Source organism: Corynebacterium sp. S5S1, from assembly GCF_001913985.1.
Classification (GTDB): Bacteria; Actinomycetota; Actinomycetes; order Mycobacteriales; family Mycobacteriaceae; genus Corynebacterium; species Corynebacterium marquesiae.
The window spans coordinates 1-55,881 of sequence record NZ_MKXT01000009.1 but is presented as its reverse complement, the minus strand read 5'-3'; the positions used below and the strand labels follow the sequence as shown (position 1 = coordinate 55,881).

At 59.2% G+C, this 55,881-nt stretch carries 57 protein-coding genes, 2 tRNA genes and 1 pseudogene (1 of these 60 only partly in view); 28 read left to right on the top strand and 32 right to left on the bottom strand.

The genetic code is table 11. The annotated features are described in order from the left end of the window. The 4 genes from BKN05_RS05255 to BKN05_RS05240 form a co-directional block, all read right to left on the bottom strand. A protein-coding gene (locus tag BKN05_RS05255; RefSeq protein ID WP_049377342.1) for an SLC13 family permease crosses the window boundary here: on the bottom strand, positions 1-526 show its 5' portion. Its footprint begins 1,049 nt before the window's first position; 526 of the gene's 1,575 nt are visible here — the first part of the coding sequence; its start codon is at positions 524-526; its stop codon lies beyond the left edge, outside the window. A gap of 260 nt (positions 527-786) precedes the next feature. Then, on the bottom strand, positions 787-2,151 hold the full coding sequence (gene mgtE / locus BKN05_RS05250) for a magnesium transporter (RefSeq protein WP_049377341.1): 1,365 nt from the start codon (positions 2,149-2,151) through the stop codon (positions 787-789). A gap of 138 nt (positions 2,152-2,289) precedes the next feature. Beyond that, entirely contained in the window at positions 2,290-2,598 is a 309-nt protein-coding gene (locus tag BKN05_RS05245; RefSeq protein WP_286688132.1) for a DUF202 domain-containing protein, read from the bottom strand. Then, positions 2,591-2,953, bottom strand: a complete 363-nt coding sequence (locus BKN05_RS05240; protein ID WP_049377345.1) for a YidH family protein — start codon at positions 2,951-2,953, stop codon at positions 2,591-2,593. Before BKN05_RS05240 ends, BKN05_RS05245 begins: the two co-directional genes overlap by 8 nt. 130 nt (positions 2,954-3,083) lie before the next feature. Between BKN05_RS05240 and BKN05_RS05235 the strand changes: the two genes are divergently transcribed. The 3 genes from BKN05_RS05235 to BKN05_RS05225 all read left to right on the top strand — a co-directional run bounded on the left by BKN05_RS05235 (position 3,084) and on the right by BKN05_RS05225 (position 4,546). After that, positions 3,084-3,830: a hypothetical protein gene (locus BKN05_RS05235; RefSeq protein ID WP_286688131.1), complete on the top strand. Its 747-nt coding sequence runs from the start codon at positions 3,084-3,086 to the stop codon at positions 3,828-3,830. Positions 3,831-3,857: 27 nt separating this feature from the next. Beyond that, entirely contained in the window at positions 3,858-4,241 is a 384-nt protein-coding gene (locus tag BKN05_RS05230) for an NUDIX hydrolase (protein ID WP_198492369.1), read from the top strand. Between the two features lie 80 nt (positions 4,242-4,321). Next, the gene (locus BKN05_RS05225) at positions 4,322-4,546 is read left to right on the top strand and encodes a hemolysin III family channel protein (RefSeq protein WP_284839519.1); all 225 of its coding nucleotides are present in this window, start codon (positions 4,322-4,324) and stop codon (positions 4,544-4,546) included. 79 nt (positions 4,547-4,625) lie between these two features. On the opposite strand, the gene BKN05_RS05220 is transcribed toward BKN05_RS05225, so the two are convergent. Further along, positions 4,626-4,714: transfer RNA gene (locus tag BKN05_RS05220), tRNA-Ser, on the bottom strand. 108 nt (positions 4,715-4,822) lie between these two features. Between BKN05_RS05220 and hisC the strand changes: the two genes are divergently transcribed. After that, positions 4,823-5,875: a histidinol-phosphate transaminase gene (hisC, locus tag BKN05_RS05215; protein WP_286688130.1), complete on the top strand. Its 1,053-nt coding sequence runs from the start codon at positions 4,823-4,825 to the stop codon at positions 5,873-5,875. Beyond that, on the top strand, positions 5,876-6,268 hold the full coding sequence (locus BKN05_RS05210; protein ID WP_286688129.1) for a phage holin family protein: 393 nt from the start codon (positions 5,876-5,878) through the stop codon (positions 6,266-6,268). It abuts the gene before it with no gap. Here the strand turns inward: BKN05_RS05210 and BKN05_RS05205 are convergent. Further along, positions 6,265-6,525: a MoaD/ThiS family protein gene (locus tag BKN05_RS05205; RefSeq protein ID WP_269953802.1), complete on the bottom strand. Its 261-nt coding sequence runs from the start codon at positions 6,523-6,525 to the stop codon at positions 6,265-6,267. The genes BKN05_RS05210 and BKN05_RS05205 overlap by 4 nt on opposite strands. 59 nt (positions 6,526-6,584) lie before the next feature. Here BKN05_RS05205 and BKN05_RS05200 point away from each other — a divergent pair, with 59 nt between their 5' ends. From BKN05_RS05200 to BKN05_RS05185, 4 genes are read left to right on the top strand one after another with little or no spacing between them, the layout of a single operon-like run. Next, positions 6,585-7,721 (top strand): molybdopterin molybdotransferase MoeA, encoded by a 1,137-nt coding sequence (locus BKN05_RS05200; RefSeq protein WP_286688128.1) that lies wholly within the window; start codon positions 6,585-6,587, stop codon positions 7,719-7,721. Then, positions 7,718-8,197, top strand: a complete 480-nt coding sequence (locus BKN05_RS05195; RefSeq protein ID WP_286688127.1) for a MogA/MoaB family molybdenum cofactor biosynthesis protein — start codon at positions 7,718-7,720, stop codon at positions 8,195-8,197. The genes BKN05_RS05200 and BKN05_RS05195 overlap by 4 nt, the downstream gene beginning before the upstream one ends. Further along, positions 8,187-8,648 (top strand): molybdenum cofactor biosynthesis protein MoaE, encoded by a 462-nt coding sequence (locus BKN05_RS05190; RefSeq protein WP_286688126.1) that lies wholly within the window; start codon positions 8,187-8,189, stop codon positions 8,646-8,648. The genes BKN05_RS05195 and BKN05_RS05190 overlap by 11 nt, the downstream gene beginning before the upstream one ends. Beyond that, complete coding sequence (locus BKN05_RS05185; protein ID WP_286688125.1) at positions 8,645-9,643, top strand: ThiF family adenylyltransferase; 999 nt, start codon at positions 8,645-8,647, stop codon at positions 9,641-9,643. The genes BKN05_RS05190 and BKN05_RS05185 overlap by 4 nt, the downstream gene beginning before the upstream one ends. 27 nt (positions 9,644-9,670) lie before the next feature. Here the strand turns inward: BKN05_RS05185 and BKN05_RS05180 are convergent, their stop codons facing one another. Further along, positions 9,671-9,931, bottom strand: a complete 261-nt coding sequence (locus BKN05_RS05180) for a hypothetical protein (protein ID WP_286688124.1) — start codon at positions 9,929-9,931, stop codon at positions 9,671-9,673. A gap of 226 nt (positions 9,932-10,157) precedes the next feature. Continuing rightward, positions 10,158-10,241 (bottom strand) — tRNA-Ser (locus BKN05_RS05175). A 177-nt stretch (positions 10,242-10,418) separates the two neighbouring features. Between BKN05_RS05175 and BKN05_RS05170 the strand changes: the two genes are divergently transcribed. Beyond that, on the top strand, positions 10,419-11,375 hold the full coding sequence (locus BKN05_RS05170; RefSeq protein ID WP_286688138.1) for an NAD(P)H-quinone oxidoreductase: 957 nt from the start codon (positions 10,419-10,421) through the stop codon (positions 11,373-11,375). On the opposite strand, the gene BKN05_RS05165 is transcribed toward BKN05_RS05170, so the two are convergent. Beyond that, positions 11,372-12,628: an aminotransferase class V-fold PLP-dependent enzyme gene (locus BKN05_RS05165; protein WP_286688123.1), complete on the bottom strand. Its 1,257-nt coding sequence runs from the start codon at positions 12,626-12,628 to the stop codon at positions 11,372-11,374. The two genes, BKN05_RS05170 and BKN05_RS05165, sit on opposite strands and share 4 nt — an antisense overlap. A 213-nt stretch (positions 12,629-12,841) precedes the next feature. On the opposite strand from BKN05_RS05165, the gene wzm reads away from it, so the two are divergent. From wzm to glfT1, 3 genes are all read left to right on the top strand, one after another. Then, complete coding sequence (wzm, locus tag BKN05_RS05160; protein WP_049377093.1) at positions 12,842-13,693, top strand: galactan export ABC transporter permease subunit Wzm/RfbD; 852 nt, start codon at positions 12,842-12,844, stop codon at positions 13,691-13,693. 46 nt (positions 13,694-13,739) lie between these two features. Beyond that, a complete protein-coding gene (wzt, locus tag BKN05_RS05155) occupies positions 13,740-14,543 on the top strand; it encodes a galactan export ABC transporter ATP-binding subunit Wzt/RfbE (protein ID WP_286688122.1) in 804 nt (267 codons plus the stop codon). A 74-nt stretch (positions 14,544-14,617) separates the two neighbouring features. Continuing rightward, positions 14,618-15,541: a galactofuranosyltransferase GlfT1 gene (glfT1, locus tag BKN05_RS05150; RefSeq protein WP_193393086.1), complete on the top strand. Its 924-nt coding sequence runs from the start codon at positions 14,618-14,620 to the stop codon at positions 15,539-15,541. On the opposite strand, the gene BKN05_RS05145 is transcribed toward glfT1, so the two are convergent. From BKN05_RS05145 to BKN05_RS05130, 4 genes are read right to left on the bottom strand one after another with little or no spacing between them, the layout of a single operon-like run. Next, positions 15,538-16,032 carry a GtrA family protein gene (locus BKN05_RS05145; protein WP_286688121.1) on the bottom strand — a complete coding sequence of 165 codons (495 nt, stop codon included), beginning with the start codon at positions 16,030-16,032 and terminating at the stop codon, positions 15,538-15,540. The two genes, glfT1 and BKN05_RS05145, sit on opposite strands and share 4 nt — an antisense overlap. Then, on the bottom strand, positions 16,033-16,473 hold the full coding sequence (locus tag BKN05_RS05140) for a GtrA family protein (protein WP_005323207.1): 441 nt from the start codon (positions 16,471-16,473) through the stop codon (positions 16,033-16,035). 11 nt (positions 16,474-16,484) lie between these two features. Beyond that, positions 16,485-17,393 (bottom strand): plasmid pRiA4b ORF-3 family protein, encoded by a 909-nt coding sequence (locus BKN05_RS05135; protein WP_080970351.1) that lies wholly within the window; start codon positions 17,391-17,393, stop codon positions 16,485-16,487. 9 nt (positions 17,394-17,402) lie between these two features. Next, the gene (locus BKN05_RS05130; RefSeq protein WP_250411513.1) at positions 17,403-17,867 is read right to left on the bottom strand and encodes a hypothetical protein; all 465 of its coding nucleotides are present in this window, start codon (positions 17,865-17,867) and stop codon (positions 17,403-17,405) included. Between the two features lie 34 nt (positions 17,868-17,901). Here BKN05_RS05130 and BKN05_RS05125 point away from each other — a divergent pair, with 34 nt between their 5' ends. The 5 genes from BKN05_RS05125 (at position 17,902) to BKN05_RS05105 (ending at position 26,211) form a co-directional block, all read left to right on the top strand. After that, positions 17,902-18,177, top strand: coding sequence for a hypothetical protein (locus tag BKN05_RS05125; RefSeq protein WP_179387256.1), 276 nt, complete (start codon positions 17,902-17,904; stop codon positions 18,175-18,177). Between the two features lie 126 nt (positions 18,178-18,303). Beyond that, positions 18,304-19,719 (top strand): decaprenylphosphoryl-beta-D-ribose oxidase, encoded by a 1,416-nt coding sequence (dprE1, locus tag BKN05_RS05120; RefSeq protein WP_049377071.1) that lies wholly within the window; start codon positions 18,304-18,306, stop codon positions 19,717-19,719. 37 nt (positions 19,720-19,756) lie between these two features. Beyond that, the gene (dprE2, locus tag BKN05_RS05115; protein WP_049377072.1) at positions 19,757-20,515 is read left to right on the top strand and encodes a decaprenylphospho-beta-D-erythro-pentofuranosid-2-ulose 2-reductase; all 759 of its coding nucleotides are present in this window, start codon (positions 19,757-19,759) and stop codon (positions 20,513-20,515) included. 177 nt (positions 20,516-20,692) lie between these two features. Next, on the top strand, positions 20,693-22,669 hold the full coding sequence (locus BKN05_RS05110; protein WP_286688120.1) for a galactan 5-O-arabinofuranosyltransferase: 1,977 nt from the start codon (positions 20,693-20,695) through the stop codon (positions 22,667-22,669). A 74-nt stretch (positions 22,670-22,743) separates the two neighbouring features. Then, positions 22,744-26,211: an arabinosyltransferase domain-containing protein gene (locus BKN05_RS05105; protein ID WP_286688119.1), complete on the top strand. Its 3,468-nt coding sequence runs from the start codon at positions 22,744-22,746 to the stop codon at positions 26,209-26,211. A 52-nt stretch (positions 26,212-26,263) separates the two neighbouring features. Here BKN05_RS05105 and BKN05_RS05100 read toward each other — a convergent pair whose 3' ends face one another. Together BKN05_RS05100 and BKN05_RS05095 are read right to left on the bottom strand one after the other, a co-directional pair. Continuing rightward, the gene (locus BKN05_RS05100) at positions 26,264-27,157 is read right to left on the bottom strand and encodes an alpha/beta hydrolase (RefSeq protein WP_286688118.1); all 894 of its coding nucleotides are present in this window, start codon (positions 27,155-27,157) and stop codon (positions 26,264-26,266) included. Positions 27,158-27,197: 40 nt separating this feature from the next. Continuing rightward, positions 27,198-29,132, bottom strand: a complete 1,935-nt coding sequence (locus BKN05_RS05095; RefSeq protein WP_286688117.1) for a M13 family metallopeptidase — start codon at positions 29,130-29,132, stop codon at positions 27,198-27,200. A gap of 42 nt (positions 29,133-29,174) precedes the next feature. On the opposite strand from BKN05_RS05095, the gene BKN05_RS05090 reads away from it, so the two are divergent. Both BKN05_RS05090 and BKN05_RS05085 read left to right on the top strand, forming a co-directional pair. After that, complete coding sequence (locus tag BKN05_RS05090; RefSeq protein WP_286688116.1) at positions 29,175-29,756, top strand: hypothetical protein; 582 nt, start codon at positions 29,175-29,177, stop codon at positions 29,754-29,756. Beyond that, a complete protein-coding gene (locus BKN05_RS05085) occupies positions 29,757-30,608 on the top strand; it encodes a PrsW family intramembrane metalloprotease (RefSeq protein WP_286688115.1) in 852 nt (283 codons plus the stop codon). A gap of 82 nt (positions 30,609-30,690) precedes the next feature. Here the strand turns inward: BKN05_RS05085 and BKN05_RS05080 are convergent, their stop codons facing one another. The 14 genes from BKN05_RS05080 to betA all read right to left on the bottom strand — a co-directional run bounded on the left by BKN05_RS05080 (position 30,691) and on the right by betA (position 40,510). After that, positions 30,691-31,008 carry a DMT family transporter gene (locus BKN05_RS05080; protein ID WP_005329765.1) on the bottom strand — a complete coding sequence of 106 codons (318 nt, stop codon included), beginning with the start codon at positions 31,006-31,008 and terminating at the stop codon, positions 30,691-30,693. Beyond that, positions 31,005-31,364 carry a DMT family transporter gene (locus BKN05_RS05075; protein ID WP_286688114.1) on the bottom strand — a complete coding sequence of 120 codons (360 nt, stop codon included), beginning with the start codon at positions 31,362-31,364 and terminating at the stop codon, positions 31,005-31,007. Before BKN05_RS05075 ends, BKN05_RS05080 begins: the two co-directional genes overlap by 4 nt. Beyond that, the gene (locus BKN05_RS05070) at positions 31,361-31,666 is read right to left on the bottom strand and encodes an MGMT family protein (RefSeq protein WP_286688113.1); all 306 of its coding nucleotides are present in this window, start codon (positions 31,664-31,666) and stop codon (positions 31,361-31,363) included. Before BKN05_RS05070 ends, BKN05_RS05075 begins: the two co-directional genes overlap by 4 nt. 5 nt (positions 31,667-31,671) lie before the next feature. After that, positions 31,672-32,499, bottom strand: a complete 828-nt coding sequence (locus BKN05_RS05065) for a VOC family protein (RefSeq protein WP_286688112.1) — start codon at positions 32,497-32,499, stop codon at positions 31,672-31,674. Next, positions 32,500-32,784, bottom strand: a complete 285-nt coding sequence (locus BKN05_RS05060) for an RNA-binding S4 domain-containing protein (RefSeq protein WP_005323225.1) — start codon at positions 32,782-32,784, stop codon at positions 32,500-32,502. A gap of 35 nt (positions 32,785-32,819) precedes the next feature. Next, entirely contained in the window at positions 32,820-33,755 is a 936-nt protein-coding gene (locus BKN05_RS05055) for a CE1 family esterase (protein ID WP_286688111.1), read from the bottom strand. Beyond that, on the bottom strand, positions 33,748-34,077 hold the full coding sequence (locus BKN05_RS05050) for a YbjQ family protein (protein WP_005323228.1): 330 nt from the start codon (positions 34,075-34,077) through the stop codon (positions 33,748-33,750). The genes BKN05_RS05055 and BKN05_RS05050 overlap by 8 nt, the downstream gene beginning before the upstream one ends. A gap of 9 nt (positions 34,078-34,086) precedes the next feature. Then, entirely contained in the window at positions 34,087-34,761 is a 675-nt protein-coding gene (locus BKN05_RS05045) for a LysE family translocator (RefSeq protein ID WP_286688110.1), read from the bottom strand. A gap of 136 nt (positions 34,762-34,897) precedes the next feature. Continuing rightward, a complete protein-coding gene (locus BKN05_RS05040; RefSeq protein WP_286688109.1) occupies positions 34,898-35,101 on the bottom strand; it encodes a hypothetical protein in 204 nt (67 codons plus the stop codon). A 497-nt stretch (positions 35,102-35,598) separates the two neighbouring features. After that, positions 35,599-37,491, bottom strand: coding sequence for a heavy metal translocating P-type ATPase (locus tag BKN05_RS05035; RefSeq protein WP_286688108.1), 1,893 nt, complete (start codon positions 37,489-37,491; stop codon positions 35,599-35,601). Then, entirely contained in the window at positions 37,488-37,847 is a 360-nt protein-coding gene (cmtR, locus tag BKN05_RS05030; RefSeq protein ID WP_049377085.1) for a Cd(II)/Pb(II)-sensing metalloregulatory transcriptional regulator CmtR, read from the bottom strand. The genes BKN05_RS05035 and cmtR overlap by 4 nt, the downstream gene beginning before the upstream one ends. Positions 37,848-37,928: 81 nt before the next feature. Continuing rightward, a complete protein-coding gene (locus BKN05_RS05025; protein WP_396334665.1) occupies positions 37,929-38,171 on the bottom strand; it encodes a hypothetical protein in 243 nt (80 codons plus the stop codon). Between the two features lie 253 nt (positions 38,172-38,424). Beyond that, positions 38,425-38,556, bottom strand: coding sequence for a chemotaxis protein (locus tag BKN05_RS05020; protein ID WP_286688107.1), 132 nt, complete (start codon positions 38,554-38,556; stop codon positions 38,425-38,427). A gap of 178 nt (positions 38,557-38,734) precedes the next feature. Continuing rightward, positions 38,735-40,510: a choline dehydrogenase gene (gene betA / locus BKN05_RS05015; RefSeq protein WP_239230915.1), complete on the bottom strand. Its 1,776-nt coding sequence runs from the start codon at positions 40,508-40,510 to the stop codon at positions 38,735-38,737. A 333-nt stretch (positions 40,511-40,843) separates the two neighbouring features. On the opposite strand from betA, the gene betT reads away from it, so the two are divergent. The 3 genes and pseudogenes from betT (at position 40,844) to BKN05_RS05000 (ending at position 46,159) form a co-directional block, all read left to right on the top strand. Beyond that, positions 40,844-43,093 carry a choline BCCT transporter BetT gene (gene betT / locus BKN05_RS05010; RefSeq protein WP_286688106.1) on the top strand — a complete coding sequence of 750 codons (2,250 nt, stop codon included), beginning with the start codon at positions 40,844-40,846 and terminating at the stop codon, positions 43,091-43,093. Between the two features lie 45 nt (positions 43,094-43,138). Then, positions 43,139-44,716, top strand: a complete 1,578-nt coding sequence (locus BKN05_RS05005) for an aldehyde dehydrogenase family protein (RefSeq protein ID WP_286688105.1) — start codon at positions 43,139-43,141, stop codon at positions 44,714-44,716. A 146-nt stretch (positions 44,717-44,862) separates the two neighbouring features. Further along, a pseudogene (locus BKN05_RS05000) lies at positions 44,863-46,159 on the top strand (IS3 family transposase). Positions 46,160-46,399: 240 nt separating this feature from the next. Here the strand turns inward: BKN05_RS05000 and BKN05_RS04995 are convergent. Both BKN05_RS04995 and BKN05_RS04990 read right to left on the bottom strand, forming a co-directional pair. Beyond that, entirely contained in the window at positions 46,400-46,945 is a 546-nt protein-coding gene (locus tag BKN05_RS04995) for an NADPH-dependent FMN reductase (RefSeq protein WP_286688104.1), read from the bottom strand. Between the two features lie 38 nt (positions 46,946-46,983). Continuing rightward, positions 46,984-47,673, bottom strand: coding sequence for an alpha-ketoglutarate-dependent dioxygenase AlkB family protein (locus tag BKN05_RS04990; RefSeq protein WP_286688103.1), 690 nt, complete (start codon positions 47,671-47,673; stop codon positions 46,984-46,986). Positions 47,674-47,845: 172 nt separating this feature from the next. On the opposite strand from BKN05_RS04990, the gene BKN05_RS04985 reads away from it, so the two are divergent. Next, positions 47,846-48,145: a hypothetical protein gene (locus BKN05_RS04985; protein ID WP_286688102.1), complete on the top strand. Its 300-nt coding sequence runs from the start codon at positions 47,846-47,848 to the stop codon at positions 48,143-48,145. A gap of 385 nt (positions 48,146-48,530) precedes the next feature. Here the strand turns inward: BKN05_RS04985 and BKN05_RS04980 are convergent, their stop codons facing one another. Beyond that, positions 48,531-50,696 carry a catalase gene (locus BKN05_RS04980; RefSeq protein ID WP_286688101.1) on the bottom strand — a complete coding sequence of 722 codons (2,166 nt, stop codon included), beginning with the start codon at positions 50,694-50,696 and terminating at the stop codon, positions 48,531-48,533. A 260-nt stretch (positions 50,697-50,956) separates the two neighbouring features. On the opposite strand from BKN05_RS04980, the gene BKN05_RS04975 reads away from it, so the two are divergent. From BKN05_RS04975 to BKN05_RS04960, 4 genes are all read left to right on the top strand, one after another. Further along, positions 50,957-53,125: a glycosyltransferase gene (locus tag BKN05_RS04975; RefSeq protein ID WP_286688100.1), complete on the top strand. Its 2,169-nt coding sequence runs from the start codon at positions 50,957-50,959 to the stop codon at positions 53,123-53,125. Positions 53,126-53,381: 256 nt separating this feature from the next. After that, a complete protein-coding gene (locus tag BKN05_RS04970) occupies positions 53,382-54,137 on the top strand; it encodes a glycosyltransferase (protein ID WP_286688099.1) in 756 nt (251 codons plus the stop codon). Then, complete coding sequence (locus BKN05_RS04965; protein ID WP_286688098.1) at positions 54,134-54,946, top strand: glycosyltransferase family 2 protein; 813 nt, start codon at positions 54,134-54,136, stop codon at positions 54,944-54,946. The genes BKN05_RS04970 and BKN05_RS04965 overlap by 4 nt, the downstream gene beginning before the upstream one ends. Next, a complete protein-coding gene (locus BKN05_RS04960; protein ID WP_286688097.1) occupies positions 54,943-55,767 on the top strand; it encodes a glycosyltransferase family 2 protein in 825 nt (274 codons plus the stop codon). The genes BKN05_RS04965 and BKN05_RS04960 overlap by 4 nt, the downstream gene beginning before the upstream one ends. Positions 55,768-55,881 lie beyond the last annotated feature (114 nt).

Below are 55,881 nucleotides of genomic sequence, written 5' to 3'. Positions count from 1 at the left end.
CCCACATGGACAAAAAGCCGGTGGCCAGCATGAATCCCAAGATCAGGCGCTTGGGCGAGGTGCCGATGATCTTCACCACGTACAGCGCTAGGCGGCGATGCAAGTTCCAGCGCTGCAGAGCAAGCGCGATAAGGAAGCCACCCATGAACAAGAAAATGGTGGCGGACGCGTATGGGGCACCCACCTCTTTAATCGTTCCCACACCGGCGAGCGGGAAGATGACCAGCGGAAGCAGCGCGGTGGCGGCGAGCGGAATGGCCTCGGTCATCCACCACACGCCCATCAAGATGGTTACGGCAGCGACGGTGCGGATGGCGCTGAGCGTGTACTCGGCTTCCGGATCTGCACCTGCGGAGCCCTGTACGGTCTCGATCGCATTCGAGGGGAAGAAAAAGAAGACCAGTACGGCCAAACCCAAGCCGATGAAAAGGCCGATGAACTGGCGGCGCCACTCGCTACGCGGCGCTCCGGGGGCTTCGTCACCTTCGGTGTGGGCAGTAGATTCGTGAGTATGCGGGGTGGTCATACCGCGCGCTCCTTCACTTAGAGAGGATTGTGCTGTGGGATATGCTCCGTGTTTCCCAGTTTATTAGCTAGGCCGAGGCAGCAGACCGAAAGTTATCCAGTTCACTGCGAAGCATGCACTGACCATACAAAACATGTGACGCAGAAACCATATCCCGCCACATAGAACTACCCCCGCACCCCCACAGAGCACACACTGCACCTGCCCGAAACCAGAAATGAGTCCACCACTTCCCTACCCCCGAGCTAAGGAACGGCGAGTTAGATTCCCAGTACGGTCTTGGCAATCAGGAAGTAGATAATCAGGCCCGTGGCATCGCAGAAGGTAGAGATAAACGGGTTGGAGAATACTGCTGGATCGGCGCCGATGGTCTTAGCCACGATGGGCATGAGCCCGCCGACGGTCGCAGAAATCGAACAAATCAAAAACAGCGTCGAGCCGATGACGAGGCCGATGCTTAGGCCATAGACCAAGGTGGCCAGTCCCAAGCCAGCTAGTCCCAGCACCGCGCCGAGTAGCATGCCGACGCGCAGCTCGCGCCACATGACGGCAAGGAGATCGCGCGTGCGGACATCGCCCAGCGCCAAAGCACGGGTCACCGTGGTGGCAGCCTGATTGCCGGTATTGCCACCAGTGCCGGTCAGCAGCGGGATAAAGAGCGAGAGGACTACGGCCTTGGCCAATGTGTCTTCAAAAGAATCGAGCACCTGCACCGTCAGTAGCGCAGAGACGGCCAATACGAGCAGCCATACGATGCGCGAGCGCACCAACTTGAGCAAAGGTGTGGATAGGTACGGTTGCTGAAGTGCCTCGGTGCCGCCAGCACGAGCGGAGTCCTCACTATCTTCTTCTTCCACGATGTCCGTAGCATCGTCCCACGTCAACAGGCCAACTAAGCGGTGAGAATCATCCACAATGGGCAACGCAAGGATATCCAATGGGAGGAACCAACGCGCGGTTTCTTCCGCGTCAGCACTAGCACGGGCAAAGATGGGGTCGTGCATAATATCGGCCATGGTCAAAGCGGCATCGGCGGTAAAGATTTCACGCAGGCTCACCACGCCCACCAGGCGCCTATCCTCACGGGTAATGGGCACGGTATAGATGGTTTCCAGCTCATTCGCCGTCTCCTGCAGTTTGAATAGCGCGTCCTTAACGCTCATCTCTGGGTGGATGACGGGCACCTCGGGCGACATGCGGCGTCCCACCGAGCCCTTGTCATAGCCCAACACCACGCCCGTGACGTCGCGCTTGGACTGAGTCAGTGAGCGCAGCAGCCGGTCCGCAATCTCCGCGGGCAGCTCATCCAGCAAAGCCACGCGGTCTTCCGGATCAAGCTCATCAAAGAACTCATAGACATCGGCATTGCCCAGCTCATCGATGATATCGGCCTGGTGCTTTGCATCGAGGGCGTCAAAGACGACGATTGATTTCTGGCGCGGCAGCAAGCGCAGGGCCAAGGCTGAGCGGACGGCATTTTGTCGCTCGACGACGGCGATGAGTTCCTGCAGGGGCACCTTCTCCAGGAGTTCCTGGAGACGTGGGGCCTTGGTGGGGCTAATGGCGTCTTCTTGTTTTAGCCATGCCTCGACAATATCGCTAGCCCGCTCGGTGGTCTCCGCCATGGCCTACCCGCCTTTCCAGCCCCAGGTTATTGACTTCAGCCTTCTTAGACTACGCCATTTGCCCAGAAAATCCGCCAGATATCATCCCTGACTACATGAGGACATCCAAAAGCCACCTCGATAATGGCATCGGGACGACTACAGGAATAGACCCCATAGGGCGAAGGCTGCTAGCAAAGAAACCAGACCGGCAGTACTGGCCAAAATGATTGCATGCGGGAGGGGAGTCTGCGAAGAAAGGGCGACGTCAACAAGCGAGGCACGTTGCCACACCGCCAAGACCAGCGCCAGCACCCCGGCGGCAAGGAGGACGAGCGGCAAGAAGACGCGCACACTCACCGTCCGCATCACACCTAGCAACACTAAGGAAAGGGCCAAAAGGGTGCGCTGCCACGACAGGCGCGTACGCTCTGGTTGCAGGCCGGGATCAAAGGGCTGGTTAGACAAGGAACTCGCCTACCAAAAGCGCACCGGCCACCACCACGATCACAGCAACAAGGACCGGAAGGCCGAAACTAAACGGAAGCGATCGATTCTCTCGCATCGCGCGCTCTGATTGCTTCCAATGCCCCCACGCCACCACGGGCAAGATTATGGCGACTATCAGCATGAAGACCGACACCGCAGCACGCAGGGCGCTTGGAAGGGGAACATCAAAGGCCTCAAGTGCTACTCCGCCAGCAATCAACGCTAGGGAAGTGCGAATCCACGCCAGGAACGTGCGCTCATTAGCGAGCGTGAAACGCGGATCAGGGTCGGTGCCGACTGCAAACACCGAGCGGGGAAACCTCGAGTCACTCATGGGCACCACTTTATATTCATTTATCTCCTACGTCGCGACAAGCCCACGCAAAACTTCGCCTTCCCGTAGCCTCATAGGCACTGGCCAGCCCTCTGAGCAAAGGAGCATCCGCCTCTATGTACCAGCCCGTGTGCAAATTCAGAGTGACCTCCCCAAACGAAGAAAGTTCTTCAGCGAAGAGAACATCGAGCGCGTTAGCACCCCAAATCCGCGCCCCGATCCCACCGGATTGCGCGAGGTCATTATTAACAACGGTCCCTGTCCTACAAAGAACCATACGAAGTTCGATTTTCTCTTTGAGCTCATCCGGATGGACTACATCGTGATTATGGGGCTCTGCCCCTTTGCCCTGACCGGCCTTGCTACCCACCTCGCTGTGCTCATCAGCCTGCCTATCATTGCATTCGGCATTTCCAAGCCCGTTCGCTGGCTGGCCTCGACCCACAATGAGCGCACTCTACTCCGCAAAGCGTGGGCCAATAATTGGCTCGAGTTTTATCCGATACTGATGGGAAACTTCTACCACTTTGATTCCAAGGAAGAAAAGAACCCTATAGGCGATGACCACTATTACTTCCACCGGGCGCGCATCATGGTGTTCTTTCCTGATGGCTCCACGGAAGTACTACCAGAGCTCGCAACCGTGAAGGCTGTCGACTATCCGCCTGAATTGATGAGGTCAGATGGCACCATCTTTGCGAAACGCCCGGCTGATCTGCGTGTGAGCCCCACCATTAATAATGGCTGGGCGCTACTGACCGTGCTCGCCGGTGACCCCGTATCCGCCGGCACTCCCGATATCGGCTTGAATGAGCAGCAGATAGAAGCAGCGCTTGCCCAAGTGGAGCGTGAGTGGGCACCCGGCATTCTGAATTAACCCGCCGCAGCGAGTTATAGTCGGTCCATGATTGAAGTTGCCGCCGTAGTTTTCCGTAATTCCTTTGGCCATGTCCTCACCGTGCGCAAAGATTCTTCCACCAAGTTCCAACTGCCCGGCGGCAAGCTTGAGGCTGGCGAAACCCCCGCACAGGCCGCAGCCCGCGAGGTTGCAGAAGAAATCGGCGTTGACGTCCGCCTCCCAGAGCTTTCCCCGCTCGGCATCTTCGACGCACCGGCCGCCAATGAACCCGGTGAAACCGTACGCGGGCATATCTTTACTTATCCACGCCCCGTCCTTGCCCGAGCGGCTGCCGAGATTGCCGAAGTCGCATGGGTAGACCCCACCAACCCAAAGCGGGAGCTCGCTCACCTGCTGCGCGACGAGGTCTTTCCTGCCCTGGAATCCTAAGGCCCCGCTTGGTCCCTTAGGAATTTCCTATTGCGGCTCCTAAGGGGGCAACCTAGAGTTATTTTCATCAGAATTGAGCGATGAAAGGACTGTCCTCCGTGCCGCAGCAATCCACACCCGGACCTATCGTGACGATTACTTTCCTCGTCTTAGGAGTCATTAGCTCTATTATCGCGATTCTCATGGTGCCTGCCCTCTTCCACGAGGTCACTTCCCTGCGCGCTGCGGCGTTTACCGGAAGCTTTATTTTCGGCACCGGCATGCTCACACTTTTCCGCCGCTGCGCCAAGTACCAGCACAAATAGCAGATTTCTCCGCTGCATAGAGCCGACGAGAATAGAAAGCGCGAATTAAAAATCCCGAGCGCGCACGCTCGGGATTAGATGGCGGAGATGAGAGGATTCGAACCTCCGGACCCCAGAAGGGTCAACTCCTTAGCAGGGAGCCCCATTCGGCCGCTCTGGCACATCTCCACGGTTCACAAGGAACCTCGTTTGAGAATACCTGCCTGCCCCGCCGCTGCCAAACTAGCCCCCTGCTTTCGCTCCCGCAGCAAAGGCGCAGGCCCTAAAGTGGTATCCATGATTCGCTCCGACCTGAAAGCCATCCCTGCCTACGTCGCTGGTGCGCGCAATGATGACGCACTCAAGCTTTCCTCCAATGAGGCCGCGCACCCGCCCCTGCCAGAGGCAGCCGCGGCCATGGCAGAGGCCGTGACGAAGGCTAATCGCTACCCGGATTTTGCGGCCACCGCGCTGCGCGAGGACCTCGCCGCGCACCTGGGCGTGGATTATGGACAGGTTGCGGTGGGCACCGGATCGTCCGCACTGTGCCAACAGTTGGTGGAAATTGCCGCTACCCCTGGTGAACAAGTCCTCTTCCCGTGGCGCTCCTTCGAGGCCTACCCCATCTTCGCCCAGGTGGTGGGAGCCCACCCCATCCCGGTTCCGCTCAGCACAGACCAGCGCGTGGACCTTCCTGCCATGGCGAAGAAAATCACGGATAAAACCAAGCTTATCTTCGTGTGCAACCCCAATAACCCTTCCGGCACCACAGTGACCAAGGACGAGTTCGCCGCCTTCATGGATGCTGTGCCTGCCGATGTCCTCGTAGCCCTCGACGAGGCCTATATCGAATACAACCGCGCCACCGACACCCCGCTGGGCACGGAGCTAGTGGGCACCTATCCCAACCTGGTGTGCCTGCGCACCTTCTCTAAGGCCTATGGGCTGGCCGGAGTACGCATCGGTTATGCACTTGGCCCGGAAAATATTATCGAGGCCCTCAATAAAGTGGCCATCCCCTTCTCCGCCAGCACCGTGGCGCAGGTTGGTGCCCGCACGGCACTGGCGGCGCAGGATTCGCTGCGGGAGCGCACCGATGAGGTCGTCGGCCAGCGCGAGCGCTTAGAAGCAGCCCTGCAGGACTGGGGCGTGCCGCATTCCGAGGCAAACCATGTCTGGCTGCCGGCTAAGAATCTTGCCAGTCTTGGCACTCCACAGGAAGTAGCCGCTCGCCTGGCCGAACGCGGCGTGCTCGTGCGCGCATTTAGCGAAGGCCTACGCATTACCGTAACCACCGAGGAAGAAACCGACACCCTGCTGCAGGCGTGGAACGCAATCATAGGAGGCTAAATGCGATCACTCATTAACTTCGCCCTGAACGTCTTTGCCATCGCGGTGGCGCTGTGGGCGGTGGTCACCGTCATTCCCGGCATCACCATCACCCCGGCCGAGACCGGCAATTTCATCGCCATTGCCATCGTCTTCATCATCATTAATGCAGTGGTCATGCCGGTGTTGCGTGTCCTTGGCGCACCGCTGACCTGCTTGACGCTTGGGCTGTTCTCCCTAGTCATTAACGGCGCGGCGCTGATCATTGTGGAATGGGCGCTCAATGCGCTTGACCTCGGAATTGGCCACCTTGTCATCGACTCTTGGGGCGCCGCGATTATCGGCGCCATCGTGCTGTCCATCGTCAGCAGCGTCATCAACTTCTTTACGAGCCCGCTCCGGCAGCGCGATTAGCCGCCCGCAAATGGCGGCAACACGTCCACGCGGGTCACGCCAGCCAGTGGGGAATCCATGGCGGTGTTCCCGGCGCCGTCGATAAGAAAGCTACAGCGCCCCAATACCTCCTTCAGGCTCATGCCAGCCTCGGTGGTTCCGGCATGTTCCCTGCCCAGCTGCGCCACCAGATCACCCAAGGTGGCGGGGGCTTCTACCTGCTCAGAAGCCACGCCCGCAGCGGCGCGGGCGGCGGCGAAATAGTGAACGGTCAACATGCCCTCTACTATGCCCCGCACGCCCGTGCCATGTCGAGACCGCGGGTAAACTAGCCGCCATGCGCACACCCAAGACTCACGCGCGCGAGGTCGCCGCGGCCCTGCCCGCACGCCAAGCCACCACCGTGCCCCTCACCCAAGCGCAGGATATGGTTCTGGCTGCGGATGTCCACGCCGGCTTCCCCTCCCCTCGCTTTGATAACTCCCAGATGGATGGCTACGCCCTCCCGCAGTGCACGGCCGGAACCTACCCGGTGGGCCCCACCATCGCGGCCGGCACTGAGCCCGCCCAGGTACTCGACAGCCCGCTTTCCAACGCCTGCCCCATCATGACCGGCGCCAAGGTACCGGAAGGAACTGCAGCCATCGTGCCCATCGAGCGCTGCGAACCACAAGAATTCCTCGCTCCGGGTGACCGCATTACCGTGCCAGAGACCTCGCCAGGCCAATTCATCCGCCGCACCGGCTCCGACCTGGAAAAAGGCGCCCTCCTCGCCGCCCGCGGCGATAAGCTCACGCCGGTGCGCTTGGCCGCCCTCGCTTCCCAAGGAATCGACGAGGTAGAGGTCTACCGCCCCGCCCGCATCCTCATATGCACCGGCGGCGCTGAAATCGGCCACGGCAGCGCCGCCATTCCGGATGCCAATGCACCACTCTTAACGGCAATGGCCGGCCGCGCCGGCATCGACGTCGCGGGCTATATCACTACCGACGATGACCCACAGGCCCTAGAGCGCGCTTTCACAGAAGCCATCGCGCAACACCGCCCGGACGCCATCATTACCTCGGGCGGAATTTCCGCCGGGAAATTTGAAGTAGTCCGCCAGGTACTCGATGGCTGGTTCGGCCATGTGGACCAGCAACCCGGCGGCCCGCAGGGCATTGCCACTTTTCACGACACCCCAGTGATCTGCTTGCCTGGAAACCCCATTTCCACGTTGGTGAGTTTCCGTCTCTTCGTTGCCCCTGCGCTCGGTTGGGCTCCGCAGCCTTTCCGCGTCCCCCAGGCCGCGAGTATCGACGGCCTCCCGCACAAGGACCAATTTCGCCGCGGGCGTGTCGATTCGCATGCCCACATCCTCGGTGGCGCCAGCTCCCACCTGCTCGCCCAAGCGGCAGACGCCACCCATCTCATCCGCATCCCTGCCGATCAACGCCTCGAAGCAGGCGAGGAAGTAGAGGTCTACCCACTATGAGCCCACAGCGCACTGCCATCGTCATCGTCGCTTCTACGCGCGCCGCCGCGGGCATCTACGAAGATCGCTCCGGCCCCATCGCGGTGGACTTCTTGCGCCGCAAGGGCTTTGACTGCCCCGACGCGCGCATCGTCCCCGATGCCGATATTGCCGCCGCTGTTGCCGCCGCCTTTGCGGAAAAGCCCGCGGTCATCCTGACTTCTGGCGGCACCGGGCTCACGCACGATGACCAGACGGTAGAAGCCGTAGCACCACATATCACCCGCGAGCTGCCCGGCATTGCGGTGGCCTTCTGGCAGAAGGGATTGGAAACCGTGCCCACCGCGGTGGCTTCTCGCGCCGTTGCCGGCGTCAATGATTCCACCTTTGCCATAACTCTTCCCGGTTCTACCGGCGGGGTAAAAGACGGCTGCGCGGTTTTGGAAGAATTAATCGTTCCGATCGTCGATATGTTAGAAGGAAAACATGAGCACTGATCCCTCCTATGTGGCCGAGCAAACCGGCTGCACCATTAGCACGCTGCTGAGCGATCAACCTCTAGAATCCCTCCTTGCCGCTGCCAAGGAGGAGACTGCCACGGCCGCCATGGGTGCCGTTGTCACCTTTGAAGGCATTGTCCGCGATCACGATGGCGGCCGGCCGAATGTCACCCTACTTTCCTATAGCGCCCACCCATCCGCACCAGAAAAACTGCAAGAAGTCACCGATTCCGTTGCGGCCAACCACCCAGTGCGCCTGTGGGCCGCCCACCGTACAGGTGATCTCAAGGTCGGTGACCTAGCCTTTGCCGTAGTAGCGGCCGCCGCGCACCGCGGCGATGCCTTCCGTGCCGCCGAGGAATGCGCCGATCGCGTCAAGGCGGAGGTCCCCATCTGGAAGGAACAAAGCCACGGCGATGGCTCCACCAATTGGGTGGGCCTGGAATGAGCACCCGCTATGCCCGCCAGGAAGCGCTCTGGGGCGAGGAGGGACAGCGCAAACTCAGCGAAGCCCACGTAGCGGTCATTGGTGCCGGCGGCCTGGGCTCCCCGGCCCTGCTTTACCTAGCCGGGGCGGGCGTGGGCCGCATTTCGCTTTTTGACGACGACGTGGTCTCCCCCTCCAACCTGCACCGCCAAGTCATCCACACCACCGCCGCCATCGGCACGCCGAAGACGGATTCCGCCGCGGCCGCCGTCCGCGCGCTCAATCCAGAGGTGGACATCACCTGTCACGGCCGCCTCGAATCAGCGACGGCACTAAAACAATTGCGCGGCTGCGATCTCATCCTCGACGGCACCGATAACTTCGACGCCCGCTACCTCAGCTCTTGGGCTGCCCACGAGCTCGGCATCCCACACGTATGGGCCTCCATCCTCGGCTTTGATGCCCAGCTCAGCGTTTTCTGGTCCGGCCACGGCCCCGTCTACGAAGACGTCTTCCCCACCGCTCCCGCACCCGGTGAGGTTCCTTCCTGCTCGCAGGCCGGAGTCTTAGGCCCGGTGGTCGGCGTTGTCGGCTCGGCCATGGCCCTCGAAGCCCTCAAACTCATCACCGGCGTGGGCACTCCACTCATCGGCACGCTCGGCTACTTCGATGCCCTTTCCGGTACCTGGGAATACATTCCCCTCCAGTCCACCGGCGCACAACCCACCAAGCCTGCCGACGCCCCCGATGTCCGCGATATTCCCCCACACGCCCCGCTTATCGACGTCCGCACCTCCCCCGAGCGTGCCCAATCCGCGATCCCCAATTCCACGCACTTTGAGCTCGACCGCATCCTCGGCGGCGAAAACCCCGACATCGAACCGGATGCTCCGGCCATTATCTACTGCGCCAGCGGAATGCGTTCCGCACACGCCGTCGATGTCCTTCGCAAGCGCGGCTTCACCAACGTCGTCTCCCTGCGCGGCGGTATCAATTCCTGGCTCGAGCAGCAGTAACCGAATTCCCCTTGGCAAGACCGCAGCCTATCGGTCGATTTTGGTCTTATGCTCCTTATTCCGCGCAAAAAGGAACCATACAAGTGGCCCGAGGAACGGGTAGGCAAATGCCGCCATCGCCAGCAGTATTTTGACCCCTACGCTATATCCCGCGCGAATGATGGATATGAGCGAAGCCACCCAAAAGACCAACAGAGCGATAACGATGACGGCACCTATCCCGCCCGCAAGCCAGCCATATGATTCTGGTACCTGTTCTTCGGCCAAGTAGGAAATATAATTTGTCATAGTCACCTCGACGTTAACGGTGTTTGAAAGTCCGTAGCTCAAGGTAAGAATTCAAGGTAAACGCTGTCTGGCCGTGGACTTAATTTTCACTGTCACCCAGCGAAACCATCCAAAACGTGAGCAGGCACCCTACCGAATCGGTAGGGTGCCTTAATACTGCACTCCCTTACTCAGAAGCTATAAGCTTCTATGCTCCTTTAACTTCGAAAGGAAGCTTAGGCAGGCGCGGAGACGGCGGGATTTGAACCCGCGGAGGTATTACCTCGCCGGTTTTCAAGACCGGTGCATTCGGCCGCTCTGCCACGTCTCCATGCTGTTCTTCGAAAACACTCATCGTGCCTACGAAGCAACTTGGTCAGTGTACTAAATAGATAGCCCGGTTTCCCAAAAAGCCACCTGCAACACTGAATGTCACCGTAGAATACTCCGAATTCAGTGGCTCAGAACACACAAGATTCGTTAGATTGGATCCATGACTACAACACGCATGAAGGCCATCGTTCAGACCGACCCGCAGGATCGTCGGTCCTTAGAGCTCCGCGAAGTCGATGTCCCGCAGCTGCGTCCAGGCGAAGTGCTTGTGAAGGTGCAGGCGGCCGGCGTTAACCGCGGCGATATCCTGCAGACGATGGGTGCCTATCCGCCACCACCGGGGGCGTCGGAAATCTTGGGCTTAGAAGCAGCAGGCACCATCGCCGATGCCGGAGATACGAACTGGGAGGTAGGCACCGAGGTGGGCTGCCTGCTTGCCGGTGGTGGCTACGCCGAATACGTCGCGGTTCCGCAGGACCAGCTGCTTCCCGTGCCCAAAGGGTTGAGCGTTGAGGAAACTGCAGCGGTGGTTGAGGTCGGGTGCACCGTGTGGTCCAACCTGGGCATCGAGGCAGGCCTTCACGAGGGCCAACGCGTCCTCATCCATGGCGGAGGCGGCGGCATTGGTACTTTTGCCATTCAGGTAGCCAAGGCGCTCGGCGCAGAGGTAGCGGTGACGGCCGGGTCACAGGAGAAGTTGGAGCGTTGCCGCGAGCTGGGCGCCGATATTCTCATCAACTATAAGGAGCACGACTTCGTAGAAGAGTTGAAGGGAAGCTGCGATGTCATTCTGGACATCATTGGCGCGAAATATCTGGAAAAGAATATGAAGTGCCTAGCTAAGGACGGCAAGCTCATCATCATTGGCATGCAGGGCGGCACCAAGGCGGAAATCAACTTGGGCGCCATGCTGCCCAAGCGCCTGACCATCCAAGGCACGACGCTGCGCGCCCGCGACTTAGAAGACAAGGCACAGATTGTGGCGGGCACGGTAGAAAATGTGTGGCCCATGTTGGAAGACGGCCGCGTAAAGCACGCGCTGCACGCCACTTACCCGCTTGCCGACGCCGCCCAGGCCCACACCGCCCTAGACAGCGGCGAGGTCACCGGCACCTTGGTGCTTACCGTTTAAGCCAGCGAGGCTACGACGCGGATGAGATGCTCAACGTCGTGATAGGTGTTGAACGGGCCGAGCGCAACGGTTACGGCGCCGCCGATTTCTTCCACGCCCATCTCCGTGAGCAACGGGGTCTGCGGGGCAAGCGTGGTAACAAGGCCGTTATCAAAGAGGCGCTTGTGCACGGTCTCGGCCGGAACACCCTTTACTGCGAAGGTGAGGCGCGGCAGGCGATCGTCGGAGGCGCCTGCGGCAGCCTCCCCGGTCACGCCAAGAATATGCACGGCGGGCAGGGTGCTCAAGAAGGAATAGAGGTCAGCGCGCAGATCCTCCAAGTAGACGCTGAGCGCATCCATGGAGGTGCGCAGGCGCTTGCGGCGCGAGCCGCTCTCCCCACCGGCGAGGGCGGCAAGATGGTCCACGAGCGGTCCGACACCGCCGGCCAAGCCAGAGGAAATGGGTGTTTCCAGCTTGCGAGAACCCTTGCCGGTATGCACCGGATCGAGGGCGTCGAGGCGGCGGAACATGCGGGTATCGCGGAAGACAAGCGCCGCTAGCTGCGGTCCGCCCAGCAATCCCAGGTCGAGGCCTAAGATATCGGCGCCGAGATCATCGAAGTTGATGGGGCGGTAGGGAGCGATCGCAGAGACGTCGAGAAGCGTCCAGGCGCGGGAGCGCTCATGGACGGTGTCAATGATCTCAGCGGCCGGGGATACCGTACCCAAAAGCTCGTGCGCGGCGGAGAAGGCAACGAGGCGCGTGGAGCCATCGACCAGCTCGGCAAATTGGAAACCTGGCAGCTCACCCGTGCCCAAGTCTGGCTGGGCCCAGCGGGTCTCTGCCTTGACCTCAGAAAATGCCGAGTACAAAGACGGCGGATCCAGCTTGGAGAGCACCACCGAGGAATTGCTGCCCAACAGCGGACGGGCCGCGTGCGCCAAGGACTGGTACAACACGGACAAGGACGGGCCAAGCACCACGCGGTCTGCCTTGGACCCGGTCAGATCCGCTACAGCCATGCGTGCGGCGGTGTAATTACCATCGCCTTCCAAACGGCCCGGCGCGGGCGTGGCAGAGTGGGCACCGCCTGGACCCTCCTGGGTGGCCACCGCAGTGGACATCCGGAAGGAGCGCGCCACGCCGGAGGCGACGCGCTCAGAAATTTGGGGCACCGCGTGCGCGTTGAGGTAGGTCCAACCATCAGATAGCCCGGTGTATAAACCGCGCACACTGAATACGTCGTAGTGTGCCGAAGCTCCTGCTGGCATTACGGTCCCCTTCTTTATCGCACTAGGCATCGCCACACAGTGGCGGTCGGTTCCCTACTGTATACGCGTTTGCCCCAAGTTTCCCAAATCTGGATTTTCGCTGTATATCGCTGTTTTCGCAGGCTGGCGGCGTGTAGTTCCCGTTTGCCCAGCCCGCACGCTAGGGTGTTGAGCGTGCAAGATAACAATCAACTGCGCGCTGATATCGCCCGCATGACCTCCCAGCCAGACAGCGAGGCCACCCCAGCGTCCCAGTCCGAGACCCTCAAGGCCGCCTTCGCGGACCTGGTGCAGGGTGCACAGCAGCGCGAGCTGTGGTTCAAACTGGGCATTCAAGATATTAAGCAGCGCTACCGCCGCTCTGTCCTGGGCCCGTTTTGGATCACCATCGCCACCGGCGTGATGGCCCTTGCCTTGGGCCTGTTGTATTCCATGCTCTTCCAGATTCCCGTCGCGGAGTTCCTCCCCCACGTCACCGTGGGCCTTATTATGTGGACCTTCATCTCGGGTTGCATCAAGGAAGGCTCCACCGTCTTCATTGACAATGAGGGCTTGATTAAACAGCTCCCCGCCCCGCTGTCGGTGCACGTTTACCGCTTGGTATGGCGCCAGACACTGTTTTTGGGCCATAACCTCATCATCTGGTTGCTGCTTATCCTTATCTTCCCGCGCAGCCTAGGCTGGGAGTTCTTCCTGTTTATCCCTGGTTTGGCATTGCTGTTGGTCAACGGCGTATGGGTCACGATGTTCTTTGGCATCATCGCTACCCGCTTCCGTGACGTCGCTCCGCTGCTAGAAGCACTGACCCAGCTGCTGTTCTACGTCACCCCCATTGTGTGGATGACCAATACCTTGAAGGACCAGGGCGGTGCGGTGGCCGGCCGCGCCCGCATCGCGGAGATCAACCCGCTCTACCACTACCTGGAAATCGTCCGTGCGCCCATGATCGGCGAGCCGGTGGCCGCCTACCACTGGTGGATCGTCATCGGCTGCACCGTTCTCGGCCTGCTCATCGCCGGCTTGGTCATGCGCAAGTGGCGCTTCCGCGTCAGTTACTGGGTTTAAGCCCACGCCCTGCACTTCCTGAGATTCCTCGAAAGGATACAGACTGATGGTCTCGATTGATACGTATAACGCGTGCGTGGACTTTCCCATCTTTGATGCCAAATCCCGCTCGCTAAAGAAGGCCATGCTTTCTTCGGCCGGCGGCGCCATTGGCAAAAATGCCCAGAACACCGTCGTGGTGGAGGCGCTAAAGGATATTAACCTGCACCTGCGCGAGGGCGACCGCGTGGGTTTGGTGGGCCATAACGGCGCCGGCAAGTCCACCCTGCTGCGCCTTTTGTCTGGCATTTACGAGCCCACCCGTGGTTCTGCCGATGTGCGCGGCCGCGTGGCCCCCGTCTTTGATTTGGGCGTGGGCATGGACCCAGAGGTCTCTGGCTACGATAACATCATTATCCGTGGCCTCTTTTTGGGCCAGTCCATCAAGCAGATGAAGAAAAAGATGGATGAGATTGCGGAGTTTTCTGAACTCGGCGATTATCTCTCCATGCCGCTGCGCACCTATTCCACCGGTATGCGCGTGCGCTTGGCGCTCGGCGTGGTGACATCCATTGAGCCGGAAATCCTGCTGTTGGATGAGGGCATCGGCGCCGTGGACGCCGCTTTCATGGCCAAGGCCCGTGTGCGCCTGCAAGAGCTGGTGAAGCGCTCCGGTATCCTGGTCTTTGCCTCCCACTCCAATGACTTTTTGGCGCAGCTGTGTAATACCGCGCTGTGGATCGACCATGGCGAGATCCGCTCGGTGGGTGAGGTTTCCGAGGTCGTCGGTGAATACGAAGGCCCTAAGGTGGGCGAGTATGTACGCGACCTGCGCGAGCGTTTTGAAAATGAGGATACGAGCGACAATTAGCAGCGCTCTTTTTCGCATCTCGCTTCCGCTGCGCGGAGTGTTTCTGCGCTAACCCGCGCCAGCCCGGTGGCAAGATGGAGCCCATGACTGCCACCCTGACTTCCACCGGTTCCACCGCCGCCGTCATTGTTACCCATCAGCGCGCCGAGCTACTGCGAGCCTCGCTTGAACAGGTAGTCCACCAAACCCACCCTGTGCAGTGGGTAGTCGTGGTGGATAATGGCGCGGAAGATGCGGTGCGCGAACTCGTCGAATCCATGGCGGGTGACCGGGGCGTCTACGTACCTTCGGAAACCAACCTGGGCGGCGCTGGCGGCTTTGCACTGGGCTTTCTCACCGCCCTTTCCTTGGGCGTCGATGCCGTGTGGTGCGCTGATGATGATGGCCGCCCCGCCGATCACACGGTACTAGCGGAGCTGTATCGAGTGGCCGAAGCCAACCGCCTGCATGAGGTATCCCCGGCGGTATGCAATATTGACGATCCCGGCCGCCTCGCCTTCCCCCTGCGCCAGGGGCTGGTATGGCGCCGCCGGATGGAGGAACTGGAAGGCGATTTCCTGCCCGGCATCGCCTCGCTTTTTAACGGTGCGCTGATTTCCGCCGCGGCCATGGAGATCATTGGCGTGCCGGACTACCGCCTGTTTATCCGCGGCGATGAGGTGGAATACCACCGCCGGCTGGCCAACTCCGGACTCTCCTTCGGCACGGCGCTGACCACCAGCTACCTACATCCGGACGGATCGGATGAGTTCAAACCCATCCTGGGCGGCAAGATGCATACCCAGTACCCAGAAGGTGAGTTCAAGCGCTTTTTCACCTACCGCAATCGCGGATACCTGCTGTGGCAGCGTGGTATGCGCAAGCTACTGCCGCAGGAATTTGCCCGCTTTGGCTGGTTCTTCTTGGTCCAGCGCCACGACCCAGCCGGCTTTATCGAATGGCTAAAACTCCACAACCGCGGGCGCCAAGAAGATTTCCGCCGCCCTAACCAGGGCTAGGACGGATCCTGCTTGGCGACGACCCTGACCCCCGCCTTCCTAAAAATAATCCAGCGTTGCGCCGCAAAGTTCACCACGGTCGCGGTGCCCTGCGAGATAGCAAAGGCCACCACGAGGGAAAGGGTCGAGTTCCACTCCCAGTGGACGTCGAAAAGCTCAAAAAGGACCTTATAGGCCACCATATTGACCACGAAGGTCACGCCGTAGGTGGCAAGGACACCGGCGAAGCGCACCGCGGTGGCTTCGGCCTGGAAGGTCCAGCGGCGATTGAGTAGATAGGCTGCCCAGGTACCGATAATAAAGCCCACCGCACGGGCGGGGTCGGCGCTAAGCAGGCCGAAGCCGATCTGCAGGAGCCAGGTTAAGGAGACGTCGATAAGCGCGGCAAGCGCCCCCGTCACAGCGAACTTGGCGCTTTGCGCGCGCAGGCTGGTCGAGCGCGAAGCCCGCTGAGCCACGCCGCGCCACGTCCGTGAGGAGGCTGCTGCCATCTATTTTTCCTTAAAGATAAAGGCCCTTTGAATGGCAAAGTTGGTCACCGTGGCCACGCCTTGGGCGATGACGAAGGCGATGGTGTCTTTTACCGCACCCTCAAAGCCGAGAGCCATAAGCGGCTCATTGAGCACCCAGTACAGGAAGTTTTGGACCGCAAAGGTAGAGGCGTACAAAATGCCCACGGTCGCGGCTGTGCGGCCAGACACCTTGGCCCCAAAGGTCCACCGCGCATTGGCCAGGTAGGCGGCGATGGTGCCAAAAACCCAACCGATGGCTTTGGCGGCGGAACGGTGCAGCCCCAGATAGGTCAATAAAAGCGTGAGACCATAATCAATGGCGGCGGTAAATACGCCCACGGAAATAAAACGCACCAGCTGGGTGTGCAGCGAGGTGGATGAGGGCTTTACTTCTACGGCGTCGTCAGCGGAATTAGTCACGAGTGAGTAGCCTACCCGCGCAAGAGCGCTCGGTACATGTCCAACCGATCCACCGGCGCGGCGGATTCGGTGCCATAAGCGCCGATCTCGGCCAATTGCTGTAACGACGCCGCGCAAAGCTGCCGCACGTCGGCCCCGGAGAGTGCCGTGCCATCGTCATTGACCCAGCCGAGCGCATCCATGGTGGTCTCCACGACGGAATCGGTCAGCTCCGCGCCGCCCATGCAGGAAAGGGCAAGCGCCATGGACCAAAAGGCGTCTTTGCCTTCATGGGTCACCTCGCGCGGCAAGCTGGCGAGCACGCGGGAAGCATGCGGTGATAGGTCGGTTTCCCTGCCTAGGTCCATCGCTTGCAGCAGCGGGACGAAGTCATAGAGTTTGGTGCGCTCAATTAAATCGCGCACGGGGGACGATACCGCGGAAAAGACCTCATCGGTAACTTCCTGTCCGGTCAATTCACGGTTCACGCTGGTCAGCTCAAAGGGCTGAAAGAGTGATCCGGAGCCGCCCACGCACAGCGCCTCTGGGGTGCCATTATCGCGGGGATAGATCTCGGCTACTACCAGCTCGAAGTCCCACAGTCCCCAGGCGAAGTCGACTTGATCCCCTTCGCGCCACAGGAATTCGGAGACCTGGCGCTCCGGATCGATGCGCGGGCCACGGGCTTCGGTGTGTTCATAAAAGTGCCAGGGAGATTCCTCCTCCGGCAGGCCAAAGCAGATACGCAGAACGCGGTGTAGCTCGGTAAAGGTCAGAGCATCGCTAAAACCAATCTGGCGGTGCACCTCGCCATCGGCGCGAATATTCGCGGCTTGGCAGATGATGGTGAGGGGCTCGCGTTTGAGGGATACCACGCCATCGGCGCGTTTGGCCCGCGCCTGTGCGATATCGGTGACCCCTGCATTCATGAGCCCCACCATACGCAAGTTTTAGGAAGCTAGTTTTGCAATATCGCGCGCTTCCAGCTCACTAATGAGGAACGTCAGTGCCGCCCCAATGGCGCCCAAGAGGGTCCACGGCCGCTTGGCACCGCGCTTGCGCAGGAACTTCACCATCCGGCGGGAAAGGGCAACGTTCATCCACCCGCCCAGGATGAGCAGCAGCACCACTGCGGCAAAAATAGCCCAGGGCTTGAGGCCTTGATCGTCACTATCCTGCGGCGAGCGCGGCTCATCGCCGTCCTGCTCAGCGTGCGCGTTGGTATAGGCCACCAGGGCGCCAAAACCAAAGAAAGACAAGGTATAGGCAGTAATCAAACCGCCTTTGGATTTAATCCAATCCGGATAGGAGGTCGCAATGCCCACGGCGGCGGCCTGGGTAATGCGACCAGCCAGAGTGTCATCGAGGGCGTAGTTGTCTTGGCGCTGATCGTGCGTCTCACGGTTGTTGGTCATAGCGACTACTTTAAGCGGCGGTAAGCTAATGCGCATGTACTCGGAAAAGACAAAGCATATGACGCCGGCGCAGCAGGCGGCTCAGGATGTGCGTGCAGAGGACGATAAGCGCAACGGCCACTTCGAGGCCACGGAGCATACCGATGTGCCGTTGAGCCCTTTCATGACTCGCCTGATGGCAGAGGAATTGCCCATGCTGGACTCCTCCTCACGGGCTCGCGTCTATGAACTTTTGCGGGAGTATGACGGCCCGATTATTGAATCCCAAGAGGAACTGCCGGAGGAGATCCGCGCGCTCATGGATCTTTAAACGGGCACATTCGGGCAGTACAAGCGTCCGTTTTGTTCTGAATATCACTCGCGTCACTCCGCCTACCCTTGTGTGAGCTAGGTAGGCTAGAGATCCGACATACATCCGTCGAGCAAAGAGTAAGAGATGGAATTACATACCACTGAAAAGTCCCTGCACGGCTGGGGCCGCACCGCCCCGACGACCGCCCACGTGCTCTCCACCGAAGACGTGGACGTGATCAAAAAGGCCGTGGCTCAGGTTGCAGAAGATAACTCGGATAAGCCCGCCCACCTGCGCCGCGGCGTCATCGCCCGCGGTATGGGCCGCTCCTACGGTGACCCCGCCCAAAACGGCGGCGGCTTGGTCATCGACATGCAAAAGCTCAATAAGATCCACTCCATCGACCCAGAGTCCGCTCTGGTGGACGTCGATGGTGGTGTCACCCTAGACCAGCTGATGAAGGCTGCCCTGCCTTATGGCCTGTGGGTTCCGGTTCTGCCGGGTACCCGCCAGGTCACCATCGGTGGCGCAATCGGCCCAGATATTCACGGTAAGAACCACCACTCCGCCGGCTCCTTTGGTGACCACGTGGTCTCCATGGAGCTGCTCGTGGCCGATGGCCGCGTGCTGCACCTGACCCCGGAAGGCTCCGAGGATGACCCGAGCGGCGACCTCTTCTGGGCCACCGTTGGCGGCATGGGCCTGACCGGCATCATTCTGCGCGCCACCATCCGCATGACCAAGACGGAAACCGCCTACTTCATCGCGGATACGGACCGCACCGATAACTTGGATGAAACCATCGCCTTCCACTCCGATGGCTCCGAGCACAACTACACCTATTCTTCCGCCTGGTTCGATGTCATCTCACCAGAACCAAAGCTGGGCCGCTCCACCATTTCCCGCGGTTCGCTGGCCACCCTGGCGCAGCTGGAAGAGCTAGCCCCGAAGCTGGCCAAGGACCCACTGAAGTTCAATGCGCCGCAGCTGATGACGGTGCCGGATATCTTCCCGTCCTGGACCATGAATAAGCTCTCCCTCTCCGCCGTGGGCTTGGCGTACTACACCATGGGTGCACCGGCGAAGAACCAGGTCAAGAACCTGACGCAGTTCTACCAGCCGCTGGATCTCATTGGCGAGTGGAACCGCGGATACGGTTCCAAGGGCTTCCTGCAGTACCAGTTCGTGGTACCGACCGAGGCTGTGGAGCCGTTCAAGGAGATCATCCGCGATATGCAGCGCTCCGGCCACTACTCCGCCCTCAACGTGTTCAAGCTCTTCGGTGAAGGCAACCGCGCGCCGCTGTCCTACCCGATGCCGGGCTGGAACGTCTGCGTGGACTTCCCCATCCGTCCGGGCCTGGGCAAGTTCCTGGATGACCTGGACCGCCGCGTGATGGAATTCGGCGGCCGCCTCTACCTGGCCAAGGAATCCCGCACCTCCGCCGAAAACTTCCACAAGATGTACCCGGGCATGGAAGGCTGGCTGAAGACCCGCAACGAGATCGACCCGACCGGCGTCTTTGCCTCCGATATGTCCCGCCGCCTCGAGCTGCACTAATCACTGGAAATAACACCTTTAAGGAGATTTACTGACCATGCTTAATGCAGTAGGCCAAGCACAACACATCCTGCTTCTGGGCGGCACCTCTGAGATCGGCCTCGGCGTCGTCTCCGAGTTCCTGCAGCGCGGCCCGGCCAAGGTCACCCTGGCCGCCCGCCCGGAGTCCCCGCGCATCGCCCAGGCCAAGGCTGACCTGGAATCCCGCGGCGCTGACGTAGAGGTCTTGGACTTCGACGCCACCGACTTCGACTCCCACCCAGACGTTATTAATAAGGCCTGGGAAAGCGGCGACGTCGACGTAGCCATCGTTGCCTTCGGCACCCTGGGTGACCAGGAAGAACTGTGGCAAAACCACGACAAGGCTGTCGCCTCCGCACAGACCAACTACACCGCACCGGTGTCCGTAGGCGTGCTCTTGGGCGAGAAGTTCAAGCACCAGGGCCACGGCACCATCATCGCTATGTCCTCCGTGGCAGGCATGCGCGTGCGCCGTTCCAACTTTGTCTACGGCGCCTCCAAGGCCGGCGTGGACGGCTTCTACATCAACTTGGGCGAGGCCCTGCGCGGCACCGGAGCTAACGTGCTGGTTGTGCGCCCGGGCCAGGTGCGCACCAAGATGTCCGCCGAGGCTGGCGACGCCCCACTGACCGTCAACGTTTCCGACGTTGCCGAGGCCACCGTCAAGGCCGTGCTCGAGGGCAAGCAGTCCATCTTCGTACACCCACTTTTTGAGTACGTGTCTTTGGCATTCAAGTTCATCCCGCAGGCCATCTTCCGCAAGCTGCCGTTCTAAACGCCGCGGCTTTCCGCGTAGGCGTAGCCGCCCCGCCCCCGCTCTACCTCCTCGCCGCACGCCCGCGGCGAGGAGGTGACGGGGGCGGCGGTGTATCAGGGGGATGCCGCCAAGCAAGTGCTGTCCTGCCCGCGCCAAATCTGGGCTGTGGGGCTTGGGTATGCGAAACTAATGGGCATGACAAGCACCGCTGTACCCGCCCAGTCAACGCCCGTAAGCGAGGATAACCGCACCGAGGCCTACCGCGCCGATGCGCTGACCCCTCGCGCGACCTTGCTGGGTATTGTGCTGGCCGCCCTGGCCGGTGGCGTGGTAACGCTGCTGGGCTGGTTTGCCTTCAAGACGGTCTCGCTGCCGTCCTTTAATACCTCCATGGTCACCCGCGCGTTGACCACGGTGGGGGTGGTGCTCACGCTGGCCCTGACCGGCGGGCTGTGCGTGTGGTGGCTCTATGACCACTACAAGGATTCCTTTACCCGGACGCGCTGGCGGGCCTGGCTGACCTACGCGGTCACCTACCTCTCCCCGGCCCTGTTGACCCTGGCCGCCGTGGGCCTGCCGCTGTCCGCCTCCCGCTTGTGGCTCGACGGCGTGCAGGTGGACCAGGCCTTCCGCACCCAGTTCCTCACCCGTTCGGTGGATGAGATGGGCTATGCGGACATGAACTACCAGGACATGCCGTCCTTCTATCCGATTGGCTGGTTCTGGTTGGGCGGCCGCTTGGGTGCGATCATGGGAATTCCGGGCTGGGAGGTCTACCAGCCCTGGGCGCTCATCTCCATTGCCGTGGCCGGCTGTATTTTGGTGCCCATCTGGCAGCGCCTGACCAGTTCCCTGCCGGTCGCCACCGCCATCGCCCTGGTGACCACCGCGATTACGCTCACCATCGCGGCCGAGGAGCCCTATTCCGCGGTCATTGCCATGGGCCTGCCCGCCGTTGCGGTACTTAGCGCCCGGGCCTTCCGCGGCTCCTGGCTGGCCACCCTGGGAGTGACGCTCTACCTGGGCATTTCCGCTACGTTCTATACCCTTTTCACTGCTGCGGCCGCACTTACCGTAGTCAGCCTCATCGCGCTGTTTACCGCGCTCTATGAGCATACGTGGCGCCCCATCCTGCGCCTGGTGATCATGGCGGTAGGCTCTATTGCCATCGCGCTCATCGCCTGGGGACCCTACGTATGGTCAGTCATGCACTCACCGGTGCCGCTGCAAACCACCGCGCAGCACTACCTGCCGGAGGAAGGCACGCAAATTCCAGTGCCTTTCTTGTCCTTGAGCATTGTGGGTTTCCTCTGCCTCATGGGGCTCATTTACATCGTCATCCGCCTCAATGACGTGGAGGTACGCGCGCTGGGCATCTCCCTCCTTGGCACCTACCTGTGGACCGTGGCGTCTATGGTGGCAACCCTGGCCGGCACCACGCTGCTCAGCTTCCGCCTCGAGGTGATCGTGGTGCTCCTCTTTGCCACCGCCGGCATCCTGGCCCTGGCAGAGATTCGTCTACTCGGCGTGCACCGCCTCTACCCGGCGCGTTTTTCCCGCACCACCAATAAGCAGATCACCGCGGTCTTTGGCATCGTCTTGGCCTTGGCCGGCGTTTTCTATGCGCAACAGATTCCAGAGGCCAACGAGAACGCCATCGATCACGCCTATAGCGATACCGATGGCTATGGCGAACGCGCGGACCGCTTCACCAGCGATTCCGCCCACTACTACCTGGATATTCACAACTTCATTCAGGACCAGGACTATACACCGGATGAGACGGTGGTGCTCACGGATGAAAAGACCTTCATGTCTTATTACCCCTACTGGGGCTTTAACGCCTTTACCAGCCACTACGCCAATCCCTTGGGCGAGTTCAGCACCCGCAACGAGCAGATTGAAACGTGGGCCAATGATTCCTGGGATATGCAGCCGGAGGAGTTCCGCAAGGCCTTGGATTCTGCTCCCTGGCGAGGCCCGGATGTCATGATGTTCCGCGGCGATCTGGAAAATAAGGACGATGGTTTCAAGTTCCACCTGGCAGAAGATATCTATCCCAACCAGCCGAATATTCGCTACCGCGCGGTCTTCTTCAACGCCGATGTTTTTGATAAGGGCTGGAAGCTACAGCAAACCGGCCCCTTTGTAACAGCCGTTCGCACCAAGTAAGTTCACCCACACTTCCCGCCCGCGGCAGGGTGTGCCCGCGGGCCGAAGGGGTTATCTGACGTAAACTAATCGCCGTGTCAGATAGCCTCACTACGAATACCACCCAAGCGCGACCTGCCGCTGCCGGCTCCCGCTTCACCGCCGCCCCCGCGGGCCTGCGGTGGACCGCAATCATTGCCGGGCTGATTGGTTTCCTGTGTTTTGTAGCGACCCCGCTACTGCCGGTGACCCAAACCCAATCCTCTTATGATTGGCCGCAGCATGATTCCGTGCAGTCCATCAACGCGCCGCTCATTTCCGTCGCCCCAGAGGACCTGAAGGCCACCATCCCCATCTCCGCAGTCGATGAACTGCGCGAGGGCCAGTCCATGGTTTACGGCACCGTCCCGCCGGAATCCAAGAAGGCCTCCAACCGCGGCCTTTTCGTCCGCGCGAATGACGAGGGCCTGTCCGTTGTGTCCTTGGATGAGGTGCTGCTTACCCTCAACGCCCAAGAGGTAGCCAAGCTCCCCAAGGACGCCAGGATTGAAATTTCCGCTACGGGCGATGGCACCTCCGTGAGCGTGGGCGAGCATGAAAAGACCACCGAGGAGGATCTGCGCCCGCAGGTCACCGGCGTTTATACCGAAATCGACGATAAGGCTGACGTGCAAGCCCTGCTTGACGACGGCCTCAATGTCCACGTCGATATCAACTCCCGCTTTACCTCGTCCCCGACGTTGCTCAAGACCATTGCCATGTGGTTGGGCATCGCCATGGTGGCCGTGTCCCTGTTCTGCCTATGGCGCATCGACCGCCTCGATGGACGCCGCTTCGGTTTCATGCCTGAGACGTGGAAGAAGGTGCGCCCGCTCGATGGCGTGGTGGCCGCAATTTTGGGATTCTGGTACATCCTCGGCGCCAATACCTCGGATGATGGCTTCATCTTCTCCATGAGCCGCGTCTTCGATCACGCGACCTACATGGCCAACTACTACCGCTGGTACGGCGTGCCGGAGGCGCCCTTTGGCTCCCCCTATTACGACCTGGTTGCCGTACTCTCCCAGATTTCTACCGCCTCGGTCTTCGTGCGCCTGTCGGGCCTGATTTCCGGGCTCATCATCTGGTTTATCCTTTCCCGCGAGATGCTGCCGCGCTTTGGCCAGCTTGTCGACGGCCGTCGGGTCGCCCACTGGACCGCAGCACTGATGTTCCTGGCCTTCTGGCTGCCGTATAACAACGGCACCCGCCCAGAGCCCATCGTGGCGCTCGGCGTGATGTTTACCTGGGCTTCCTTCGAGCGCGCCATTGCCACCCGCCGCCTGCTTCCGGCGGCCGTGGGCACCATTGCCGCAACCATCACATTGGCCGCTGGGCCGACCGGCCTTTTTGCCGTGGGCGTCTTCCTCGTTAGCCTGCCACACCTCTTCCGTGCCATGGCTGAGCGCGTGCCGTCCATGGGCGGTGGCGCCCTCGGCTGGCTTTCGCTCATTGCGCCGTTCCTGAGCGCTGGCACCGCCATCATGGTCGCCGCCTTTGGTGACCAGACGCTCTCTACCGTGCTGGAGTCCACCCGCGTGCGCTCCGAGGTCGGCCCCTCCCTACCGTGGTACGCGGAGTACGCGCGCTACTCCACCCTCTTCCAGGAATCCGTGGATGGCTCGCTGACCCGCCGCTTCGCGGTCTTCACCATGCTCTTCTGCCTGGTGCTTATTGTGGCGGCCTTTATCAAGGACCGTCGCGTCGTTGGTGCTGCCGTCGGCCCGACCCAGCGCCTGCTCATCATCGTGGCGCTGTCCATGTTCTTCCTCATGTTCACCCCCACCAAGTGGACCCACCACTTTGGCATCTACGCCGGCGTGGCCGGTGTCATCGCTGCCCTCGGCGCTGTGGTGCTCTCCCAGTTCGCGCTGCGCTCGCCGCGCGCTCGCACCTTCGCCATCGCCGCGGTGGTTTTCTTGCTGGCTATCTCCTTCGCCGGCTGGAACGCTTGGTGGTACGTATCCTCCTTTGGCATTCCGTGGTGGGATCGCACGGTGCAATTCAAGGCCATCGAGGCCAATAAGGTGCTGCTCGCCATCGCGCTTATCATCTTCGCCATCGGCGTGGTGCAGTCCCTGCGCCATAGCTACCGCAAGTCCCAGGCGCAAGAGGCCGGAACCCTGGCGGAATTTGAGAAGAATGCCGCCGCCAAGGTCTCGCGTTCGGCCGGAATCATGTCCGCGCCTATCGCCCTTGCCTGCGCCATCGTGGTTGCCCTTTCTTGTGCTTCCTTTGCCAAGGCCACCGTCTCCCAGGCGGATTCCTACTCCGTGGGCAAGGGCAACTTGGCTTCCCTGCGCGGCAATACCTGCGCGCTGGCGGATCAGACCATGGTGGAGACCAATACCAATGACTCCTTCCTGACCCCGGTCGAAGGCGACTTGGGCGATTCCCTGGTGGACCAGGACGAGACCCACAAGGGCTTCGATCCAAACTTCATCCCCGAATCCATCGAGCCGGAAAACCAGAATTCCGCCTCCGTGGGTGCCATCGCGGATGGCTCCAGCGATTCCTCCTCCGATAGCGCGGAGACCGCTACCTCGGGCGCGGATGCTGAATCCGGCGGCGCGAGCGAGTCTTCCGACTCCCAGGAGTCGAAGGATAAGAAGGAAAAGAAGGACAAGAAGTCCAAGGAAACCACCAATACCTCTGAGGGCGGCGTGCGCGGCACCCAGGGCGTCAATGGATCCACCATGCACCTGCCGTTCAACCTGGATTACACCAAGGTGCCGGTGCTCGGTTCCTATAACGAAGACCAAGACTCCACCTCTGAGGTAACCACCAAGTGGTACAACCTGCCAGAGGCCAAGGACAATACCCCGGTTCTCGCCGTATCTGCAGCCGGCAATATCTACCACCACGATGTCAACGGGGTGGAGCAGGAAGGCATGGAGCTTAGCCTCGAGTACGGCACCATCGATGACTCCGGAAAGGTCACCAATACCGGCGAGGAAGAACTCGCCGCCGTTGGTGCCACGCCAAAGTGGCGCAACCTGCGCCTGCCGCTGGATAAGTTGCCAAAGGATGCCAACGTGGTGCGCCTGGTAGCAACGGATGACTCCACCGATGAGGATGACTGGCTGGCCTTTACTCCGCCGCGCGTCCCAGAGCTGGATACCATCAATAACCAGTTCTCCAAGGACACCCCGGCGCTGCTGGACTGGGCCGTAGCCCTGCAGTTCCCGTGCCAGCGCACCTTTGACCACTTCGCCGGCGTCACGGAAATTCCGGAATACCGCATCTTGCCGGATTCCTCAGCACAGACCTCCCTGACGGATTTCCAGTCCTTCTCCGGCGGTGGCGCCATGTCCACCGCGGAGGCGGTCAACTACTCCTATGAGATCCCGAGCTACCTCAATAATGACTGGGCACGCGACTGGGGTGCCATTGAAAAGTACGAGCTGCGTACCGATTCACAGGGCAATGCCCCAGTCCCCGCCGAGATCGATTATGAGGACGTTACCCGTTCCGGACTGTGGAAAGACTCCGAGATGAAGATCCGCCCCGAGGGCGAGGAGTAGCCTCCTCAGCTACAGCTCTCCACTGCCCGCTCCCCGCCAGCACGGCGGGGAGCTATTTTTCTAGCTCGCCTGCCAGGAATGCGGCCGCATCCCGCACGCGCTGCCGGGCCACCGCCGGAGTCGACACGCGGTGGGTAGAGACGTAATCGCGCGCAACGGCACCGGGCACGCAAACGCGCGCGGCAATCTCATCCTCGGTTGCGGTTTGCACGAAAGTGTGCGGACTTAGCTCAGATAGGTCCGCCGGGATGTCGTATCCGGCGCGAAGATCCTCGGGCAGATTTGCCAGGGCGCCGAAATCGGGGAAGGTGAACAGGAGGGCGTCGGCAGGCACGAGCGCCGCCAGCGCCCCGCCGGAAGAATACCCCCAGGTAGTAACGCTAGAAGCGCCCTGCGCGCGGGCATAGTCGATGGCCTGCTGCACTGCACTGACCATCTCCGCCACGGTGTGCTCGGGAGCGAGCGGATAATCCACGTCAATAATGGTGGTGCCGGATAGCTGCGCGGCGGCGGCTACCTCGGGGCGCCACTGCATCTCCAACGCCTGACCGTCACCGCGCCACCAACCGCCCGAATGCAGCGAGACCGCCCACCGGCCAGTTGGCTTTGTGGGCTGGAAGATGGCGCCCACCTCAGACTCTTCTACGCTAATGCCCTCCGTGTACGCAGTGCCCGGTAGCGCATGGTCCACCGCAGTACCGAGCACCATCATTGCCGCATGGGTAATGCGATCCGGCAAGAGCGCGCAGTACTGATCCGCCTCAGGGGATCCGCCCCCGGCCCACGGCGGGCGAAAATCCGGGGTGTCATAGTGGGCGTCGATATAGGCAACGAGCTGCTCGAGCTGTTCCTTCTCCTCCATCTGACGGTCCTGACCGCCGATGTGCCACACTTGGCCGGGCTCCAGCGGGCGGTGCGGGTCCTGGTTAGCGTCTGCGTTAGTCATGCCACCGAGCCTACGCGCACCGCCTACCGGCTAAAAAGGGCTACCAGATGGTGACGCGATCCTCCGGCGCAATATACATGGCAGAATCCTCTGCAACCTCAAAGGCCTCGTAGAACTCCGCAATATTGGCCGCAATGAGGTTGCAGCGGAACTCCGCCGGCGAGTGCGGGTCAATGGCCAGGTACTGGGTGGCCATCTCCGGACGGATGGCGGTGCGCCAAACGCGGGCCCAGGACAGGAAGAAGCGCTGCAGTCCGTTGTAGGTATGCTCGGCCAACTCCGGCTCGGCTCCATCTACTTCGAACTTCTCCTCCTTGCCCTGCAGGTCAATGCCCTTATCGGCGCAGTAGTTCTTGAAAGCCACCACAGCGATACCCAAACCGCCTAGGTCACCGATATTTTCACCCAGGGTGAAGCTGCCATTTACACCGGTGGATTCGATGCCGGCTTCCTTGAGCACCGTCGGCACTTGGCCGTTGAATTGCTCCACCAGCTTGGCGGTGAGCTTTTCAAAGGCGGCGCGGTCCTCATCGGACCACCAGGAATTCAGGTTGCCCTGGCCATCAAACTGCGAGCCCTGATCATCAAAGCCATGACCAATCTCGTGGCCGATGACGGCACCGATGGCGCCAAAGTTTTCTGCGGCATCGGCCTCTGGGTTATAGAACGGCGGGCGCAGGATAGCTGCCGGGAAGGTGATGTCATTGACCACCGGGTTATAAAAGGCGTTGACCGTCTGCGGGGTGGTCACCCATTCATCGCGGTCAGCTGGCTTGCCAACCTTGGCCAGCTCAAAGTCATGGGAGAAAGCGGAGCCGGCGCGGGCATTAGCCAGCAGGTCCCCACCCTTAGCGGAGACCTCGAGGCCGGAGTAATCACGCCAGGAATCCGGGAAGCCAATCTTGGCCTTGAATTGAGACAGCTTTTCCAGCGCGCGCTCGCGGGTGGCCGGCGTCATCCACTCCAGCTGAGAGATGCGCTCGCGGTAGGCGGCGATGAGGTAGTCCACCAGCTCATCCATCTCACGCTTGGAGGAGGCCGGGAAGTACTTTTCCACAAATACTTGGCCAATCTCTTCGCCCACTAGGGATTCGGCCAAGCCCACGGCGCGCTTCCAGCGGTCGCGCTGCTCGGTGGCACCGGAGAGCTTGGTGCCATAGAACTCAAAGTTCTTCGCGCCTACTTCCTCGGGCAGCATAGCTGCGCGGGAGCGCAGAATGTGCCAGGTGGCCCACAGCTGCCAATCGGCCATGCGCTCGGAGGTAAAGAGGCTCTCGAAGTGCTCGAGATAAGACGGCATCATATTGACCACGCGGTGCTCTGGCAGGTTGCCGCCGGAGAGCAAAGCGCGGGTCATGGTGGGCAGCTCGCTAAACTCGCACGGGTTATAGGTCTTGACCGCATCGCGAGTGGAAACCACATCCCAATGGCCAGCAGCCAGCTCCTTTTCCAAGCTGACGATGCGGTGGGCTGCTACCTCGGCGCCCAGGCCAAAGAGGCGGGCTGGGTCGAGGAATTCCAGCATTTCGGCCACGTGCTTTTCATAAGCGCTCAGCGTCTCCGCGTGGGCTTCCTCGCGGTAATAAGCCTCATCCGGCAGGCCCAGGCCGGATTGAATGACATAAGCAATGGCGTCCTCAGAACCAGAGTCCTTGGATACCCAGAAGGTCACCGGGGAGCCAACACCGGTGCGCTCAAGTTCACCCAGGCGCTGTGCCAGTTCCTCTGGGTCGGCCGCGCTCAGGCGGTCCAGATCCGCATCCAATGGAGCCATGCCGGCCGCGTTGACTCCCTCGGTATCCATAAAGGAGGCGTAGAGCTTGCCCGGGCGGCCGGTGTCCTTGTCCACGATCTCGTGCACGAGTTCCTCCGCCTCATCGCGCAGCGCGTGGAAGGTGCCATCCACGCCGCGATCATCGGGAATGACGTGGCTTTCCAGCCAGGGTCCATTGACTAGTTGATAAAGATCTTTCATGCCTGCCACTCTAGGTCAAAGCAGCAAGATAAGGTGTGGGCTATGGAATTTTATCGCTTTCCTCCAGCGCATCCACGGCGCCTTTTCCTCGCCGTCATTGCGTTCGTGGCGGTGGTTCTCGCTTTGCCCACAATTGTGCAGGCGGCGCTGGCGGATTCCTCCGCGGACGTCGAGCAGGTCACCCTGACCGAGCCCAGCCAGGATTGGGAGATTGACGTTGCCGATCTCTACTGCGAGCGCGACTATGAATCCCTCGCCAGCATCGGCTGGAACTGCGGCGATGTCAGCGTACAGGCCACCCTCACCGAGGATGCCAAGGACGATGCCACCACCTTGCGCCGCATGGTCCGCGCCCTCGCCATGGCTGCCCTGCCGGCCGACGCCCCCACCTTCGACGGCACCAACGGGGCACTCCTGCTTGCCGACGCCCCCTCCTCCACCGCCGCCCTCTCCCTCGACGGCACCGGCGAAGACGAAAACAAGGATTGGGTGGTCACCGTGACCGGCAAGGGCGATCAGGCCCGGGCCACCACCTCCCGCATCTGGCATGCCTTCGGCCAAGAGGATCTGCCCGCTGCGGCCGAAGCAGAATTCGCTGACTTCTCCGGGGAGTTGATGTACTAGATGTCCAAGCTCTTTCGCACCACACTGTGGATCCTCTCCGGCATTGGCCTCATCGCCTTCTTTTTCCAGACGTTGAGCACATTTTTGATCTCTCCCCTGATGGGCCTGCTCAGCCTGCTCATCGCCGCCGTTCTCGTGGCGCTGGTCATCTTCCTGCTGCAGCGCAGCCCCATGTGGGCCCGCCCGGCGCGGTTGTGGGCCGCGCTGGCTTTCCTTTGGGGCGGCGGGGTGGCCGTTGCCTTGGCGCTTATCAGCTCCGGTCCTGTCATGCAGCTTGCCATCGGCACCGGCTGGGTGGATGCCATGATGTCCTGGAGCGGCGCCTACCCAGAGGAAATCTCCAAGGCTACCGGCGTTATCTTCGTGCTCATGTCCTTCCGCCAGCTCAACCGCCCGTGGCATGGCTGGATGGTGGGCGCAGTGGTGGGCCTAGGCTTCGAGGCCTGCGAAAATATTCTCTACGGTGCCATGGGCGCCACCATGCACCCCGATAGCGATATTCAGGGCCTATTTGAGATGTGGGGTCTGCGCCTTGTAGCCGGCCCTGGCCTACACGTCTTGCTCACCGCACTGGCTGGTTGGGGCATCGGCTGGGCGCTCTATGCCGCCGCCAAGCCGCTGTGGTGGCGCCTCGGCGTCTTTCTCGGCTGTCTAGCCGCCGCTTTCCTCCTCCACTTTTGCTGGAACTACCTGCACGATTCCGAGGTGGCCGCCATTATCCAGGCCGTCACGGTAGCGCTTATCCTCTACCCGCTGAGCATGTGGCTGGTACTGCGCGGCAATAAGCTCGCCAAAACCGATGAGAGCTATAGCCACAGCACTGCCGACGACGCCCTCGCCTACATCCGCTAAAGCCACCAACCACGCTGCACAACAAGCGCGTTTCGCCCTTTTCACACCACGTGAGAGACGAAACGTGCTTGTTTTGTCAGTGCTACGCCCCGGCTTCTACGAGCAGCACTCCCCCGACAATGAGCACCACGCCCAAAGATTTTAACCAAGTAAACGGCTCCTTGAACAGGAGATACGAGGCAATGGCGGTAAGCGCAACGCCAGTGGCAGCCCAGATGCCGTAGGCCACGCCCAAATCCATGCCGGCCTTGAGCACGAGCGCCAAGAAGCCATAGGCAGAGACATAACACAGGGCGACGAGCACCACCCAGAAGCGACGTCCGGTCACCGCGGACATGCGCAGGCACAGCGTGCCGGAAACCTCAATGGCGGTGGCGAGGAAAAGAAGGAACCAGATCATTGCGGCGCCGCCTCCACAGTGTGGTCTTCATCCTCGTGCGGTTTAGCGCCCATTTCCACGCAGAATACGCCGGCAATAATGAGCGCGATGCCGGCGAGCTTTACCGCGCCGAGCGGCTCGCCAAATAGCGCGGCGGACAGCAACGCGGTGGAAATCACCCCGCCGGATGCCCAGAGACCATAGGCCACGCCCACGTTGACGCCTTCTTGCATTACGCGGTGCAGGAGCACAAAAGCAAGGATGAAGCAGAGGGCGGCCACGCCGTAGATCCAGAAATAGTCCACGGCGTATTTCAGCGCGACGGTGCCCACGACTTCGCTGGCAATCGCGAAAAAAAGAATGACCCAGGCCCTCACTCCATCAACTCCTGTAATTCGCGGGCGTCGATTCCGTGCTCGTGCATTTTAACGCGGCCGTTGGCATGCGCGATGGCCTCGCGATCCCAGAACTCCACGGCGCGGGCGGGATCGTGGGAGGCGCCATCGGCGCGGACCACGCGCCACCATGCAGCGCCGGCACCGTGGCGTTTTAGTACGGTACCGACGTTGCGCGCACCGCAGCCGGCCACCTTGGCCACCTCGCCATAGGAGGTGACGTTGCCGGGCGGAATCACGGCAACGACCGCTAATACGCGCTTGACCAGTGGCGATTCACTCATCGTAATTATTGCGGGTCGAGACCCAGCACATCATCCGACTCGGTGGGCTCTTCTTCGGGGGCGTCTTCGACCTCGGTGAGGGTAATGGTTGCACCGGTGGAATCAGCCAAAAGGCACATGCGGCCGAAGGGCGAATCCGATGGTTCGCGGATGACCTCGCCGCCTAATTCCACGGCCTTCTTCGCAGCGGCGTCGATATCGCGCACGCCCAAATAGGTCTGCCAGAAGCTCGGGACCTGCGGCGGGAACTGCCCCTCGGCGTTCCACAGGCCGGCAAACGGTGCACCTTCTTCTTCCGCGGTGGCATAGATGAAGTCCTCATCCTCGGACTGCGTGGCGCGGATCTCCCAGTTGAATAGCTCGCCATAAAAATCCATTGCGCGCTGGAAGCCCGAGGTGGCGGTGAGCTCGTGCCAGACCGGGGTGCCGGGCTCTCCGGCAGCCACGAAATGTTCGGGGCCGGCGGGTTGGATGAGGCCAAACATTCCCCCGGCGGCGTCGACAAGCAGGGCCATGTGCCCCAGCTGCACCTGCTGCGGCTCCACTAGGGTGCGCCCGCCCAAGTTCTGCGCGCGCTGGCAATCGCCCGCGATGTCCTTGGACAGAAAGTAGGTCACCCACGTATCCGGCATGGGGGCCTCCTCCGGCTGCGGGATCAGCCCAGCGATGGGCAGGCCCTGCAGGCGCGCCATCTGGTACGAATTATCTTCGCCGGACTCGGCGGAAATTTCCCAGCCCAGCACCTGCTCGTAAAAGTGTGCGGACTTGCGCGGGTCCGAGGTGGTCAGGTCAATCCAGTAGGGCATGCCCACTTCAGCTTCGAATGCTGGCATCTACATATTCCTCCACTTTTCCGGATCAAAGTCATCGTCGGCCGTGGCTTCATCAAAGTAGTCATCGTCATCATCCGGCTCGCCCACGCGCGCGCAAGCATCCTCGATGCACACCTCGTCGCCTGGGTGGAGCATGGCGCCTCGGCGCGTTTCGGGTTCGCCATTGACCGTGACCACGCCTTCTGCGATGAGCTCTTTAGCCTCGCCGCCGGTAGCCACCAAGCTGGCCAGCTTGATGAACTGGCCCAATTTGATGGAGTCGCCGTTGATAGGAATGTCTAGCATGCCGCCCAGCTTACCCAGCCCGCGCGCGGCTATAGCTACGGGTGGGCGATATGAAAGAAATCCAGGACCGTATCGGTGGTCCACTCCGCCCTCACCAGCCCGGAATGGTCCGTGGCCCCGCCATTCCACGTGTGCGTGCCACCGTGGATGGTGTATTGCTCGGTGCGCGCATCACATACCCGCCAGGTGAAGTGTTCCACCGCTTCTTTCCGACGCCTCTTTGGAAACGGGTTACACCCATTCTCCCTGGCAATCCCGCGCAGCGATTGCTTTACCGAGCGGTAGTGCGCGCCGTGCTGGTGCCCGCCATCGTAATTCATGAGCACGTCCTCAGTACCGTGAATATCCAGGTAATCGGTGGGTTCGCTGGCGCAGTCCTTTTCCACTCGGTCATACTTGGCCGCCGAGACCGTCGCCACCGCATCAAATAAACCCGGCCGCTTGCAGGACACCGCGCGGGCAAACCCGCCACCATTGGAAAAGCCCACCCCATAGGTGGTCTCAGAAGCGGGATAGTGACGGCGGACGAAATCGATGGTGTCATCGACGTATTTGAGGTCATCGTCCAAGCTGGTTACCGCATACGGTGCCGGCGCCCACGCCTTGCCCGCGCCTTGGACAAAGACGGTAATGGCATCGCCTTGGGAGAGGTCGGTGCCTTTGAACATATTGCCGGCGTCCATCTCATAGCCGTGCATCGCCACGACCACGGGCAGGCGGTGGTGCTTATCCGCGCTAAACGGCACGTGGACCACAAAGCTGCGGTCATTGCGCAGGTTAATGATCTGGTACTGGCCATTGGCGGTTGTGCCTTGGTCCGGCAGCGTGGTGATATAGCTATCGGCCGCGCCGTGCGATTCATTCGGCACGCTGCCCGGCCGCGGCAGTTCTTCCTCGCACCCTGCCATGAGCCCGGCGGCCGCGCATAACCCAGCGCATAGAGCCAGTGTTTTCTTGCCTACCTTAGTCACGGGCGCGCAGCTTCACCGCAGTGCCGGTGGCCGTGACCATCAGCATGTCATTCGAGGTGCCCATGGGCGAATAATCAAAGGCGATGCCCACCACGCCATCGGCCCCGAGCTCCTGTCCGCGGCGCCACAACTCATCGAGTGCCGCCTCTCGTGCCTTGATGGCTTCGCTTTCGTATCCAGCGGAGCGCCCACCGGTGATATTGCGGAGGGATGCCCCGAAATCCTTCAGCATATTAATACCGATGACGGTCTCTCCGGCGATAATGCGGATATAGTCCGTAATTTCATAGCCATCAACGGTATTAGTGGTGGTAAAAATCATGGACCCAGATTACATGGCTATAAGGCCACGCACTCCTTCAAAAAGGATGATGATACCCAGCAGCAGGAAGACCACGCCGCTGACAATATCCACCCAGGCGGAATTCCTGGCCATCCACTTCGATACCGCGCGGGTGCTCAAAGCCACGCCTACAAAGAGCACGAGGCTTTCCAAAATCAATACGGCACCCACCATGAGAGTGGCGCCAATGCCCATGCCGGGGTCGATGAAATTGGCAAAGATGGCGCCGAAGAAAATGACCACCTTGGGGTTCGAGAGATCGCAGATGAATCCCATGCGAAAGGCGGTGGCCGCCTTGATAATGCCGTCCGGCGTAAACCCGCGCGGCTGTGGGGCGCGGGTTTCGGTGCCCACTACGGTTGCGGGCGCGCGGCGCTCCTTAATACCACCGGTAATGGCGGTATAGGCCATCCACAGCAGGTAACAACCACCGAGAACCTGCAGCGCCACGAGGATGCCAGGGTGCGCGGAAATCAGCGCGGATAGCCCCGCCAAGGAGGCCACGGTCCAAATAGTAAGGCCGGTGGTACTACCAAGCGCCGCCCATACGGCTGCGCGCGTAGAACGCGCACCTAAGCGAATGATTTGCACTACGTCTGGGCCCGGCGAGGCCATCGCCGCGAACCACACGCCCATTAAGGTCACCAGGGCGCTAATAGCCACCTAACACCTCCATACTCGCATGCGATTGGATTAACACATGCCACTATAAGAACCCTCTCACCTGCAGCGAAACAGGTAAGTTCTGTGATGTAGGTAGCTCCTATATCAACTCTTTTATAGAAATCCACCACCTGTACTAACCGAAGAGCTCGATAGCGCCCTCCACGACCATAACGAGTCCCAGCACCGCAAAGATAAGACCAGAAACGATATCGATGGCCGCGGAATGGTGCGCAATCCAGCGCGATGCCGCGCGCACAATGAGCGCAAAAGTAGAAAACCACGTCACGGACATCGCCACGAGGATTACCGCCACCGCAACGGTCCAAGTGGGCGACATATCGGGGCGAATAAACTGCGCGAAAACTGCGCCGAAGAATCTGCATCTAGTCGGTTACGGCAACTGGAACGGCGAGGACTCGGCAACGCTGATGAGGGTGGGGTCCTTTGTCAAACACACTGCCCAGGTAGTCGCAGGCTGTGTCGACGAGACTCGGCAGCACTCCGAATGGATGTCCGCGGTATCAAGGCCGCTGAACTATTCAAGTTGCGGGACAAAAAGAGTCTCGCAGTGACGCTTGGTCCCTGAACAAGTTCGATCCTTCCACGATCTGCGCTGGAGACGCGGAGCGCTCGGGGGCCCTTGACCGGCTGGGGCACGTGCCGGGTGGTGGCTCGCCCACAGCCCCCCGTGCCCACACGCACCGAGGAGGGACAGGTCACCAAGTACGATCCCGATTCCACGGAGACGGACCGTGAACTCGAATGACGTGCCTGGCCCAAGGTGTGTCCGCTCGGCGTGTGGTTTAACCCTTATGAGACTTGCCGGTCACAGCCTCAGCGCTTCGCTTGCGCAGCCCGCAGCCCGTTCAAGATCACGATCACTTCGGCGACCTCGTGAACCAACACGACGGCAGCCAGACCCAGCACGCCGCTGATCGCCAGTGGCATCAACACGATGATGATGGCCAGAGACAGCACGATGTTCTGGTTGATGATCCGGCTTCCTCGGCGGGCGTGCTGCAGCGCCTTCGGGATTAGCCGGAGGTCATGGCCGGTGAAGGCGACGTCAGCGGACTCGATCGCGGCGTCAGAGCCGGTCGCTCCCATCGCTATGCCCACCGTCGCACCCGCCAGTGCCGGCGCGTCGTTGATGCCGTCGCCGATCATCGCCGTCGGCGTCTTGGAGGAGAATTCGGCGACGATGCTTGCCTTGTCCTCAGGGCGCAGCTCGGCGCGCACGTCGTCGATTCCGGCGATTCCAGCCAGCGCCCGGGCGGTGCGAGTGTTGTCGCCGGTGAGCATGCTTACTTCCACGTCGTTGGCGTGCAGGGCCCGCACGGCTTCGGGCACCTCGGGCCGCAACTCGTCGCGGACCCCGATCGCCCCGGCGAGAGCGTCATCGACGGTCACTAGGACGCAGGTCTGGCCCTCGGACTCCATGCGCTCAACGTCCGCTTTCAGTGGCCCGGCGTCGATCCATCGGGGGCTGCCCACCAGCACCCGTCGGCCTTCGACGGTGCCGCCGATGCCATGCCCAGCTTCCTCGCTGATGTCCGAGGCGGTGGGCGCTTCGGGCCCCGCTGCCGCGATCGCTGCGGCGAGGGGGTGTGTCGATTGCTGCTCAACTGCTGCCGCGAAGGAAAGCACCTGCGTCCGATCGAATCCGTCTACCGGGACCACTCCGGTAACCTCAGGCTGGTTGCGGGTAAGGGTTCCGGTTTTGTCCACTGCCAGGTTACGGATGCCGCCGAGTCGCTCGAACGCCGCGCCGGACTTGATGACCACTCCGAACTGGCTGGCCGCGCCGATCGCGGCCACGACCGTCAGCGGCACGGAGATTGCCAGCGCGCACGGCGACGCTGCGACCAGGACTACCAGCGCACGGGTGATCCACGTCTCAGGGTCGCCCAGCAGCGAGCCGATAACGCCGACCAGCACCGCCAGGATCATCACCCCGGGCACTAGGGGTTGGGCAATCCGGTCGGCGATCCGGGCGCGGTCGCCCTTTTCCGCCTGCGCTTGCTCGACTAGGTCCACGAGTGTGGTCAGCGAGTTGTCCGTTCCAGCTGCGGTCGTCTCGACCTCCAGCACCCCGGCGGAGTTGATCGCTCCCGCAGGCACTTCGTCGCCGGGCGCAACCTCCTCCGGAATGGATTCTCCGGTGATCGCTGAGGTGTCAAGGCTGGAGCGCCCGGATCGAATGATGCCGTCCGTGGCGATCCGCTCCCCGGGGCGCACGAGCATTAGCTCGCCAACCTCGAGGTCCTTCGCTTCGACCTCGGCCGCTGTGCCGTCGCGCAGCACCGTCGCGGTCTGCGGTACCAGCTTCAACAGCGCCCGCAGTCCGCCTTGGGCCCGGTCCATCGCCTTGTCTTCCAGCGCCTCGGCGATCGAATACAGGAACGCTAGCGCCGCGGCCTCTCCGACGAATCCGAGGATCACCGCACCGACCGCGCTGATCGTCATTAGCAAGCCAATGCCGAGCTTGCGCTTCGTGACAAGGTTCCGGATCGCTCCAGGCGCGAACGTGTAAGCGCCCAACAGCAGCCCAACCCAATACAGTACCGTCGCGGGCGTCTCCAAGTCGGACCAGTCCAGCGCCAGCCCTGTTATGAGGGCTACGCCGGAAAAGATCGGCAGCAGTAGCTCAGGGTCCTTCCACCATGGCCGATCGAGCTCGTCAATCTCCGTGGCGGGTTCGTGTTCGCATCCACATGCTGAACTCATGCGTTCGTTCCTTTCTCGCCGCAGTCGGGCACCGAGCACTCAGTGTCGATACAGGGGGCATTCTCGTCGACGGCCAGCGTCGCGTGGACCAGCGCTTCGAGCGCTGCCGCGAGGTGGGGATCGGCGATTTCGTAGCGGGTCTTGCGGCCCTCCGGCTCAGCTACGACAATGCCACAATCGCGCAGGCAGGATAGGTGATTCGAGACGTTCGAGCGGGTCAGATCCAAGCTTTGCGCGAGCACGGCCGGGTAGCTCGGACCGTCTAGTAGGGTTAGCAGGATTCGGGAGCGCGTCGGATCAGCCATGGCCCGGCCGAGCCGGTTCATGACGTCGAGGCGCGAAGCAATAGTCAGCATGTGCTGAACTATACAGTGTGCGATGAACTATGTAAAGGGGCTGAACTAACAGTCACGCGAAAGTCCTGCGACCTGCAAGAATTAGTCGATGGGATAGCCGATGACTGGTCCTTCACGGTTCGGCTGCCAACTCAACGCGGAGGCGACGTGGGCGGCGAAGTTCTCCAGAATCTTCACGTGGATGTCCACACCCACCCCTGTGGGGATGGTGATGAACAGGGTGTCGGCGGACATGACGGCGGCGTAGGTGCGGCCAGCGACACTGACACCAGGTTCTCCATCAAGAGCTAGACACTCACGGACATTGCGTACGGGTCGAACCACACGTAGCGAAGCTTTCTAATAGCCAAATGACTAACTCTTTTCGCTGGTATCCGGGAATGATACTTCCTTGAAGTCGGCAGTGTTGGCTACCCCGCGTACGAAGTACTGGAACTGCTGCTTGGAAACCACTTTGGTCTACGAAACCATAGCCTTCAAGCTACATCGCAGGAAAATTCCATTTCACGGTCGGTATGGGCCTTTTGCAGTTGGTTTATTCGAAATTCGTTCACCGTCTCCTTAGCCACCCGCACGATTAACGCGGTGTTTCGCCATCTTCGCGCGAGGCGAGTAGCTCCTTTAAGTGCGCATCGATGTCATCGAGCTTTTTAATAACGGCAACGGCGAAAACGATACTAATGACTAAAGCGATAATGCTGAGTATCAATGCCTTCCTTTACTCTGGCGCCCCATTACAGTGGACCGGGTTCCTTGCGAGGCGATTAAATCATGGTTCTGGTCAGGCGGAGGGGTACGCGGTGGGAAAGGGGGACGTCGGCAAGCAAAAGCGCCGCGCCCCCAGGAAAAGGGAACGCGGCGCTACAGCCCATCCGGCGGGAGGGTGCTTAGTGGTCAGCGCCCTGGATGGAGTGCTTGTGATCGCGGACTGCTTCGCCCTCAGCGTAGAGCGGCATATCCTGCTTGGCCTTGTACCACTCAGCGTGGTTCGGCTCGAGCGGGGTACGGCCGGCGATGAGGTCGGCAGCCTTCTCGCCCACCATCATGGTTGGGGCGTAGATATTGCCGTTGGTCACGGACGGGAAGACGGAGGCATCCGCAATGTAGAGGCCTTCGACGCCCCATACACCCATGGTGTCTGGGTTAACCACGGCCATAGGATCGGACTCCGCGCCCATCTTGGCGGTGCACGATGGGTGCAGCGCGGTCTCGCCATCGTTGCGGACCCATTCCAGGATTTCCTCGTCGGTCTGTACATCCACGCCCGGGCTGAACTCGCGGGCGCCGACCTCTTCCATGGCCTTGGTATCCAGCAGGGAGCGGGCAACGCGTACGGCCTCAACCCACTCGCGGCGGTCCTGGTCGGTCTTCAGGTAGTTGAAGAGGATGGACGGCTTGTCGTGGATATCGGCGCTCTTGATGTGAACGTGGCCCTTGGTATCGGAGAACATTGGGCCCACGTGCCACTGGAAGCCGTGCTTGACGTCCGCCTTCTGGCCGTCGTAACGCACGGCCATCGGCAAGAAGTGGAACATGAGGTTCGGGTAGTCCTCGTTCTCATTGGAGCGCACGAAGCCACCGCCCTCAAAGTGGGAGGTAGCAACCGGGCCCTTGTGGGTCAGCAGCCACTGCAGGCCCATGAACGGCCAGCGCCACTTATCCAGGTAAGGCTGGGAGGACGCGGTGGACTTGGTGGTCTCATACTGGATGTAGACCTCGAGGTGGTCCTGCAGGTTCTCGCCCACACCTGGCAGGTGCTTGACGACGTCGATGCCGTGCTTTTCCAGAATCTCACGGTCACCAATGCCGGAGATTTCCAGCAGCTGCGGGGTGTTGATGGCACCGGCGGACAGCACGATCTTCTCGGCATAGACGCGGTGAACACCGCCCTGCCACTCGTACTCGACGCCGACGGCCTTCTGGCCCTCGAAGAGGATCTTGGTGGTGAAAGCGCGGGTGCGGATCTCGAGGTTCTCGCGATCCATATTGGGGTAGAGGTAGGCACGGGCAGCAGACCAGCGCTTGCCGTTCTTAATATTGCGGTCGAACGGAGCGAAGCCTTCCTGGCGGTAACCGTTGACGTCATTGGTCAGGTTGTAGCCAGCTTCCTGCACAGACTTGAACAGGGCCTGGAAGAGCTCGGAGGTAGCCGGACCGCGGGAGAGGTAGAGCGGGCCATCGTGGCCACGGCGCGGATCGTTCGGCTCGGCCGCAGCGGCGGTTTCCATGCGGTTGAAGTACGGCAAGCAGTGGGCAAAGTCCCAGTTCTCCATGCCCGGGTTCTGGCCCCACTTCTCATAGTCCATCGGGTTACCGCGCTGGTAGATCATGCCGTTGATGGAAGAAGATCCGCCGAGAACCTTGCCGCGGGCATGGTAAACGCGGCGGCCGTTCATCTCCGGCTCCGGATCGGACTCGTACATCCAGTCATAGTTCTTTGCACCGATTGGGAAAGAGAAACCGGATGGCATGTGAATGAACAGATCCCACAGGGAATCTGGGCGGCCAGCCTCAAGGACCAGCACGCGGGTGTTTTTGTCTTCGGTCAGGCGTGCGGCGATGACGGAGCCTGCGGAGCCACCGCCAACGACGACTACGTCGCTTACTTCATCGGTGACCTTTTTAGCGGAACGCTTCTTGGTCAGCTTGTCCATAAAACCCATAAATCCCCTTCTTTCTGTGAAATATTTCACACGTCAAGATTGCCCCACCGGAAGTGAAAATATTGTAATTTATACAAAAGTCTGTATTTATTCACATCGTCTTATGTGCGGGCACTACCTCCAGAGTACACATCCCTCTAGAAGTTTGCCCATCTTAATGTATATTTACCTTGTCCGGATGGATGTCTCTGGAGATGAAATCCGAAGTCTTTGCGCATAGTTCGCCCGAATATGATTCATTTCACTCACCTATCTCTCCCTGCGATCTTGTGAGCATTTTGGGGCACCCGTGCGAAAGATTCGGCCCAAACCAACCAACAATAGGAGAAGTAGATGGCTAACTTTGACCCTCACGATCCTGAGGAGTCGCACACTTCAAGTAAAGACCCCCAACAAGGGGGTAAAAACACCTCTCTCGCAACCCCATCTGGAGAGCCCAAGAAGCGCAGCCCGCGCTACCAAGTTCGTGCCCTCGTCGGCAGCTACAAGGCTGAAACCGGCGATGCCGTAGGCGCGGATCAGGTCCCTGCTCCCAAAACAAACTGGCCGGTATTTATCATCTCCGGCGTCCTCATTATTGCCATGGCGCTCTATGCCGGGCTCGGCCGCGATTCCGCGGCAGAGACCCTCGCCAGCGTCACCGGCTGGATCGGCACCAACCTCGGCTGGTTCTATGTCCTCACCGCCACCATCGCCGTGGCCTTCGTGCTCTATATTGCCTTTTCCAATGCCGGCAATATCCGCCTCGGACCGGACCACTCGCGGCCGAAATTCAATGCTTTCTCCTGGGCATCCATGCTCTTTGCCGCCGGCATCGGCGTGGACCTCATGTTCTTCGCCGTGGCCGAGCCGGTCACCATGTACATGCAACCACCGGTCGGTGACGGCGAAACCATGGAGGCCGCCAAGGAAGCCGTGGTCTACGCCATGTTCCACTATGGCCTGACCGGCTGGGCTCTTTACGCCCTGATGGGCATGGCCTTCGGTTATTTTGCCTACCGCCTCAATATGCCGCTAGCTATCCGCTCCGCGCTCTACCCGCTCATCGGCAAGCGCGTACACGGCCCCATCGGCTCCGCGGTGGACATCGCTGCCATGCTGGGCACCGTCTTTGGTGTGACCGCCTCCCTGGGTATCGGTGTGGTACAGCTGTCCTACGGCTTCCACCTCATCTTCGGCATCGAGCAGGGCCTTGGACTGCAGTCCGCCCTCATTATCATCGCCGTGGCCATTGCAACGTTGTCGGCCGTATCCGGCGTCGATAAGGGCATTCGCTTCCTCTCCGAGCTGAACGTCTACCTGGCCATTGCGCTGATGATCTACGTCGTGGTCTTTGGCAAGACCGCCTACCTCTTCGATGCCATCGTGACCAATATCGGTGACTATGTCTCAAAGTTCCCATCTTGGACCATGGAAACCTTCGCCTTTGCCGATGACCAAGCCAACGTGGATACCTGGATGCAGTCCTGGACCCTCTTCTTCTGGGCATGGTGGATTGCCTGGGCTACCTTCGTCGGCCTCTTCCTGGCCCGCATCTCCCGCGGCCGCACCCTGCGCCAGTTCATCTTTGGCACCCTGACCTTCCCGTTCCTGTTCATCCTGATGTGGATGTCCTTCTTCGGTAATACCGCCTTGGACATGGTCCGCTCGGGTGACTACCCAGAATTCGCCGAAAACGCGATTAACGTACCAGAGCAGGGCTTCTACGACATGCTGCACGAGTTCCCAGGCTCTGGCATCGTCATCTTCTTGACCACCTTCATCGGCCTGCTGCTCTACATCACCTCGGCCGACTCCGGCGCGCTGGTGATGTCCAACTTCACCTCCCGCATTACCGATAACCGCCAGGATGGCGCGCGCTGGCTGCGCATCTTCTGGTCCATCACCGTGGGCGCACTGACCCTGGCACTGCTGCAGATCGACGGCATCGCCACCGTGCAATCCGCGACCGTCGTGATGGGCCTGCCCTTCGCGTTCGTGGTCTACCTCATCATGTTCTCCCTGTGGAAGTCCCTGCGCCTAGAAAACGTCCAGCGTGAAGCCCGCACCACCGCTATGCACGGCGTGATTTCTTCCCGTACCGAGCGCGAGCCTTCGGATTCCAACCTCTGGAAGAATCGCCTGGACCGCGCCAATACCTTCCCTTCCAAGCAGGAGATGGATACCTACCTGCGCGAAACCGCTACCTACGCCCTCGAGCAGGTGGCAACGCACATGCGCAGCCGCGGCTACGATGCCCTCTTGCTCACCAGCGAGCTTCCCGACGTCGAACTTCCGCAGCTCGACCTCGAAGTTAAGCTGCACAATGAGCGCATGTTCCGCTACCAGCTCTTCCCGGTCGCGGCCGAGCGCCCCGACTTCAGCACGGGCGAGGGCGACGAGTACTACCGCCTCGAGGTCTACGATATGACCGGTTCGCTGGGCTATGACGTCTACGGCTATTCCGAGAACCAGATCATCAATAACGTGCTGGATCTCTACGAGCGCCACCTGGCCTTCCTCTACATGCAGCAGACCCAGCCGGGCGATTCCGATGTCTCCGATGGCGCCGAGCCCGAGCGCACTTGGCGCGAAGATAGCTAAGCTGGCCAGTACAACTACCTCTATGAGAGAAAGGTTGCTTTTCACTTGAGCACCCAGAACACTTTGTTCGACCCCACCCAGACCGATCTGCTGAAGGGCGTGCATGCCGACGGCGCCCCAAAGTCCCTGTTCATCAACGGTAAGTGGGAAGCCGCCCAGAGCGGCGAGACCCGCACCATCATCTGCCCGGCCGATGGCTCCACCGTGGGCCTGGTTTCCGAGGCCTCCGACGAGGACACCGAGCGCGCCATCAAGGTTGCCCGTGAAACCTTCGACAACGGCGAGTGGGCCAATACCCCGTCCGCCGAACGCGGCAAGATCGTCATCCGCGTGGCCGATTTCATCCGCGAGCACAAGGAACTTTTCGCACAGGCCGAATCCGCCGATACCGGCAAGCGCTACGAGGAATCCCTGGGCGATATGGATGACATCGCCAACGCCTTCGAGTACTTCGGCACCCTGGCCCAGCACCAGGCCGGCCGCGTAGTCGACCCGCAGGATCCCAACTTGCGCTCGCGCATCGACGCCGAGCCCGTTGGCGTCTGCGGACTGATTACCCCGTGGAACTACCCGCTGCTGCAGGTCTCCTGGAAGGTGGGCCCGGCCCTGGCAGCCGGCAATACCTTCGTCCTCAAGCAGGCGGAACTCACCCCGCACACCGCGATGCTGCTCATGGCCGCCCTCAAGGAATGCGGCCTGCCAGACGGCGTAGGCAACCTCATCACCGGCGCCGGTGCTAACTGCGGCAACCCGCTGTCCCAGCACCCGGATGTGGACATGGTCTCCTTCACCGGTGGCCTGGTCACCGGCAAGATCATTGCCAAGAATGCGGCTGAGACCGTCAAGCGCACCGCACTCGAGCTCGGTGGCAAGAACCCGAACGTCATCTTCGCCGATGCCGACTTCGACGTCGCCGTGGACAACGCCCTCAATGGCGCCTTCTTCCACTCCGGCCAGGTCTGCTCCGCAGGATCCCGCATCGTCGTGGAAGAGTCCCTGCACGATAAGTTCGTCGACGCTCTGGTAGAGCGCGCCAATAAGATCAAGATCGGCGGCCCGACCGATGAGAAGGCCGAGACCGGCCCGCTCATCTCCGCCGAGCATCGCGAGAAGGTCGCTGCCTACGTTGACAAGGCTCGCGAGCAGGGCGCCAAGATCCTCACCGGTGGCCGCGCGGCTACCAGCGAGGACACCAATGGCCAGCACGGCACCGGCACCACCGACCTGGGTGCTGGTGTGTACTACCTGCCGACCATTATCGATGGCGCTACCCGCGAGATGGATTGCGTGCACGACGAGGCCTTCGGCCCGACCGTGACTATCGAGACCTTCACCACCGAGGAGGAGGCCATCGAGATCGCCAACGACACCGAGTACGGCCTCGCTGGCGCCGTTTACACTTCCGACGCCGGCCGCGCCGAGCGCGTAGCCCGCGCCCTGCGCCACGGCACCATCTGGATCAACGATTTCCACCCATACCTGCCGCAGGCAGAGTGGGGCGGCTTCAAGCAGTCTGGCAACGGCCGCGAGCTTGGCCCCACCGGCTTGGCTGAGTACCAGGAGCACAAGCACGTGTACCAGAACCTCTCCCCTGCCGCTTGGGATCAGTTCGGACTGCAGTAACTAAGCCGGCCACCTAGCATTCAGCCCCCGCTGCCCACTGAACTGCTCCCCATTAGTTGGACTGAGAAATTAGTTTCCGATTAGTGGGGAGTAGTTTTCATTGAGAGCCCGAAGTTTGGTGAGTGAGCATCAGCGGGAGCAGTTGGTTGAACTATTTGAGCAAGGCATGGGCTATCGTGCCGCTGCTACTGCTCTTGGTGTCTCCAAATACGCCGCCCGTATGCTCTGTCGTCGGTTTAAACTGCATGGCAGACTATGTCTTGTGGAAAAACCGACTAAGCAGCAGTATTCGTTCGAAATCAAGAAGGAAGTTGTCCAACGCCACCTTTCTGGTGAGACAGCGATGAATCTTGCGCGGGAGTTTGGCCTGTCATCAGAGAATCTGGTCAGCGGATGGTCGAGGAAATGGCGTAATGGTGGCGATGAGGCACTAAAACCGAAGCCGAAGGGCAGGCCCAAGGGCTCGGTCACGCCGAAGCCGCTGTCGGAGGAAGCGAAGCTGCGTCGCCAGATCGCGCGGTTGGAAGCGGAAAACGCATATCTAAAAAAATTGCGGGACTTGAGGAATCAGGGACACGCCTGAAGGTTCAGGCGATTGTCATCCTCAAGTCACGGCATCGTCTGCAATACCTTTTGGATGCGGCAGGCATGCCGAGATCAACGTTCTTCTATCACCCGAAACGACTGCGCGAGCCGGATAAGCACGCTGCGCTCAAAGACGCGATCTTAGAAAGCTTCGAGCGTAACAAGCATCGCTACGGCTACCGACGAGTGCTACTTGACCTGCGCAACCAGGGGTGGGTGGTCAACCACAAGCTCGTCTACAAACTCATGAGCGAAATGGGGCTTCGAGCCAAGGTCCGCCGGCGCAGGCCATATGTTTCTTATAACGGGACGACAAGCCACATTGCCGACAACACACTTGACCGCAAGTTCACCCCAGATAAGCCAAATACCGTCTTTGTCAGCGACGTCACCGAGTTCAGGGTTGCAGGCCGCAAGGTCTACCTGTCACCGGTGATGGATCTGTTCGACCGTTCAATCGTTGCCCACTCCGTGGCTACATCGCCGTCGACAGCGTTTACCGCTGATTCTTTAACTAAGACGATTAAAACGTGTACGCCTGAGCCTGGGTGGATGATGCATACCGATCAAGGTTTCCAGTACCAGCATTCGTCCTGGCGCAACCTGATTCATGACAACGGTGGTGTTCAGTCGATGTCGCGTAAAGCCAACTGTTACGACAACGCGGTCATGGAGAATTTCTTCGGGCACTTGAAAACCGAGATGTACCACGGAGAAGTCTTCGACACCGTCGCAGAGTTCAACCAGGCCATCGACGAGTACATCCAGTGGTACAACACCGAACGCATCCAACAACGACTCAAGGGTCTGACCCCGATGCAATATCGAAATCAGACCCTTGAAGCCCTAACCGCCTAGAATTAAACCAGTCCAACTTTCAGGGGCCAGTTCAGATGAGCGCGGGGGCTGAATCTTCTGTATGAGGCCAACGTGCGGCCACGTTATTGGCCTCGTTCACCTACCAAGCGGGCCACAACGTGGCCGCTGTGTAGTTCCCTGATGCATAACAAGCACATAGCGGCGATTCCACGGCAGGAAATCCCCGAAACGTGCTCGTTTCGCACGCAGCGCCACGCCTTAGGCGCCGACGCGGACTGACTACGCGGAAAGGGCGTCTTCCAGCTCAGCCAGCAAGGAATTGGTGCGCTCCACCTTGAAATCTGCGGGGCGGAACTCGCCGTCGGCCCAGTCGGTGAAGAAGCCAAACTCCAGCTGGTTGCGCAGCTGCGGCATGGCGAAGTTCACCACGATGGAGCGCCATGCTTCCACACCGCGGACTGCCCCGCCCGGGCCATAGCCTGCAAACGCTACCGGCTTGCCGGCCCACTCTGCGGCCAGGCAGTCGAAGGCATTCTTGAACGGGCCCGGCACGGAGCGGTTGTACTCCGGGGTGACAAAGACGAAGCCTTCGCAGGCATCAACCACATCGGACCATGCCTGAACCTTCTCATCCGCGTACTGCTTATTAGCAGCAGCGGGAACAACCTCGGTGGTCAGGACCGGAATATCGAATTCCTTGAGGTTCAGCAGGGTGTACTCCACGCCATCCTTACGGCCCTGGGCCAGATCATAAAGCCACTCGCCCACTTCCTTGCCGGCGGCCTTATCGCGGGTGCTGCCGATGATGATGCCAATGCGAGACATGAGAGAACCTTCTTTCCTTCAAGCTTTATGTAACACCTCTAGCCTACCGCCCGTGCCGAAACTTGTCTGATAGTGATGTTGATACGTCCCTCTGCAAGCCCGCACCCCTCCGGCAACGTGCCATCGTTGACGCGCACTACCCCGTGGTAAGCAAAGCGCTTTGGCCCACCAAAGACCACCAAATCACCACTACATAGCGTGATATCGTCCCACGGCCGCGTGCGCGCCTCGGTGTGGCCCATACGGAAGAGGGCCTCATCCCCAATGGACAGCGAAATCACCGGAGCCGGCGATTCCTCGGAATCATCCACGTGCATGCCCATCGCCGATCCCGGCGGGTAGTAATTCACGAGTGCCATCTCCGGCACAAAGGTCTCCACCCACGGCTCCAGCTCGGGTGCTACCTCGGCCGCGGCGCGCAGTGCCCCCGGCGCAATCTGCCGCAGGCTCTCCGGCACCGGCGGAACCCGCGTGCCGTCCATATTATCCACATAGCGATAGCTTGGATAATGCCAATACCTGCCCAGATGCAGCTGAAATACGCTCATCTGTCCACCGGACTTCAGCCGCGGGCGCACCATCGCCATCGGCGTCGCCGCATACTCGCGCGCAATGCCGCGCATTTCCTCCACCAAGGCCCTCTGCTTATCGACGCCCACCCATCCCGGCACATGCCCCACCCCCGGGGCCACACGCACACTCGGCCGCGGCAGCGAATCAAAAAGCATGACCTCACCCTAAACCCCTAAACCTCTAGAATTAAACCAGTTCAACTTTCGAGGGCTAGTTAATTAGAAATATTCCCTCTTTAGATTGATGGAAATGTAAAGAACCGCAGAGCATCGTTTCGATTTACACACCGCTGCATCTTATTTGGCAGAAATCCTCACTAAGGAGGCCTTGAGCGAAAATAGGTTCAGGGGCGAATCCGCCGCATCGTTGCCGAAATTTCATGGCGCTGCCGCATGGTTAGATGAATTTCTATACTTCGCTTTGGAAGAGGAAACGCCTGATGGAAAGGCGTTTGTCGGCTTTGAAACCATTCTCCACCCCGAGGGAACTTTTAAAAAATGTTCGGTTGAGTATGAAAATGTTCACGACCTATGGGCTTACGACATTGCTGGTGAATCAATCCTTAAGAACCTCGATTTTGAAGAGCCGGACCGTATCACGTGGTTCAAACACGTGGTTCAAAACTGATAGCGAGAATTTCGTTCCACCTACATGGAGCGATGTGCTGGCTTTGTATCACGTTTTGAATCGAATATGGATACAGGTTTAAAGGAGTACGAGGTCACCTACTGCAGGGAAACGACCGCAGGATCACCACCTGCTATCCGCGAGCCGCCCCATACCGCACGGTCCGAAATAACCCCTGATACGATAGCCAGATTCACCGCTACCTAGAACCTGACTGTTTTCGGCAGAAGTCTACTCAGACATTCACTGGGATGGTTCGATTTAGAACTCCAGCGATCAGAGATTGAATCGAGGTAGAGATGAGTGCGCGCTAGCCGGAGACGCAATTAGCCTCCGACTAGCGCGGCGCTGAAAAACTAGCTCGTGGAATGTGTGTATCCCGGTCTTAGCGTTCCCAGACTCGGTGCGATGCGAGGAGTTTCTTTACCGGTTCAGCTGCTTGGCGTGGGGAATCAACGGAAACGATTCCTGGTTGCTCGGCTTTAACGCGTGCGTATTCAAGCGCCGAAGATGCATTGCTGTCGGCGAGAACAATAGCCTTCTTGTGGCGTTCAAACTCACCGAGCATCGTGGATACTTCAGAATTGTGCGGGGGATCTAGAACTACTGCTGCATCAAACTCTATGGAGCGAGCAGTCAGGTAGGTTCGAGAAACTGATACTTCAGTACCGTCAACAGTTACGGTTCCACCCTTAGTAGAGACGACCATAGGAACAACACCCGCGTTGAATAGGTCGTTAAGCAGTTCCCCTACTCCGTCTAGTTCCTGGTCCGAATCAATAAGAATTGCAACTCGGCGCCCATCAATGGGCCACGTCTTACCCAACTGTGACAGAGCGGGAGAAGAGCTGGCATCGGGTACTTCCTGTTGCTCCGGATGCGGAAGGCCCAAATTATCAGCGACAGTTTCTGCCAGCTCTTGGTCAACGTGTGCGAGAACATCGAGGTAGCGCAGCTTAATGGCCTCTTCATAGCACTTGCCAAGTTCAAAGGAGAAAGCTTCAATAAGGTGCTGTTTCTCAGTCTCTGTCAAAGACAGGTAGAACATGCGCGCTTGCGAGAAGTGGTCTTCGAATGAAGCCGGACTCCGTCGAGTTACGTGTCCTTCTACCGGGCGAGGCACATCTATGAATGCACCCTTGTCAATCGGCGTTTCGGTTGGGTTTCCCGCGTCAAGACTATTTGGTTTGTAGGGAGCTATACCAGTATGCGCTGCCTGCTGGTACATGCCGTCGCGTAGGTTGTCATTGACTGGCGAGTGGGGTCGATTGATAGGCAGCTGGCTAAAGTTAGGTCCGCCTAAACGAGATATCTGCGTGTCGAGGTAGGAAAATAGTCGTGCCTGCAAGAGCGGATCGTTCGTGACGTCGATACCAGGAACAAGATGACCAGGGTGGAAAGCGACCTGTTCGGTCTCTTCAAAGTAATTTCCTGGGTTCTTATTGAGTGTAAGCGTGCCGATAACCTCTACCGGGGCCAGTTCTTCAGGAACAAGCTTCGTCGGGTCGAGCAGATCGATGCCTTCAAACATCTCTTCCTTGGTATCTGGGAATACCTGGACACCCAGGTCCCACTGCGGGTAAGCGCCTGCCTCGATAGCGTCGGCGAGATCTCGACGGTGGAAATCGGGATCTACACCACCGGTAATTTGGGCTTCTTCCCACACCTGGGAGTGAACTCCTAGGCGTGGCTTGAAGTGGAATTTTACGAGAGTAGTTTCTCCGGCGTCGTTAATCATGCGGAAAGTATGGATGCCGAAGCCTTCCATAGTTCGTAGTGATTGAGGGATACCACGGTCTGACATATTCCAGAACGTATGGTGGGTAGCTTCAGTGTGTAGTCCGACGAAATCCCAGAAAGTATCGTGCGCACTTTGTGCCTGTGGGATCTCGCGATCCGGGTGGGGCTTTCCGGCGTGCACAACGTCGGGGAATTTGATTCCATCTTGAATAAAAAAGACAGGGATATTGTTGCCGACCAAGTCCCATACGCCTTCTTCGGTATAGAATTTCACTCCCCATCCGCGTGTATCGCGCACGGTATCAGCAGAGCCGCGGGAGCCCAGAACGGTAGAAAAACGCACGAAAACGGGGGTTTCTTTACCTTCGGCGAATACACCGGCTTTCGATATTTTAGAAGCCTTGCCGTTTGAGACAAACGTGCCGTGAGCGCCTGCACCACGTGCGTGTACTACACGTTCCGGAATTCTTTCATGATCGAAATGAGTTATCTTTTCGCGAAAGTGGTGATCTTGCATTAACAGCGGACCGCGCTCGCCTGCCCGCAGAGAATGATTAGTTTCGTTTAGCCGAGCTCCTTGAGCGGTGGTGAGATACTCACCCTGTTGACGACGTGGATCTTGGTTGTCGGCGCCGATTTTAAAGGGGCATCCAGTCGGTGAATAGGTTTCTGGAGACGTTTGCGCGTTGAGTGGCTGGGGTGGTGCAGCAGCTTCGTTGGGCTCGTTTACGTGTGGGGTGTGGCTGCCGGGGGTGCCTGGTACATGATTTCCCTGTGGAGAGGCGGATGGGGACGACTTATCTTGACTCATTGTCTGCTCCTAGACGTGAAACAAAAAAGGGCACCTTAAGGGTAAAACGAATTTTTGGTTTGCGCAGGAAACTTGACAATTAAGAGAGTCTAGCTGGCCGCTGGTTGGGTGTATGAGGGAAAGCGTGCCGTGTGCCCCGCGGGGCTGAAAGAGGGGGTTTTAAGCTAGCGGAACCTTCGGTTAGAGGGTTTACTAGAGTGAGGTAAGACATAACTTTCAGGGAAATTGTTTTAGCTGAGACTTTTAAGGTGAAAGTAAACGTGAGTAGTGCGGGAAAGAGGTCTGCTCTAATAAGGGTGCTGTCCATCCCCGCGGGACACCCTTATGTTTCGAAGGCGATTTCTCAAGATTTCGTAGAATTAATTCCCGATCCTGTTATTGACTCCGAGCAGCCAGAGCGGTGGTGGCCGCACCCTAGTTTAGAAAAACAGTGGTGGGATAAATATGACGAAGATGTATCTAGCGGGAAAAGAAAGCCGATAGATGTAGTCCACGTCCACTTCGGGTTTGAGCATCTGACTAAAGAACAATGTCGCGACTTTGTCGAGGCTCTTAGCGAACGCAAAATTCCTCTTGTTTATACGGTTCACGATATTGACAATCCCCATCTAGACCAACAAGGGCCTTATCACGATAAGGTCCGCATTCTTCTCCGTGCTGCTGCTAAAGTTCTAACGCTGACAAAGAAGGCCGCTAGCGTCATCGATGAATTATTCGACTACCCCGCCAGTAGCATTGAAATATTACCGCATCCGGCTATCGTAGATTCACCCGTTTCACAAGACTTCTCCTCGACACAGTCAGAAGGTGTCGGAGTCTTTTTAAAGTCTCTGCGGGGGAATGTAATCAGGAATGTAGATTTTTACACGGAGATAGCTGATTTTCTTTCCCAACAAGGAGAAAAGTTTAAGGTCTTCATACATCGAGAAAGACCGGACGATTTTCTTTTCGACGCTCTTCAACGCGCGGAAAATATCGATCTTATTGAACATGATCCTTTCAGTGACCACGAACTTTTTGCAACGGTAGCGCAGTGTAGTTGCGTTCTACTCCCTTATACAAAAGGGACGCATTCAGGCTGGTTAGAGATGTGTCGAGATCTGTCAGTCCCGATTGCGGTGCCGGACTGTGGGTGTTACCTAAACCAGGCTGATAGTAGAGATGCTGTGCTGGAATACGAGTCTGGTAACGGGAAAGGAGCAGCTAAAGCGCTTGCTCAGCTATCACGTTCCGGACATCTTACCTACCAGGGTGATCGAGCAAGGCAAAGTGAAGACATAAAAAGCGCACATTATCGTATCTACGATGCTGTCCGTGCTAAGCGAATTGCCTTAGTAGCTCCGTCGCGTTTTCCCGTCGCTCCGCCATATCCTGGCGGGCTAGAAGCCTTTTGTTCAATGCTTGCTCGCTTACTGAGAGAAGCTGGAAATCGCGTGGATCTTTATGCCGTGGAAGGAAGCGAGCATCAATGTAGGGATGTTGTTTTCCCGGGGGTGGATTGGTCTGGTTATGAAAGCGAGAAAACGGACCACACCTACCCTCCGGGGGAGCGAGAAAAAGAAGACGCTGCTTTTCGTAAGTTAGCTCAGCACGTACATGCTCAGGCGCAAGCCGGAGAGCTTGACGTAATCCACAATAATAGCCTTCACCCTGGTCTTTTTAATTTCGGTAAAGGCTTGCCAATGCTGACAACACTTCACGCACCCGGATTTATAGAAGTACAGCAAGGGATAGACACTGCTGCGAAACGTCGCGGCAAATCTCCGGCTGGAATTTTTAGTGCGGTATCGCAGTCAGTGGCCCGCACTTGGACCGCTCCTGAGCCCATACATATTGTGCCCAACAGCTTTGATCCAGCTGTATGGTTTCCCCGACGTTCAGCTTCTGTACCGACAGGTGCTGTGTGGTTTGGAAGAATCGTCCCTGAAAAAGGCTTGCACATAGCAATCGAGGCAGCGCGTGCAAGCGGACTTACTTTGACGGTAATAGGCAGGATCGGCGACGAAGAATATTTTTCAAAGGAAATTCAGCCGAAGCTAGACACTGATATCACAGTTCTAGAAGCTATGCCCCAGGAAGAAATAGCCGAGGAGGTATCACGCCATGAAGTATGCCTTGTTACTCCTTGTTGGGAAGAACCATTTGGTCTTGTCACTATTGAGGCCATGGCCTGCGGTACTCCGGTAGCAGCGATAGGAAGAGGTGGGATAGCAGAAATATACTCCCGCTTGGGAGACGAATTTTCATCTGCAGTTGCACCCGCCTGTAGCAGGCTCGATGAGCAAGTAAGGCGTTTACAACAAGCGATTGATAGTGCTCGAAAAATGGATAGGGACCACATCGCGAAAACAGTAAAGGCCCATTTTGGTCCGGAAACCCTTCTTTCCAACTATTTAGAGCTATACCATAAGGCGGAGACGATTGGTTAGTAGTCAGCGACAAGACGGTTTGACAGTTGGCATCTATGCTCACCATCAAGGTTCCGGTCATATCCGGCGATGTGCGGCTATTGCTAAAGAACTAACAACGCACTTTCCTACGAGTTCCGTCACTATCTTTAGCAGTGCTCAAGGAGCAGATATTTCTTTACCGTTAGATACAGATGAATACGGCACTTACCAAGACGTCACTGCCAATGGGCAGTGGCACTGGGCTCCCATTGCGCACGAGGGACTGAGAGAGCGCATGGGACTGATTGCACGGTGGATAGACCAAGAAAAGCCCGATGTTTTCTACGTTGACACATCAGTCGAAGTTAGTCTTTTCGTACGGCTCATGGGTATTCCCGTGGTCTCGATAGTCATGCCGGGAACAAGGCAGGACCCCGCGCATCAAGAGCTATATCGTATTGCCACCGCTTTGGTCGGCGCTTGGCCCGAGACTTTACCTGCGCCTAAAAGTCTTCTTCCGTTTACTAACAAGTTCACCGCAGTGGGCGGCCTGTCACGTTTTAGTACTAAGGGCCTACCCGCAGCTCAGCCAGAACGCCAATCTGATCTCGTGGTAGTCCTCCAAGGCAAAGGCGGTACACAATGGGACGATCAGTACTGGCAGCAGGTAGAAAAATATTGCAAACATTGGAAGATTGTCACCCTAGGCGGATCACACAGGGTCGACAATCCCTTTCCCTATCTACAACGCGCCGCCTGCGTCATCAGTGCAGCGGGACAAAACTCAGTAGCGGATATTGCCGCCGCGCAAGTCCCGGCTATTTTGATTCCGCAACCAAGAGCATTTGATGAGCAGTCAGCTACCGCAACCTCTGTAGCAAATTTGAATCTTGCAGTCGTCCTGGATGAAATGCCTGAGCTCTCCCAGTGGCCTCGACTGCTTGAACGTGTCACCGACACTAGCCCTGCCTGGGAGCAGTGGGTCAACCCCCACGCAGCAGAGAAGATAGCCCACGTTATCTACCAAACCGGTAAGGGAGTGCGTCTATGACCGTAGTGGTTACTTTGTGTTCAGCAGACAGGTCTGAGCGCGTTGCTAGACAGAATCTATTCCTTCACGCGGGAACGATCCCGTTCAGGCACGGAATTATTACCCTGGGACCCCAACAGTTTGATGTTCCCCAAGTAGAAAGCATTACCCACTTTCCACAATTGCCGGTACATTTATCCGCTGCCAGAAACGCTGCAGGACGCTGGGCTATCGAGCAAGCTCAACCCGGCGAAGCGATTATTTTTCTCGACGCAGATTGTCTTCCTGCCCCCACCCTATTATCTGCCTATATGCAAGCTTGTCAGCAGTTTCCTGGAAGTATTTTTTCTGGTCCCGTGACCTATCTTCACCAGGGCGTCGTACCTAAACCTCACAATGTTGGCTCATACGACGCGCCGCATCCTGCACGACCTAACCCGGATGTCGGCGAGCTACAGCAGGCGAGCGGTCAAGGCTACGAAGTATTCTGGTCTCTGAACTTCGCTGTTGAGCGTGACACTTTGAAGCGTTGTCTAGAAAGTTGGGGCGGTTTCGACGAGATTTTTACGGGGTATGGGGGCGAAGATACTGACTTCGCCTACCAATTACGAGCACATAATATCCCGCTGTGGTGGGTGGGAAGTGCTCGCGTTTACCACTTATGGCATCCAGTGTCCTCGCCGCCGGTGGAACACGTTGAAGACATCATTAAAAATGCAAACTTGTTCTATCAAAAATGGGGTCAATGGCCTATGCGTGGCTGGTTAGAGCAGTTTTCTGAGATGGGATTGATTACGTTCAGCGAAAATCGTTGGGAGGCAATTAAATGACGTATTACGCACTTGTTGTGGTTCCTGCCCACCAAGAAGAAGAAACGATTGTCGACTGTATACAGTCCATTGACGTTGCAAGCCATGCAGCCCAAGCTTTAGCCAAAGACATGGGTTACTGCTTAGAGGTCCACTTAGTAGTGGTAGCTGACAGTTGTAGCGATGCGACAGTATTACGTGCTCGAACATGTAGTACCGGTAGTGTGAAAACCCACGTCGTTGAAGTGCGTTGCAGAAACGTAGGAGCGGTTCGTACAAAGGGGACACTCACTGGTCTGCAACTTATCGGGGCGGAAAACAGCGGAATATTGGAGACAAATCGGGTGTGGGTACTTAATACAGATGCCGATTCAAAAGTGTCGCCGCAATGGATGATCGCGCATCTACGGTGGGTTGGGTTAGCTGAGATAGTATTGGGAACGGTCGTTCCAGAATGGGGGTCTCACCATTCTCCACAACTTGTTGCAGAATATGACCGCCTTTATAACCACCGTAATGGGCATCGGCATATCCACGGCGCTAATATATCCTTTTCCGCTAATGTGTTTAGCTTGGCAAATGGTTTCCCTGCCCGCAAGGAATCAGAAGACGTAGAGATGGTAAGAAAACTCGCCGCCAGAGGTGCTCGTACCGTCTCGATATCGGATGGCCCTGTTTATACTTCAACGCGTGCATCTGACCGAACACCCGGAGGATTTTCTGGATTTATCGCTAACCTTTCGCTAGCCCTACCTATCACTAGCCAGGCGGAGAAGCCAACCAAGCAATACCCGTCAGTGTTTACCTCTACGGACTCTGAAGACGAGGTCGTAGAGTTCTAACTCTCAAAATGAAAGACGGGTTAAGCGACAAAATGTGTGTCCGGAATCGTTGATTTTCATGCTCTGAACTCCGCGTTTGCGGAAAATATATGCTCCAAAAGCATATATTGGCCC

What these genes read in the sequence shown, in the direction of transcription:
- mgtE (WP_049377341.1), bottom strand. Translation starts at nt 2,151, where the DNA reads ATGGCGGAGACCACCGAGCGGGCTAGCGATATTGTCGAGGCATGGCTA.
- BKN05_RS05240 (WP_049377345.1), bottom strand. Translation starts at nt 2,953, where the DNA reads ATGAGTGACTCGAGGTTTCCCCGCTCGGTGTTTGCAGTCGGCACCGAC.
- BKN05_RS05230 (WP_198492369.1), top strand. Translation starts at nt 3,858, where the DNA reads ATGATTGAAGTTGCCGCCGTAGTTTTCCGTAATTCCTTTGGCCATGTC.
- BKN05_RS05225 (WP_284839519.1), top strand. Translation starts at nt 4,322, where the DNA reads ATGAAAGGACTGTCCTCCGTGCCGCAGCAATCCACACCCGGACCTATC.
- hisC (WP_286688130.1), top strand. Translation starts at nt 4,823, where the DNA reads ATGATTCGCTCCGACCTGAAAGCCATCCCTGCCTACGTCGCTGGTGCG.
- BKN05_RS05210 (WP_286688129.1), top strand. Translation starts at nt 5,876, where the DNA reads ATGCGATCACTCATTAACTTCGCCCTGAACGTCTTTGCCATCGCGGTG.
- BKN05_RS05205 (WP_269953802.1), bottom strand. Translation starts at nt 6,525, where the DNA reads ATGTTGACCGTTCACTATTTCGCCGCCGCCCGCGCCGCTGCGGGCGTG.
- BKN05_RS05200 (WP_286688128.1), top strand. Translation starts at nt 6,585, where the DNA reads ATGCGCACACCCAAGACTCACGCGCGCGAGGTCGCCGCGGCCCTGCCC.
- BKN05_RS05195 (WP_286688127.1), top strand. Translation starts at nt 7,718, where the DNA reads ATGAGCCCACAGCGCACTGCCATCGTCATCGTCGCTTCTACGCGCGCC.
- BKN05_RS05190 (WP_286688126.1), top strand. Translation starts at nt 8,187, where the DNA reads ATGAGCACTGATCCCTCCTATGTGGCCGAGCAAACCGGCTGCACCATT.
- BKN05_RS05185 (WP_286688125.1), top strand. Translation starts at nt 8,645, where the DNA reads ATGAGCACCCGCTATGCCCGCCAGGAAGCGCTCTGGGGCGAGGAGGGA.
- BKN05_RS05180 (WP_286688124.1), bottom strand. Translation starts at nt 9,931, where the DNA reads ATGACAAATTATATTTCCTACTTGGCCGAAGAACAGGTACCAGAATCA.
- BKN05_RS05170 (WP_286688138.1), top strand. Translation starts at nt 10,419, where the DNA reads ATGAAGGCCATCGTTCAGACCGACCCGCAGGATCGTCGGTCCTTAGAG.
- BKN05_RS05165 (WP_286688123.1), bottom strand. Translation starts at nt 12,628, where the DNA reads ATGCCAGCAGGAGCTTCGGCACACTACGACGTATTCAGTGTGCGCGGT.
- wzm (WP_049377093.1), top strand. Translation starts at nt 12,842, where the DNA reads ATGACCTCCCAGCCAGACAGCGAGGCCACCCCAGCGTCCCAGTCCGAG.
- wzt (WP_286688122.1), top strand. Translation starts at nt 13,740, where the DNA reads ATGGTCTCGATTGATACGTATAACGCGTGCGTGGACTTTCCCATCTTT.
- glfT1 (WP_193393086.1), top strand. Translation starts at nt 14,618, where the DNA reads ATGGAGCCCATGACTGCCACCCTGACTTCCACCGGTTCCACCGCCGCC.
- BKN05_RS05145 (WP_286688121.1), bottom strand. Translation starts at nt 16,032, where the DNA reads ATGGCAGCAGCCTCCTCACGGACGTGGCGCGGCGTGGCTCAGCGGGCT.
- BKN05_RS05135 (WP_080970351.1), bottom strand. Translation starts at nt 17,393, where the DNA reads ATGGTGGGGCTCATGAATGCAGGGGTCACCGATATCGCACAGGCGCGG.
- BKN05_RS05130 (WP_250411513.1), bottom strand. Translation starts at nt 17,867, where the DNA reads ATGACCAACAACCGTGAGACGCACGATCAGCGCCAAGACAACTACGCC.
- BKN05_RS05125 (WP_179387256.1), top strand. Translation starts at nt 17,902, where the DNA reads ATGTACTCGGAAAAGACAAAGCATATGACGCCGGCGCAGCAGGCGGCT.
- dprE1 (WP_049377071.1), top strand. Translation starts at nt 18,304, where the DNA reads ATGGAATTACATACCACTGAAAAGTCCCTGCACGGCTGGGGCCGCACC.
- dprE2 (WP_049377072.1), top strand. Translation starts at nt 19,757, where the DNA reads ATGCTTAATGCAGTAGGCCAAGCACAACACATCCTGCTTCTGGGCGGC.
- BKN05_RS05110 (WP_286688120.1), top strand. Translation starts at nt 20,693, where the DNA reads ATGACAAGCACCGCTGTACCCGCCCAGTCAACGCCCGTAAGCGAGGAT.
- BKN05_RS05100 (WP_286688118.1), bottom strand. Translation starts at nt 27,157, where the DNA reads ATGACTAACGCAGACGCTAACCAGGACCCGCACCGCCCGCTGGAGCCC.
- BKN05_RS05095 (WP_286688117.1), bottom strand. Translation starts at nt 29,132, where the DNA reads ATGAAAGATCTTTATCAACTAGTCAATGGACCCTGGCTGGAAAGCCAC.
- BKN05_RS05090 (WP_286688116.1), top strand. Translation starts at nt 29,175, where the DNA reads ATGGAATTTTATCGCTTTCCTCCAGCGCATCCACGGCGCCTTTTCCTC.
- BKN05_RS05085 (WP_286688115.1), top strand. Translation starts at nt 29,757, where the DNA reads ATGTCCAAGCTCTTTCGCACCACACTGTGGATCCTCTCCGGCATTGGC.
- BKN05_RS05080 (WP_005329765.1), bottom strand. Translation starts at nt 31,008, where the DNA reads ATGATCTGGTTCCTTCTTTTCCTCGCCACCGCCATTGAGGTTTCCGGC.
- BKN05_RS05070 (WP_286688113.1), bottom strand. Translation starts at nt 31,666, where the DNA reads ATGAGTGAATCGCCACTGGTCAAGCGCGTATTAGCGGTCGTTGCCGTG.
- BKN05_RS05065 (WP_286688112.1), bottom strand. Translation starts at nt 32,499, where the DNA reads ATGCCAGCATTCGAAGCTGAAGTGGGCATGCCCTACTGGATTGACCTG.
- BKN05_RS05060 (WP_005323225.1), bottom strand. Translation starts at nt 32,784, where the DNA reads ATGCTAGACATTCCTATCAACGGCGACTCCATCAAATTGGGCCAGTTC.
- BKN05_RS05050 (WP_005323228.1), bottom strand. Translation starts at nt 34,077, where the DNA reads ATGATTTTTACCACCACTAATACCGTTGATGGCTATGAAATTACGGAC.
- BKN05_RS05040 (WP_286688109.1), bottom strand. Translation starts at nt 35,101, where the DNA reads ATGTCGCCCACTTGGACCGTTGCGGTGGCGGTAATCCTCGTGGCGATG.
- BKN05_RS05035 (WP_286688108.1), bottom strand. Translation starts at nt 37,491, where the DNA reads ATGAGTTCAGCATGTGGATGCGAACACGAACCCGCCACGGAGATTGAC.
- cmtR (WP_049377085.1), bottom strand. Translation starts at nt 37,847, where the DNA reads ATGCTGACTATTGCTTCGCGCCTCGACGTCATGAACCGGCTCGGCCGG.
- betA (WP_239230915.1), bottom strand. Translation starts at nt 40,510, where the DNA reads ATGGGTTTTATGGACAAGCTGACCAAGAAGCGTTCCGCTAAAAAGGTC.
- betT (WP_286688106.1), top strand. Translation starts at nt 40,844, where the DNA reads ATGGCTAACTTTGACCCTCACGATCCTGAGGAGTCGCACACTTCAAGT.
- BKN05_RS04995 (WP_286688104.1), bottom strand. Translation starts at nt 46,945, where the DNA reads ATGTCTCGCATTGGCATCATCATCGGCAGCACCCGCGATAAGGCCGCC.
- BKN05_RS04990 (WP_286688103.1), bottom strand. Translation starts at nt 47,673, where the DNA reads ATGCTTTTTGATTCGCTGCCGCGGCCGAGTGTGCGTGTGGCCCCGGGG.
- BKN05_RS04980 (WP_286688101.1), bottom strand. Translation starts at nt 50,696, where the DNA reads ATGAGTCAAGATAAGTCGTCCCCATCCGCCTCTCCACAGGGAAATCAT.
- BKN05_RS04970 (WP_286688099.1), top strand. Translation starts at nt 53,382, where the DNA reads ATGGGACTGATTGCACGGTGGATAGACCAAGAAAAGCCCGATGTTTTC.
- BKN05_RS04965 (WP_286688098.1), top strand. Translation starts at nt 54,134, where the DNA reads ATGACCGTAGTGGTTACTTTGTGTTCAGCAGACAGGTCTGAGCGCGTT.
- BKN05_RS04960 (WP_286688097.1), top strand. Translation starts at nt 54,943, where the DNA reads ATGACGTATTACGCACTTGTTGTGGTTCCTGCCCACCAAGAAGAAGAA.